Source organism: Acidobacteriota bacterium, from assembly GCA_016196065.1.
GTDB lineage: Bacteria > Acidobacteriota > Terriglobia > Terriglobales > Acidobacteriaceae > Acidiflorens.
The window spans coordinates 173,014-230,684 of sequence record JACPYL010000018.1 but is presented as its reverse complement, the minus strand read 5'-3'; the positions used below and the strand labels follow the sequence as shown (position 1 = coordinate 230,684).

Here is a 57,671-nt window from a genome sequence, read left to right as displayed (position 1 = left end):
ACCGGCAAACTCCTGGAGCCTTATCGCATGCAAGTGAAGGAATTGACCCGATAAGCGCGTAACGTATACCGAAGACCACCGCGTTGAGGTTATGCATTGCGGAAAAAGCCACGCTGACATGATGGGTTGCGAGAGGCCATCCTCCAATGAAAATCGGCACGAGCTTCCAGACCGAGAAGTCCAAACAACTCTACCAGCGTGCGTCGCGCTTGTTGATCGAAGGAGGGAGTTCTCCATCGCGAGGCCCGGCGAACTATGGTGAGTACCCGATGTTCATCGAGCGTGGGAAAGGCTCACGTCTCTATGACGTGGATGGCAACGAATACATCGACTGGATGATGGGGTTCGGAGCGCTGCCACTCGGTCATGCCGATCCGGATGTCTCGCGGTCGATCGCGGAAGGAGCAGCCACGGGAGCGCACTTCGCCACCGCAACCGCAATTGAGGTAGAGGTTGCGGAGTTACTCCAGAAGATCGTGCCCAATGCGGAAGTGGTGCGATTTGCAAATACCGGCACAGAAGCGGTCATGGCCGTGCTGCGAATCGCCCGTGGATTTACGGGACGGCCGAAAATCCTTAAGTTCGAAGGTCATTATCACGGGTGGTACGACGACGTCTTGATCGCGTCCAATCCGTTACCGCCCGAACAGGTTGATCTGGGAAATATTCCCGTCCGAGCCGTAGACAGTGCTGGTCTGAATCGCCATGCCCTCGACGACACGATCGTTGTGCCATGGAACGATCTACCGGCACTGGAGAATACGTTGCAATCGAATCCGGGCGAGGTCGCTGCCGTCATCACGGAAGGCATCATGGCGAATATGGGCGTTATCCCGCCTGCTCCTCGATATCTCGAAGGCTTGCAGAGTCTCGCGCGCCAACATGGCGCACTTTTTATTCTTGATGAAACAGTCACCGGATTCCGCATCGCACCCGGTGGATGCCAGGAGTACTACAAGCTCTCCCCGGATATGGTGACGTTTGGCAAGGCGCTGGGAAGCGGGTTGCCGGTCGCGGCGTTTGCCGGACGTGCGGATGTGATGCGCGCACTTTCAGGCGGAGCCGTTCTACACTATGGGACCCACAATGCTTCCCGTATCGGAATGCACGCGGCGCGTGCGAATCTTACGAAACTTACCGCCAATAACGGCGCCGCATTTCGCTATATCTGGAATCTGGCCGACCAACTGGCTTCGGGCCTGACCTCGTTATTTGCTCGCAAAAGTATTCCAGCCATTGTGCAGCGCGTCGGACCAATGTTTCAGATCATGTTCACTGACAAACCCTGCATCCGCGACTACCGTGAGTTCTGCCGCTATGTGGATCGCAAGAAATATCAACGTCTTTCGTGGAAGCTCTTTGAACACGGCGTGTATACCAGTCCCGCGGCCACGCTTCATTCGATTGTCACCGTGGCACACACGCCGGAAGACGTCGAAAAGACACTTGCGTCGATGGAACTGTCGCTCGCGGCCATTGATTGAAGCGACGAAGTACCGATCGTCTGGTAGAGGCACTCGAAAAAAATGAAAATAGTTTTTCTGGGAGGCGGCCGCATTACAACCGCAATGCTCGCCGGACTGCGTCTTGCTGGTTGCCGGCACCACCTCGCAGTGCACGATCCTCATCCGCGCAAACTGAAGCGCATCAAGAAGGAGTTCGCCGTGACCACCGAGCCAAGTCTGGCCGGTGCGGTGGCCCATGCCGATCTTCTGGTCGTCGCGGTCAGACCGGAATCTGTTCACGATCTTCTGTTGGACTTACAGAAAGCGATTCCGTTGAATTTCAAACGAGGCTGCTCCATGCTCGCGGTCAGTCTCGCAGCGGGCGTGACTCTCGCTGCGCTGCGCCATGTGTCTGGCAAGCGTGTTGTTTGGGCTCGAGCCATGCCCAGTCCGGTCTGCCGGACGGGGAACGGCCTGACTGCTCTCACGTTTGACCGGAAAATGCCTAGTATTTCTCGCGATCAAATCCGCAGGGTATTTGCGTCAGTGGGCACGGTTTTGGAAGTGCCGGAGAGTCAGTTTGACGCGTTTACCGTGAACTATTCTTCGAGCCACGGTTATCATGCTCTCGCCGCTTTGGCGGAGGCTGCCGTTGCGAACGGATTGGATCGCAGGATTGCCCTGCTATCGGCCGCGCATGCGCTGGCGGACGGAATTATCGCGTGGCGAAAAGGGAAGATTCCGCTGGATCGCTTGTTGAGGGAAGCGGCGACACCCGGCGGAGTCGCTGAAACAACCATGGCGGCGATGAATCGACGTGGCTACCAGCATGCGGTTGACGCCGGATTCCGCGCGGGACTTGCGCGCATGCGCGCAAATGCCAGCCTCGGGCGCCAGCGCACAAAGAACTCCGGCCGGCGTGGCGGACCGGGCGCGATGGAGAGCTAGAAATGAATTTGCAGGACGTCCACAAACGTGCCGGTCAGTTGCTTTCGCTGGAAGGCAAAGTAGCGATCGTCACTGGAGGAGCGTCGGGAATCGGTCGCGGCATCGCAATCCGTTTGGCGGAGTTCGGTGCTGCCGTGGCGGTCCTCGACAAGAACTCCGACGGCACACGCGAGACGGTTCGACGCATTGAGGAGATACACGGGCGAGCGATGGGTGCAGCTTGCGACGTTACCTCCCGCCTCGATTGCCATCGCGCAGTCGAGCAGACGGTGGCGGAATACGGTCGTATCGACATCCTCTGTAACAATGCTGGTATTGCCATCCGCAAAGACACCCTGGCCTTGGAAGAAGAAGAATGGGACACGGTTGTTGACGTGACATTGAAGGGAGTCTACTTGCTGTCCCGCGAAGTGATTCCGCACATGATCCGAGCTGGTGGTGGCGCGATCATCAATACGGGATCGGGATGGTCGTTGAAAGGCGGGCCCAAAGCTGCCGCCTATTGTGCGGCGAAGGGTGGCGTCCTGAATCTGACGAGAGCGATGGCCATCGATCACGGGAACAACAATATTCGCGCGAACTGCGTTTGCCCGGGTGACATCGACACTCCGATGCTGGCATCAGAGTGCCGCCAGTTGAGCGAAGACAGTGTCCAGTTCATGAAAGATGCAGCGCGCCGGCCTCTGGCGCGAGTGGGGACGCCGGAAGATGTCGCCACTGCCGTCTTGTTTCTGGCGAGCGACATGTCGAAATGGATCACCGGTACTCACTTGGTTGTGGATGGAGGCGGTCTCGCCTGATGCTTGACGAGTATTCTTGCCCAGAACTCGGGGAGTCCCGGCGGACTCTAGTTGGACAAACCCACTCTGCCCAGGTATTTGATAAAACGCGGATCGCCGCGCAAGTCATCATAGTCAGGGTTCACTTTCAGCGATGTAAGCGATGTGGAGTGGCTCCCCAAGCACTTCTCCATCCAGGTAAAAGCCTCTTCTTTGTCCCCGGCCGCCGATACCACGAATAGGATGGTGCCTGGACTGGTGTCGAAAAGATCGCGGTTCCTGTCCAGAATCTGTCTGGCCTCGTCGCGGTGTCCAATCCTGGCGCTCAGAATGCTGAAATTGGATTGATAATCGAGAGGGGTCGCGCCTGCCTGACGCAGAGCCTCGAGCGCTGCCTGTGCTTCCTCTTGCATCCCTTGACGGGCGTACGAGCGCATCATCCAGGAGTAGGAACTCAGGAATCCCGGATCCATTTCCAACGCTTTGCGGGATTGTGCAATGACCTCATTGTAGCGGCGGGCGAAGTAGAGAATTTTGGCGCGGTCGGCCACGATCGCAACCGACAGCGGATCGAGTTCTTCCGCGCGTCGCAGCTCCTCCAACCCTTCGTCGAAGCGTCCCTGGGCTGCCAGATACTCGCCGTACCAATGGTGAGCGATAGCGTCATTGGGATTCAGTGCAATCGCCTGCTTGTATTCCCGCTCCGCTTTCGGCCAGTTCCATTCATAATTCATCGCGATCAAGCCGAGTGCGGCGTGTGCTTCCGCATTTTCCGGATCCAGAACCAGGGCTTGCCGTGCCGCCTGTTCGGCTTTGGGAAGGGCGATGGTTGCGGGTTCGACCCCCCAGCCACCTTCAAAAATATAGGCGCCGGCCAGGCCGACATAGGCCTGCGCGAAATCGGCATCGCGTGCGATCGCCTGCTGAAAATACTTCTCTCCGTCCTTCGCGCCGGCGGCAGTCCGCTTGTTCCAGAAAAATCGTCCTTTCAGATAGAGCAGGTTGGCGTCGGAGTTAATCGCGCGGGACCGCCTCATGCGCGCCTGCTCCTCGGGCGTCATCGTGGCCCTGACCGCCGCTCCAATCGCACGCGCAATTTCCGACTGCAGGTTCTGCGCTTCCGCCAGGGGACGCTCATAGGATTCCGCCCACACGTGCTGCTCCGGATTGGCCTGCACCAGCTGGGCCGTGATATGCACGTTCCCATTGCGCTGCGAAACCGTGCCTTCGACGATGGCATCGACTTTGAGTTCACGCGCAATCTCCGGCAGCGTCTTGCGCGTGCCCTTGTACTGCATTACCGAAGTCCGCGAAATCACCCGCAGGGCGCGGATCCGCGCCAGTTCCGTGATCAGGTCGTCGGTCACTCCATCGGCGAAGAATTCCTGTTCGGCGTCCTGTGACAGATTGGTCAGGGGCAGCACGGCAATTGATCGGATCTCCCGGGCTGCGCTCGCCTTGCCGGCCCGTTGGAAAAACGGAACGAACAAAACGACTCCGGCGAGGACCAACGCCGCTCCCGCCAATCCCGCGACTATTTTCCAGTTCGGCTGCCCCGTCCTGCCTGTTGGCTCGGCGATTTCTGATGGAGGTGATTGCTGTTCGACAGGAACGGCTGCGGAGAGTGCGAATCCCTGCCCGTTCGGCACGATTCGAACCGGCGCCACAAACCGGTAGCCGCGCTTGGCGACCGTTTGAATGATCTGAGCATCTCCAACAGGTTCGCCTAGAGCCTTGCGCAATTGTGAGATGTTCTGCGCCAGGCTTACTTCCTCGACAAATGTATCCGGCCACAACCGATGCATCAGCTCATCTTTGGACATCAGGCGACCGGGATTCTCCACTAACGCCACCAGCGTGTCGAAGACCTTCGGAGCCAGGGCGATCGCGTCCCCATTTCGCAGCAGGCGTCGTTCCGCCGTCTCCAGACGAAAGTCGTTGAATTCGAAAGTGGGCTGCATCCGTAGGTGTCCGAGTTTTCGCCGTTATTGGAGGGGGGAAATGTGCTCAGGATTCTATCAAACAAAAATCAGAAATTCCTCAAGACCCCGAGGCGCAGGTAATGTCAAATGATCCGCACAGATCATGGGCCTGCAACTCGCAGAGCCCAAAGCGCTTACCTTTTCCCCGGGCGCTGAACCAACAAGACACCAGGAGACCGTTCCATGCCCTCTAGAACCGCGCCGAGCCTTACCCTGTTGAACCGCATTCTTTGTGCCTTGGCAACCGTCGTTGCCTTCGGACTGACTGCTTTGGCTCAGATCACACCAAGCCAGGACGCCTACACTAACACGGCCACTCCCACCACCAACTTCGGCGCCAAGACTTTGCTCGACGTGCAGAGCGCTTCGCAGAACACCTACATCCAGTTCGACCTGTCCTCCATTCCCTCGGGCTACACCGGCAGCAACATCGCCAAGGCCACGCTGAAGCTCTACGTGAATACCGTCCCGGCGGCAGGCAGCTTCAACGTCGACTTCGTCAACGGCACCTGGGACGAAAAGACGATCACGGCGAACATCCTGCCTGCGCTGGGGACGACGATTGCGGCCAGCATTCCGCTGAGCAGCACGAACGTGAAGGACTACGTCCTCATCGACGTCACTCCGGCTCTGCAGGCCTGGCTGAACGGAACGCAGCCGAACGACGGCATCGCCCTGGTGGCTAATGGCTCGCTGAATGCGACGTTTGACAGCAAAGAGGCGACGACGCAGAGCCATCCCCCGGAACTGGACGTGGTGTTTGCGAGCAGTGGCGGCGGTGGAATTACCGGCATCAACACCGCAAATGGCAGCGGCCTGATCGGCGGAGGTAACAGCGGCACGCTGAATCTCTCGCTGACGAATGCCTGCGCGGCCAATCAAGTACTGAAGTGGAGCGGCTCGGCGTGGAGCTGCGCCAACCTGACCAGCGGCGGCACGGTAACCAGTGTTGGCCTGAGCGCCCCCGTGAGCGACTTCACCGTGACGGGGTCGCCGGTCACGACCGCCGGTACTCTAGGCCTGAACTGGGCGGTTGCTCCGACCAACGGCAACGTGGGCAACACCATCGTGAAGCGCGACAGCGCGGGCGGCTTCGCGTCGGGACTTATCAACGCCAGCATCGCCACCGACACCGATCTGAGCACGACCATTACCGGTTTTCAGCTCGGTGCGACGAAGGAAACGTTTGGCGTCTTTGGCTATGCCGCCAGTCCCCACGGAGTTGGGGTCTTCGGCCGGGGTGTGGGTTTCAGCGCCACGAGCTCAATTCGTCCTCCACTCCGTGGCACCGGCGTCTGGGGCGATACCAGCGCACTGCACGGCACGGCAGTTTATGCAACCGTCGACGACGGATTCGCCGTGCAAGCGATCGGCAGTGGCACCACCGTCTACACAATGGCGGTATTTAACGCGAACACGCAAGGTCCAATCTTCTTTGCTCAGAACGGGTCGGGCGGTTCCTGTTCGATAGAAGCGAACGGTGATCTATTTTGCTCGGGATCGATCAACGGCAGCGCGAAGAACTTTCGCCTCGATCATCCGCTGGATCCCGCGAACAAGTACCTCACCCACACTTCCATCGAGTCCTCGGAGATGCTCAATCTCTACACGGGCAATGCCGTCCTCGGCGCGGACGGTTCCGCTACCGTCTCCCTGCCCGACTGGTTCACCGCTCTCAACCGCGACTTCCGCTACCAGCTCACGCCCATCGGAGGATTCGCTCCGCTCTACATCGCGGAAGAACTGTCTGACAACCACTTCGTCATCGCCGGAGGCCGCGCTGGTATGAAAGTTTCCTGGCAGGTCACCGGTGTTCGCCACGACGCGTACGCCAATGCGAATCCGCTCAAGGTGGAACAAGACAAAGGAAAGGAACGTGGCCACTATCTCCATCCCGAACTCTTCGGGGCAACGCCGGAACAGAGCGTGGGCTGGGATCACAGTCGCTTGCCGCGAGTTAAGTCTTCAGCGAAAGAGACTGGCCGCTCCAGGCCGTGACAACTTCAATCTGCACACAAAACGATCGCATCCCAGGGGGAAATCATGCGTCTTGGAAACATTCTGCTGTTGCTCACGCTCGCTCTCGTAACCATCGCCGCCTCGGAGCAATCCATCGACTACTCCGCCGACGTCTTGGCTCCCGCCAGCACGAAACAACTGTGGCAGAAGGGCTGGGACAACTTCGGCGAGCCCCTCAACCTCAACTCCAGCAACATCACCTGGGCGCTGTCGAACGCCAAAAAACTGACCGTCACGTTTGCCCTCGTGGGCGCGACTCCGAACAAGTTGTATCAAGTCGGCATTCACATCTTCTGTAACACCGCACCTGCGGGCTTCGGGCAGTTTCCAGTGACCAGCAATGGCGGCAACTGCATCCCGCTCGTCCGTCAGGGCGTCAGCGGCAGCGTGGCGGCCGTGGAATTCGGCGTCGTCACCACCGACAAAAACGGCAAGGGCTCGTTCAAGGTCGTGGTCGGCCCGATTGCGTCCGGAACATACAAGTTCGAATTCACCGCGCGTGACGGCGCTGGATGCAACCTGATCGGCGGCGCCGGAAACGGCACGGACTGCTTTGCCGATTTCCAGTCGCCGGGACCGTTTGGAACCCTGAACACCATGGTGGTCCCCTAATGCCGGCAGCGGTATGGCCGGCAACTGATTAATGAGGAGGCGAGTATGAACTTGGGGAGTGTGTTCAACAACGTGCAGATTTATGAGCCTTAGCTCCTGACCAAGCCGGAAGCTGACGCTATTTCGGCGCCGGCCCGGTCGACTCGCGGATCACCAACGTAGGTTCGACAGCGATCTCCGCGATGGGCTCACGATTTTCTTCGATCATGCCGATGACGGTCTCGGCTGCCATCTGGCCCATTCTTACGAGTGGCTGCCGGACCGTGGTGAGGCTGGGATTATTGAAGGCCGCCCACTGAATGTCGTCGAATCCGACAACGGAGATATCCTGTGGAACGCGCAGCCCTTCTTCCTGGATGGCGCGAATCGCTCCGATCGCGGCGATATCGTTGTAGGCGAAGAGCGCTGTAAACGGCTTCTTGCGGGCGAGCAACTCCTTCGCGTAGGGATAGCCCAATTGCGGCGAGGGGTCGTCGATCTCAAGGTTGACGATGAGTTGGGGGTCCATTTCCAATCCCAGGTCCTGCGACACTTTGCAAACTGCCTTCCAGCGATCCGCGGAATCTGAACTGAAGGGCTGGCCTTTCATGAACGCGATTTTGCGGTGTCCCAGTTGATACAGATGTTCGAGGCCGACGCGAATTCCCTTTTCCTGATCGAGGATGATGTTGGTCACTCCGGGGAAGGCGCGGTGCCCGGCCACGCTGACCGTGGGCACTGGGGGAGCTTCCTGAAAGCTGGTGTCGACCGTGACGAAGCCCTCTACTCCGCGTTCCACCAGAAGCTGTGAATAGTCGCGCAACATCGCCGGATCGTGGCGATGGATTACCGTGAGAAAGAAGTAGTTGTTCTGCCGCAGGTGCGCTTCGACACCGCTGATGACCAGGGATCCGTAGGAGTCGCCAATTTCCTCGAGGATGAGCCCCACCGAGTAAGTGCGCTTTTGACGCAACGATCGGGCAAGAAAATTGGGACGGTATTTCAGTTCCTGCGCCGCTGCCCTAATGCGCTGCCGGGTGTGCTCAGGAATGGAGCGCGCCGAAGGGGCGTTGTTCAGCACGGCGGAGACGGTACCGGGCGCCAACCCGACATGCTCCGCGACTGCGCGCAGGGTCACTGCCCCTGGTGTACTGAGTCTGGACTTCTTGCTTTTAGCCATGCCCCGGAATCGCCGCAGACCCTCTGCGACACCCACACCTCGACTTTCTCCAGTTCGAGTCTTGTGCCGCCCCTGGCAGGAACGCCTTACTTGGCCGCTTCTATCGTAAACGCGTCTGTGATATTTCGCACCTTTAATGATCGTTTAATTTCGTCTAGTTCCGCCTTACTCTTCAATTGCAGAGTAATAGGCTCGTTGGGGAGTAGATCAAAATAATTGTCGGAAACTTCGACGTCCTGATCTCCAAAGCTCACGTAGACATGCTTCGCCAAGACTGCCGACTGCAACCGCAGCGTGTAGTTTCCGCTGCCGCCCGTTACTTCCGACTGAATTGAAGCACTGGGCAGCGCCAAATTGCGCACGTGATCGAACAGGACGACGTTGCGTGAAACTACTTTCCCGCTCTGTATCAAGTCAACGACAGCAAAGGCATGTTGTGCATCGGTGCCCTTCAGCAGTTCCTGCCGAGGGAAAGATGCGTAGACCTTGCTGGAAAGCTCCGGGACCGTAACTGTCTGTTTCTTCTCCAGGATGGTCTTGCCCTGAAAATCAAGCACGCGAATACTTAACTCGGCGTCCGTAGGCTGTACTTTGTCGGAAACGATGTACGCGGACAGAGTACCGTTCTCTTCCCAGGGCGAAACCAGCAAATCATCGTAGAAGCGACGAGCGTAATAGTGGAGGGCCTTCCAGCGGCCGTAGTAGTCAATGCTCGCCCACGACGCGACTGGCCAGCAGTCGTTCAGTTGCCAGTAGAGCGATCCCATCGTGCGCGGACGTTGCCGCCGGAGGTGCTCTGCGCCGACTTTGATCGCCTCGGCCTGCATCACCTGGCTGACATAGAGGAACGATTCGAAGTCCTTGGGCTCGCGGAATTCGCGGAGTACATAGGTACGAATGCGTTCGTTGCCGCCGACATTTTTCTGATGCTCCTGCATCACCGGGGAGATGATGTCGAGATCTTGTGGTTCGGCGAATTTACGAACCGTTTGAATATCGGGGAATGATTGGAAACCGTATTCCGACATGAAGCGCGGAAACTGATGTGTGTACTCGGAGATTGGTTCCAGCGCATGCCACACCGACCAGTAGTGCATGTCTCCGTTACGCTGGCCGCCCGGATCATCTTCAAAATTGGCGGAGGGAGAACTCGGCCAGTAGGGAACCGGCGCACCATTCTCTGCGACCACGCTCTTGATGACGTCGTGGAAAAGGACGACGTAGTCTTGCCAGACGCGCTCCCGCTGCGGCGGCGTCAACGTTTCTTTGAAATAGACGCGGTCGCCCCAATAGCGCCAGCCGGTCTCCACTTCGTTGTTGCCGCTCCAGAGCGAAATGCTGGGATGATCGCGGAGGCGCTTTACCTGCTGCGTCGCTTCTTCGCGGACATTTTCCTGAAAAGCGAGGTCTCCGGGAACCATGGCGCCGCCGAACATGAAGTCCTGCCAAACCATGATGCCGAGTTCGTCGCAAATGTCGTAGAAGTCGTCGGTCTCGTAGTAGCCTCCGCCCCAGTGGCGGATCATATTCATGTGTGCGTCGCGCGCCGACTGCAGAATCTGGCGATGTTGCGCTGGGGTGACGCGCGTCATGAAGCTGTCGAAGGGAATCACGTCAGCGCCTTTGGCAAACACCGGGATGCCATTCACGACAAACGTAAAGCTCTTTCCCCACTGGTCGGGCTGGCGGCGTAGTTCGAGCGAGCGAATTCCCGTGCGTAGCTCGGCGCGGTCCTCGACCATCGCTTTCTTCCCGGTGCCAACAGAGAGTCCAGTTCCCGAAAATAGTGTGGCGGAGAACTTGTACAGTGTCTGCGAACCGTAGCCATTCGGAAACCACAGGCTGGGGTTCGCGATGTCAAAGGGGAGCGTTATGTGATTGATCCCTTCTTCCAGATGAAAAGGACTCCTGTATTGCGTGGAAGAAAGAGCGCCCTTCCCTGGACTGGGGTGCTCAACAACAACAGTCACATCAACTTTGCGAGTAGCGACGATGTCGAAGTCCGCTGACAGTTTGGCCTCATCCTTCGTGACTTTGATCTGGCGGATATGGAAGTTATCGATCCGCAGATCGTCCCATGCGATGAGTTTTACCGGGAGCCAGATCCCCTCCGTGATATAGCGCGGACCCCAGTCCCATCCATAGTTGTAAGGTGCTTTGCGAGTGTATGGATCGGTCGCGACCCCTTCTTCGCTGACAATCTGAACCTGTCCTACCGTCGGCAGGCGATAGGGCATCGCCTTCACTTTCGGCATCATCAGCCTGATTGGAGAATGAAAGACGACTCGCAACGTGTTCTTGCCGGCTTTCAATTTGTCCTTTGCCGAAATCCGCCAAGAGCGAAACATGTTGTCCGCTTTGAGGATTTCGGTGTCGTTCAGATAGACATCCGCGTAGGTGTCGAGTCCCGCGAATTGCAAGTCAACATGTTTTCGCGCGAGCGTTGCGGCATCCACATCGAATTCTGTCTGGTACTCCCAATCCGTGAGGCCGATCCATTGCAGGGACTTTTCGTTGTCGCGATAAAACGGATCCTCAATCAGCTTGTTGTGCAGGAGGTCCATCTGCACTACTCCGGGCACTTCGGCCGGGTGCCACTGCTCCACACCGGGATGGCTTTTGTCGTTCAGTGCTCGGAAACGCCAGCCGGAGTGAAGGGGAACCGTGGTGGGTGGCAATGCAAAAACGGGGAGGGCGAATGAGAACAGGAAAGCGAAGATTACACAAAACCCGAAACGTCGGGTAGAGACCATGATGGACTCCATGAACATTTATGGTTGCGGCTGGGATTATACCCGCGGACCGTGGGCGGGTAAAGCTGAAGCACCGAACAAAACCGATTTTCTATCGTCTGCCAGCCAACTCTAAATAGAGAGACAACAAATAGAGAGACAACGCTTGCTGCGTCTCTCGTGGAATAAACGTGGGCGAAACAGTATTTCTACTCTGACAATTTGGGCCCGACAATCGCTCGTCCCGGGAAGACGTTCGTTGCTAATTTGCCCTGATCGATGAGAAGCGTGCCTCCGACGACCAGGTACTGCACGCCAACGCTGGGCTCCATCGGCAACTGAAACGTCGAACGATCGGCAATCGTTTTCGGGTCGAACACGACGATATCGGCGTCGGCGCCTTCCTGCAATCGTCCCTTGGCGCGCCCTGCGGGGGTCGATTTCTCCAACACTTGAGCAGGCATCAGCGACATCTTCCGGATCGCATCCATGAGAGTCAACGTCTGCTTCTCGCGCACATACTGGGCGAGAATTCGCGAAAACGTTCCAGCATTTCGCGGATGACCTTGGGCGCCATCGCTGGCGATCATGACCATGGGGTGGGGAATGATCTGGTCCACCATTTCCTGTGTGTTGGCGTAAATCAGCACACTCTGCGTCACCGTGGAACTGTGCAGCTCGTCGAAGCGCGCCTTGGTCAGATGCTCGCCGGTGTTGGGGAGCACGAGTTCGTTGTAGCTGATGCCAAGTTTTTCTTGCCAGCCCGGATTGAACAGCGCCGAGTTTAAGGAAGTCATTCCGGGGATGTACGGATATGCCTCGGTTGTCACGTCGAGGCCGCGCGCGCGTGCGCCTTCCACCATCGACAGGCACTCCATGGCATCGCGCTGGCAAGTGCTGTTGATGTGCACGATATGCAGGGTGGCGCCCGTGATCGCGGACGCGCCGATCACTTCGCCAACGGCCTCAATCGCGGAGCCCGGTTCGACACGCCCGGCACTGCGCATGTGCGTGTAGACGGGAACACCCTGCGCGGCAGCGAACCGGAAGATCTCGATCACTTCCCGTCGAGTGGCGCCGGGTGTGTATTGAATTCCCATGCCGATCGCCAATCCGCCGGCAGCGAGTTCTGCGCGCAATTGTTTCTTGATGGCTTCGATCTGCTCAGGCGTCGCGTGCTGGTCGGTGGCGGGTCCACTCTTGGGAAGAATTTCAGGGATGCCGGCGTGAGCCGTTGCAGCGCCTGAAAGAGGCGCACCGAATACGAGCGACCGTGCCGCCACATGGCTGGCCGCGCTGCCGTAGTGGATCAGTGATTTCCCTTCCTTCATTTTCAGAAACTCTGCAACATTCGGAACTCCGATTTCGAGTTCCAACGCAGTGGTCACCCCATCGAATGCTTTGACGCGCTGGCTTTCAATTTCCTGGCCGTGCTGATGCAGGTCAATGAAGCCGGGCGCGACGACCAGTCCGGACGCAGTGACTACCCGTTTTCCACGCAAGGCATCGGTAGAGATGCGCGCGATCTTCCCGTTGTTGATGCCGACGTTGCGGACTGCATCGAGGCCGGTTTCGGGATCGAGTACCCGGCCGCCTTCGAGAACGAGGTCATATTGCTGCGCGAATACGATCGAAGACCACAAGACCAGCAAGCACAACGTCAGGAAGCGCATGGATTCTCCAATTATTCAGCAGACAGAAATACGATGCATACCGGTGATGGTGCTTTGAGTGTCTGGCCAATGTCGGTCAGGCGACCGGTCTTAGGATCGATTTTGAACACGACGATGTTGTTGGATTCCTGGTTCGCGACAAACAAAAATCTTCCCGTTGGGTCGATCGCAAAATTACGCGGAGCCTTGCCTTTGGTTGAAACGTGCTCCACCAGTTGCAACGTTCCTTTGGCGGAACCGGTGTTGAATACTGCGATGTCGTCCGGGCCTCGATTCGACGCATAGAGAAATTTGCCCGATGACGAGGCTACGATTTCGGCGGAATCATTGTGGCCCTTGAAATCCGTGGGTAAAGTAGAAATCGCTTGCAGGTTCCGTAATGCTCCGGTGCGCGCGTCGTACGCGAAGCTCGTGATGCTTCCACTCATCTCACTCAACACGTATACGAATTTTCCACGCGGATCAAAAACAAAATGCCGCGGTCCGGCACCAGGCTCGACTTTCCCAAATGGCGGATCGTTCGGAGTCAATGTGCCCTTAGCAACATCGAAGCGATAGACCAGCAGTTCATCAAGACCGAGGTCGGCCGCAATGGCGAAGCGATTGTCTGGCGTCAACTGGATTTCGTGCGCGTGCGGCCCTTCCTGGCGCTCGGCGTTCGGGCCATGACCGCTGTGCTGCACGACGGCAGAAGGCTCGCCCAGTTTGCCGTCTGCAAGCACAGGGAAACTGGCCACGCTCCCTCCGGTGTAGTTGGCAACCAGAAGATGCTTGCCCGACTTGTCGAGCGTGATGTGGCAGGGGTCCGCTCCGTGTGAGGAAACCTCGTTCAGGAACGTGAGTTTGCCGGTCTTATGGTCGATTGCGAAAGCGCTGATGCCGCCGCTCTTCTCACCTTTGTAATCGCCAACTTCGTTGGCAGCATAAAGGTAGTGATGGCTCGGATCGATCGCCAGAAACGAGGGGTTGGTAGTTTCCGCTACGAGTTCAATCGGTGTCGACTTGCCGGAGGCGGGATCAAAGCGAAAGGCATAGATCCCTTTACTTTCCTGGCCCGTGTAAGTCCCTACGTAGACGAGGTAGGAACCCTTCGCAGGGCGGTCTGCGGCATGTGCGAAGGAAAGTAGGAGAAGAAATGTCAGGACAAGAAATTTGAATCTACGATGCATGTTTTTCCCCACGTGCGGATTGGAAATGCGAATACGGCCATTACAAATGGCTCGATGCTATTTTTGCTTCACTGCAATCGCGGAAATTTCGATACGAGCGTTGTTGACCAAGGCGACCGCTTGGATGGTGGCGCGTGCGGGTTTTGGGTCGGGCATGAATTCGCGATACGCTTTATTCATCTCGCCAAACTCGCGAATGTCGGCCAGATACACGGTGACGGAAACAATGTCTTTCAATTCGAATCCCGCCGCCTTAACAACTTTCTGGATATTTTCCAGCGCGGCTTTGGCTTCTGTGCTGATTCCGCCAGCAACCAGTTTGCCCTGATCGTCCGTACCTTCCTGCCCCGCGACGTACAGGGTGTTGCCTGCCACGATGCCGTCGTTGAAGGGGAGATTTCGGCCAGGGGAGAGATTGATCGCCCTGTGTTCCTGGGCATCACAGGCGGGAAGAAATAACGATCCTGCGGTCAACGATGTGATCGCTATGACAAGCAACAGCACCGTACGGCTGAACTGTTTTCCCACTCTAGTCTCCTGGTCTCGGATGAGGATGCGTCATCGAAAGACATCAACACTTCATGCAGACATATATAACCAGTTGAGGTCCAATAAGTAAACTTTTCACAAACATTCTGGAGCAGAGAAACCGGCGAATTGCCGGGCTGGGCGCTTGACCTCCAAGACTCTACTCCACTACAGTCAAAGTCGTTAGCCGGTGGGCAACCTGTGAACCTTCAGGGCCACGCCCGAGCGGCTGGGGCAACAACTTCCGGACTCAAACCGGGCCCATTCAGATGAGGCAGGATTGCGCATGAGCACAAAGAGCGCCGCAAACAGGGCCACGTTGCACGAGAAACTGCAACTGATGTCTGCTTCTGAAATGGAGCGGACGCTGGTGCGCCTGGCTCACGAAATCCTCGAAAAGAGCGGCGGCGTGGAGAATCTGGGGCTGGTTGGAATTCGCCGGCGCGGGGTTCCGCTGGCGGAACGGCTGGCCAAGATTATCCGGCAGAGAGAAAAAGCTCCGGTCCCGGTCGGCACGCTTGATATCACGTTCTATCGTGACGACCTTTCCACGGTTGGGCCGAAGCCAGTTGTGCAGAAATCGGAAATCGGGTTCGCCATTGGCGACAAAAAAATCGTGCTGGTCGATGATGTGCTGTTCACGGGACGAACGATTCGATCGGCGATGGATGCGCTGTTCCTTCATGGCCGTCCGAGCCGGGTTCAATTGCTGGTGCTGATTGATCGGGGCCATCGTGAGTTGCCGATTGAAGCAACATTTATAGGACGCACCGTGCAAACCACCATGAATGAAGTGATCGAAGTGAAGCTCACCGAAGTGGATAATTCTGACAAGGTGTTGCTGATGGAAAGAATAACGGAACGAGTGAACTAATAAGGGGCAGTGATGACATCTCAAAGAACTTTGACCCAAGAAGACACCGCGCCAGTTACGGTTGCAACCTCTCCCGCCCGCATTCTTCAAAACTATGTTGGCGGCCGTTGGGTGTCGGCGAAGGCCTCGGGCCTGGTGGACGTAACGAATCCCGCGACGGGAGAAGTGCTGGCCCATGCTCCATTGTCAGGACGCGAAGATGTCGAAGCCGCGGCGGCCGCGGCCAGTGCAGCGTGGCCGGATTGGCGCTCGCGCTCGATGGGCGAACGGACGGAATTCATCTTTGCGCTCCGTGAACAGTTCCGGAAACGGATTGACGAACTCGCGGCGTCCGTGACCCGTGAAGGCGGCAAAGTACTTTCCGATGCCCGCGCGGAAGTCACGCGTGCGATTGAAGTGATCGAAGTAGCCTGCGCGTCTCCGATGACCATGCAGGGACGCGTGCTGGAAGGTGTGTCACGCGGAATCAATTCAGAAACGGTCCGGCAGTCGGTTGGAGTTTGTGCAGCCATCACCCCGTTCAATTTTCCGGCGATGGTTCCGATGTGGTTTCTGCCGTTTGCGATCGTTTGCGGAAATACTTTTGTACTGAAGCCTTCTGAGCAAGTTCCGCTCACTTCCGAAATCATCTGTCACATCCTCGAAGACATCGGCCTGCCTCCGGGCGTAGTGAACCTGGTGCATGGCGGACACGATGCAGTGAATGGCATCCTCGATAGCCCCGGCATCCGTGCGATCTCGTTTGTCGGATCCGTCAGCACGGCGAAATACATCTACCGCCGCGCAGCGGAAAACGGCAAGCGCGTACAGGCTCTGGGCGGTGCGAAGAACTACATGATCGTGATGCCCGACGCTGTCATTGAAAAAACCGTTTCCAACGTGTTGGGCAGCGCCTTCGGCAACGCCGGGCAACGCTGCATGGCCGGTTCCATACTGGTGACGGTTGGGGCCGCGCAAGGCAAAATCATGGGTGTGCTCAAAGCGGAGGCCGAAAAATTGGTTGCCGGTGACGGCACCGATCCAAAATCGAGCCTGGGCCCTGTAATATCGAGCGCTGCCTGCAACCGTATTCACGAAGCGATCGACACCGGAGTAAAAGAAGGCGCGGAGTTGCTGGTGGATGGAAGGCGTCCGCAGCGCGCCCCTGCCGGCGGCAATTTTGTGGGACCAACGATTCTGAACAACGTAAAGCCCGGCATGCACGCGGCGACCGACGAAATTTTTGGACCAGTGCTCTCCGTCATGCACGTGGAGACGCTTGATCAAGCCATCGACCTGGTGAATTCCGATCCCCGAGGTAACGGTACTTCGATCTTCACCGAAAACGGCGCCGCCGTCCGAGAGTACAGCCGTCGTGTTGAAGTGGGTATGGTGGGTGTGAACATCGGCGTGGCTGCATCACCCGCTTATTTCCCATTCTCAGGATGGAAGGATTCTTTCTTCGGTGACCTGCACGTGCACGGTTGGGACGCGATCGAGTTCTTCACGCGTAAGAAGACCGTGACTTCGCGCTACTTCTCCGTGGGAGAGACCGGCAAGTTCTTTACCGAACAGGGTGACAAGAAATAAGACCGATTCCCAGCGACTGAAGCGACTACACGTATTTGAGCCACCAGTCGTTCCGCCTTGCTTTGAAGTCGGCAAACCATCGGCAAGCAAAATACAGCAGCACGATGGTCATCGCCCATACCAGGTAAAGGAGCGGCAGGCTCCACATATATCCTTCCGGCGGTTCGGGATTACCCATTGGGTGATTGGTGAACAGCCACGGGCTGACTATACCGAATCGAATCTTCGAAACCACACACGCGAGCACGTGGATCAATGGAATATGCAGCACGTAGAAAAAGAATGGCACGCGCCCGAACATTGCGATCTGGCGTGCCAGTGCTCCGCGTAGCCCTTCGAGCAGCGGGATGAGGGCCATGATTGGCCCGAGCGTCATCAGTAAGAATAGGAGCGATGCCGGATATTTACTCGTGTTCAGGAACGACAACGCGGCCGGCATCGATTGTGAGCCGTTTTGTCCCGGCACCGGGTGATGCCACGGTCGCGGATCGCCATACAAATTAAATCCTCGCAACAAAAGAAATAGTCCGATCGCCGAGAGTCCGATGATCAGGCAGAGTCGATTCCTTCGGCCAGGCTCCAACAGCAGAATTGTGCCGAACGCATATCCCGCTGCCATGACGCCGATCCAGGGAATAATCGAGTAAAGAACGATGAGGTTGGGACCGTTCGGCCCAAACTGGATGGGTCCGGCGAAGAAGCCGACGTAGAGGAGTTTCCAAAGTCCTGAAATCCGGCTCTGGTCAAGCCCTTCCAATAGTTTCCCCATATGGGGATCCATCAGGTTATGGAGCGCGATGATCGCCACTCCGATTGTGCCTACAACTTTCAGGGGCAGCTTCACCAATCCAGCCATCAGGATCATGCAGATCCCGATCACCCAGATCACGCCTGCCATTTCGTAATGCATGAAATCAAAATTAAAAGTCCACGCCACGCGGAGAACGGTGAACTCAAGCGCGATCAGCCAGGCGCCGCGGATCAACAGAAACTTCGAAAAGTCGGTGTGCTTTCGACTGTAGAAATAGATACTTGTGCCCGCCAAAAAAATAAACGCTGGAGCGCAGAAGTGAGTGATCCACCGCGTGAAGAACACTCCGGGCGTCGGTCCACCCGCGGGAACTCCCGCAAACACTCTCACATGATCGATGGCCATCAGGATCATCACTGCGCCGCGAATGAGGTCGATGGAGGCAATTCTTGTAGCCGGCGGTGTGAATGCGTCGGTCCCAGTTGCAGTCTGGCTGGAAGGTACGCCCATGGTTGCTCACCTCAATTCCCGTAAGTTGATCGCGGTGCGGAGCTCAGAGCCTGCTACGGTTGCGAATAGAGCGAGCGTTTCAGAAATTCTCCGGCACCTGGCCGTCCCAAGAACTTGTCTGCTTCGACTACCACTTTGCCTCGCGACAGTACGATGTCCGGCATCCCTGTAACTTCGATTCCTTCAAACATGGAGTAGTCCACGCGCATGTGATGTGTCTTCGCGCTGATCGTGTGTTTTCGGTTGGGATCGAAGATGACCAGATCTGCGTCACTACCCACGGCGATTGTGCCCTTGCGCGGATAGAGTCCAAACAATTTCGCGGGCGTGGTCGAGACAAGTTCTACAAATCGATTCACGCTGAATCGCTGTCCAGCCACGCCGCCGGAATAGATCAGACTCATGCGATGTTCAATGCCCGGGCCGCCATTCGGAATTTTGGTGAAGTCATCCTTCCCCATTTCTTTTTGCTCTTTGAAACAAAACGGACAGTGATCGGTGGAGACAACTTGCAGGTGATCCGTCTTCAGTCCATTCCAGAGCTTTTCCTGGTTCCACTTCTCTCGCAGCGGCGGAGTGAATACGTATTTCGCCCCTTCGAAACCGGGAGCATCCATGTTTTCGAGCGAGAGGTAGAGATATTGCGGACACGTTTCCGCATATACAGGAAGCCCACGATCGCGTGCTTCGCGCACTTTTTCGAGAGCGTCATGGCAACTCAGATGGACGATATAGACGGGCGATCCCGCCATCTCCGCCAGAGCGATCGCGCGCGAGACGGCTTCCGCCTCGGCTGTAGTTGGCCGGGTCAGCGCATGGTACTTCGGAGCCCTTTTTCCTTCCGCGAGCGCCTGCTGGACGATCACGTCGATTGCGCCGCCATTCTCCGCGTGCATGCAGATCATGCTGCCATTCTTACTGGCGGCGCGCATTGCTTTGAAGATGCTGGCATCGTCGAGCATGAACACGCCGGGATAGGCCATGAACAACTTGAAACTGGTGACGCCCTCGCGGACCAGCGCATTCATTTCCGCAAGCTGTGCGTCTGCCAGGTCGGTGATGATGCAGTGGAATGCATAATCGCAAACCGCCTTACCCGAGGCCTTAGCCATCCACGCATCGTAAGCGGTGCGCAGAGTCTGTCCCTTGTATTGGATGGCGAAGTCGATCAACGTCGTGGTGCCGCCGAATGCAGCAGCGCGCGTGCCAGTTTCGAAATCATCGGCGCTGGTGGTCCCGCCAAACGGCATGTCGAGGTGCGTATGGACGTCGATCCCGCCCGGGAAAACATACCTGCCGGCCGCATCAATGACCTTGCCTGCATTTTCGCGCGGAAGGCTCTGCCCGATGGCATTGATTTTGCCGTCCTGGATCGCGATATCGCTCGCGTAGGTGTCGGTAGCCGTGACCACACGACCGTTGGCAATGATGGTATCGAAGCCCATGTCGAGGTTCTCTCCTGCAACAGTGCAGCAAAGATTTTATGCTAAACTGCCGAACTTCGACGTTAGATTAACTGGGCGCTCATAGGAGCAGTTCATGCAGTTTGGCATCACGATCAAGCCCGACATGTCGGTGGAGCGAATCCTTTCTCTAACGCGACAGGCAGAAGCTGCAGGCTTTGAATACGGTTGGATTTTCGATTCGCACGTGCTGTGGCTGGACCCGTATCCACTGCTCACACTGATGGCGACGAACACGAAGAAGATGCGCCTCGGTACATGCGTGACTAACCCTGCCACGCGCGACATCACCGTGACCTCGAGCTTGTTCGCCACGTTGAACTTGATTTCCGGCGGGCGCATGCAACTCGGCATCGGCCGCGGCGACAGTTCGCGGCGCGTGTTGGGCAAGAAGCCAGTGACGTCGGCGCAACTGGAACAGTCCGTCCATGACTTTCGCGCTCTGACGGGAGCCAATGAAACCGACTACGAAGGCCGTCCCGCGCGGCTTACGTGGGCGAACGGCGGAGTTCCTCCCGTGTGGGTGGCGGGATATGGTCCCAAGGTGCTCGAACTTGCCGGACGAGTCGCCGACGGCGTGATTCTGCAATTCGCCGATCCTGATTTGATTGCCTGGTGCATGGGCTTCGTGAGAAAGGGTGCAGAATCCGTCGGACGCGATCCGAGCAAGATTGAAGTGATGGCCGCCGCGCCGGTGTGGGTCTCAGACGATTTGAAAATTGGGCGCGACCATGTGCGCTGGTTTCCAGCGCTGGTGTCGAATCATGTCGTCGACCTGGTATCGCGCTACAAGCCGGAAGAACTGCCCTCAGCGCTGACTTCCTATATCCGCACGAAGGAACAGTATGACTATCTTCATCACTGCGAAGTCGACAGCAGCAATGCAGACTTTGTGTCCGATGAAGTAACCGACCGGTTTTGTCTGCTTGGCCCAGCCGAGGCGCACATCGAGAAACTCCGGGCGCTGGCGCGAGTGGGCGTCACTCAATTCAACATTTATCTGATGTGCGGCGAGGAAGAAGGCACATTGGAAACGTACAAGAAGGAAGTCCTACCCAAGTTTCGTGCCCGCTCATAGGAGTTGCATACTTCATGGAAGCCATCTTCACGCGCGCCCTTCCCGTTCTCCCCGCCGCCGACGTCGCTGCGTCTCTGAAGTGGTGGATTGAGGTCTGTGGTTTCACAGAGGTTTTTCGTGACGCCACGCCGCCGTCGTATGCGGGCATTCACCGCGGCGATGTCTATCTCCACATCGCGGGCATGGATGACCATGCCCTCGCCCGTACGGTTGGTGATCAAACAATGGTCCGTATCGCGGTGAAGGGTGTGGAGGCGTTTTATGCCGAATATCATCAACGCGGCGGGAAAGTTCATCCCAACGGCTCTCTCCAAACTAAGCCGTGGGGCTCACGAGAGTTCGGCGCAATTGATCCCAACGGCGTTTGCGTGACGTTTCTGGAATGAGTGCTGGGGCGTGTTGGCAGGACTCAGTGCGATAGCGTTCGGGCCGATAATTTCATGAAGCTGTAGTAGACAAAGAACGACACCGCGAAACCCACGAACCACGAATAGTCATACAACACCCGCACCGACGGCACGACTAAGCCAATCAGCGCCGTCCCCGCTCCCGCCGCCAGAGCGATGATCGCGAACCAGTTAAAGCCGCCAGAATATTCGTACGCGCCGCCGCGCAGATAGAGATCATCCACCAGCAAAACCCGACGTCGAATCACGAAATAGTCGCAGATCATGATCCCGGCGACAGGGCCGAGGAATGCCGCGTAGCCACCCAGCCAGCCGAGGATGAACGTCCTATAGTCGGCCAGCAGTTTCCATGGCATGAGCGCGATTCCCATGAAGCACGTCATCACGCCGCCGGTGCGGAAGCTGATCTTGCGTGGCCACAGATTGGAGAAGTCATTTGCCGGTGACACCACGTTAGCGCCAATGTTCACGTTCAACGTCGCCAGCAAGATGGCTAACAACGAAATCACCACCGCAACCGGCGAATGAAACCGGCTGAGCAACTGGACGGGATCCCAGATTGCGGTTCCATAGATCACCACGGTTGCCGAAGTCACCAGAATGCCGATCAGCGAATAAAGCGTCATGGTGGCGGGTAGGGCGAGTGCCTGGCCGATGATCTGTTGGCGCTGGCTGCGCGCGAAGCGGGTGAAGTCGGGGATGTTGAGAGACACGGTCGCCCAGAATCCGACGGTGCCGTTGAGGGCAGGTATCAGGAATTTCAAGAAATCAGCGAAACTCCCGAAGCGGGAAGTGGCTGATACCATCGGGCCAAATCCGCCCGCGGTTTTATAGGCCCAAGCGAGTAGCAGAACTCCAACGGCAAGAAGAACCGGCGCGCTGATCCCTTGGAGAAATCGAATGTACTCAATGCCCTTGAGAATCACGGCGAGGTTGATCAGCCAGAACGCCATGAAGCAGATCGCGGCGCCGTGCGGGATGCTACTCCACGCCGGATACAAGGTTGTGATCAGCGTGTTGATGGCTTCGCCGCCGATCCAGGTTTGAATGCCGAACCATCCGCAGGCAACGAAAGCGCGGAGCACGGCGGCAACATTTGCGCCCAGGACGCCGAACGACGCGCGCGCGAGCACTGGAAAGGGAATACCGTAGCGTGCTCCCGGGTGCGAATTCAACAGCATCGGGACGAGGACAATCGTGTTGCCAAGAAACACCGTTGCGACTGCCTGCTTCCAGTCCATCCCGCCCTGGATCAGGCTGGCGGCCAGCATGTAGGTAAGAATATTGACCGACATCGATACCCACAGCGCGGCGAAGCTGTATGTGCCCCAGGTCCGGCGCTCCGCGGAAACGGGCGCCAGGTCAAGGTTGTAGAGCGGACTGGACTCAATGCGGGATGGTGATGTCTGCATATGCGCTTTGGTCGCTCAACCAAATTGAACTGTCATCCCGAGCGAAGTAAGGAGTCTGCAGTTTACCGGCACAATGCAGATCCCTCCCTTCGTTCGGGATGACAGTTCTGAAAGTCTTCATTTCTACCCACAGTCAATCCGTGGACCCGCTCTGCGCCGTCAACGCCCCATACGTCTCCGGTCTCCGGTCGCGGTAGAACTGCCACGTCTTTCGGACTTCGCCAATCATGTCGAGATCAACGTCCGCGACCAGCACTTCGTCCTTGTTGCGGCTCGCCTGGGCGAAGATCTGGCCACGCGGATTGCAGAAGTAACTTTTGCCATAGAACTCGCCGATATTCCACGGCTTTTCGCGGCCGACGCGATTGATTGCGCCGACAAAATATCCGTTGGCCACCGCATGCGCCGGCTGTTCGAGTTCCCACAGGTGCTCGGAGAGTCCCGCAACGGTTGCGGAAGGATTGAAGACAATTTCCGCGCCGTTCATCCCCAGCGCGCGGGCTCCTTCGGGAAAATGGCGGTCGTAACAGATGTACACTCCGACGCGAGCGAATTTCGTATTGAAGACTGGATAGCCCGAATCTCCGGGAGTGAAATAGAATTTTTCCCAAAATCCGGGATGCACGTGCGGGATGTGGTGCTTGCGATATTTGCCCAGGTAAGTGCCATCCGCGTCGATGACGGCAGCGGTGTTGAAATACAGCCCGGGCATCTGCTCTTCATATACCGGAACCACGATCACCATGCCGTGCCTGGCAGCAATCTGCTGCATCAGTTTCGTGGTTGGTCCGCCGGGAACGCGCTCCGTCATCTCGTACCAGCGAATATTCTGTTCGGCGCAAAAATAAGGACCATAGAACAGTTCCTGCAGGCAGAGCACGCGCACTTTTTTCCTGGCAGCCTGTTCGATCAACTTGAGGTGCTTGTCGATCATGGCTTTTTTGATTTCAGCCAATGGACGGTTGCCGCCGAGCGCATTGGTTGCCTGGATGAGTCCACAGCGCACGATACGGGACATGGAAGCACCTCCGAGAGAGAGTCAATATATCAGAAGCGCAAATCAGCGGAGCGCCGAAAGCAGAGCGTTCTTCCAGAGTTTTGTGTCGATGGTCCAGCACACCTTGGCCTTGGGAGCATTGCGTACCGCGTCGGCCCAGACGGACTGATTGCGCTCGTCGTTGGCCTTGTCGAGACGATCGACCACGGTCATACCGCGTGTGAGTTCGCTTTGCGTCTCGACCTCTACGTAGTGGTCGCTCCATTCGGTTCCAACAGTCGGATCAAGCGCAATACACATCGCGACGGGATCAGGCAGTGAAATCCCGTCTTCGCCTGTTTGTATCTTGTAAGCGGTACGTGCGTGACTGTTGGATTCGATCGCAAAGTGCGCAAGGGGCGTATTTAGTTTCTGAATCTGCGCGATGTCGTCTTCCCCGGCCACGGAATCTCCGCGACTCAAATGCCAACCGATGAGTTCGATGGGCAGGCCAGTCAACATCACGATTCGCGCAGCTTCAGGATCGACCCAGATGTTGTATTCCGCCGCCGGCGTCACATTTCCTTCGCAACACGGGGCACCGCCCATCACGACGCAGCGTCCTACTTTCGAAACAATGTCTGGTCTCTTTGCGACCGCCAGCGCGAGATTCGTGAGAGGCGCGAGCGTCACAATCACAATCCCAGGATTCGCTTCGACCGCTTCGATGATGGCATCGACCGCATGCAATTTACCCGCGGCCCGACGCGGGGGAGGATATCCGTGATCGCCCAGGCCGTCGCGTCCGTGGAACCAGGTTGCATTTTCGTAACGGCGAAGCAACGGTTTGTCCGCGCCTGTATATACAGGCACATCGGAGCCGCAAAGTTCCGCTGTGTAGAGCGCATTGCGGGTGGACTGCTGAACGTCGACGTTACCGGCAACGGTTGTGATCGCGACGACGCGGACATCGGGCGCACGCAATGCCATGATGATTGCAACGGCGTCGTCAGAAGCAGTGTCGGTATCGATCAGGAAGGCGCGCTGCATATCTACCTAGTGGCTCATTAAGTTTACAAAGATCTTCTCAAACTTCTGTGTGTCCACTTTCATTTGCACGCTAGCTGGATGCAATTGCTCGGGCGGCGTCAGATGAGCCTTCCATTTTTCCTTATCGACGGGACGTGGCCCGCTGTAGGCGAGGAAGAATTGTGGAACTTCATCCGAGGGCTTCCACACTACCGTGTGTCCATACTTCGGCCCATGCGTGATATCCACGTCAAGGTACATCGTCTCGGACTTTTCTATCACTGAGGGATCGAGGATCGACGCCACTGTGAGTTCGTCCCACATCATCGACCACATGGAGGTTCCGGGCGGCGGTTCACGGTCGAGATAAACCTGCTTGACGTGATTTGCAAGAGGGCCACCGGCACTTACTACTCTCTTCATCAAATTCTCGCTCGACCAAATCTGTTCACCCGCCTCAAAGGGCGTGATCACAATTTCTTTCCAAGGCTGGCGAAGCACGATGGCGGCTGCTTCCGGATCCCACCACCAGTTCAGCTCCGAGCCGCCGGCACTGCTTCCGCCCATGATGTAAATTGCCTTGGTGAGCGGAACAATGTCGTGGTCCATGGAAACGGCGAGCGCGATGTTAGTGAGCGGACCGGCGCAGTAGAGGACCACTTCGCCAGGATGAGCACGGATCGTATCGATGAGGAAGTCCGCAGCCCGCCCGGGTTTCGGCTTCACCTTTGGATAGCCGCCGGGAGGCGCCCATGTCTCCTTCGGCGGTGGAGCGTCAGGATTAAACGAGCCGTGCCAGGCAAGGTACGAGCCGAAAAGATGTTCACGGGCTTCCTGCTCGCGCTGACTATTCACTAGCGGACGCTCCGCGCCCTTGACTACAGGTACGTCGGCTCGTCCGGTAATCTCCGTAGCCCACAACGCAAAAACTGTGGCAGGCTCCATCCATTGATCTCCGCTTACCGTGGTGATGCCAAGCAGGTCCACTTGCGGCGCTCGCAACAACATGAGCAAGGAAAGAAAATTCGTTCCCTCCGGACCCGCACTATCTTGATCAGCAATGATTTTTATTTGTTTCTGTGCGAAGACGTACGTGGGCAGACATAAGACAGCGGTGAGAAAAAACGCTATGGCAACCCGTTTCATGGAATGCGTGCCTCAGGACTTCGATCTTGCTGACCACTCCTGGTCGAAGCGCGCCCGGTCGTAAAACGACTTTTGCGTGCCGACACCAGTCGTGGATAGTCCTGCGTACAGGTTGGCGCGCCGGACGGCCTCCCGCTCGGGCAGGCCTTCACCAAGAAAGGTGGCGAAGCTGCCAATAAACGCGTCTCCCGCTCCAGTGCTGTCCACGCTTTTCATCGTGAATGCAGGTACGTGTTCCATGCCTTCACTTCCGGCGAGCAGCGAGCCATTTGCGCCGAGCGTGATAATGACGCGGCGGATTCCACCTGCCAGAAGCTTCTGCGCGCACTTCTTCGCGTCGTCCACATTCTTCACCGGCATCCCGGTAATCGTTTCCGCTTCGCTTTCGTTCGGGACAAAGTAATCAAGATCGGCGATCGCTTTGACGTCGATGGGTTGCGCTGGGGCTGGATTGAGGAGGCAGCGAATGCCATTCTTACGCGCGAACTTGATGGTGTAGTAGACAGTTTCCAGTGGTATTTCAAATTGCAGGACGATGCAGTCGGCGCTCTTCAGGACGTCGGCTGCGGAATCCACGTCCGCCGGTTTTAGGGCGTCGTTGGCTCCTTTGACGACCAAAATCCGATTCTGTCCGGCGGGATCAACAAAGATCGGAGCCACACCGCTTGACAGGCCGGCGACCTGTTTTACCTGTGACGCATCGATACCTAATTTTTCAAAATTCTTGATCGTTGCGGGTCCGAATAGGTCATCACCAACGCGTGCGACCATGAAAACATCGGAGCCACAGAGTCGGGCGGCGACGGCCTGATTGGCGCCCTTGCCACCGAATCCCATATCAAATTTCTGGCCAAAGATTGTTTCTCCCGGCTTGGGGAACTGGTCGGTGAACGTAGTCAGGTCGACGTTGGCACTTCCTACCACTGCAATACGCGGACGCTTTGCCATATTTTTCTGTTACTCCAGATCGCGAACGGCGAGTTTAGCCAGAGCAGATACGGGTGTCAACAGGCCGGGGCGGTGACGCCCTGCACCGCAGCGAAGAAGCGCCGAAGCTTCGTCTCGTCGAGTTTGCCGCTGCTTCGCACGCTGGAACAGAGGTCCAGTCCGAATGGTCCAACCTCCTGAATCGCCTGGGCAACGTTCTCGGGCGTTAGGCCACCAGCAAGGAAAAGCGGGACATCGATTCGCTCTCGAATCATCTTGCTGAATTTCCAGTCATGGGTCTTCCCGGTGCCGCCGAGCTCTTTCACTGCAAGTTTCTGATTGCCTGAGTCAAGCAAGATCGCGTCGGCGTAGCGCGCAGCGGTACAGGCTTCCTCCACCGATTCGGGGCCCACGACATGAACAACCTGAATGATGGAAATTCCCGGCAAAGCATCTTTAAGTTCTCGATGGGTGCCGCCGGTCAGGTGGTCGCAGATTTGAATGCAGTTGGTGCGGCAGAATTGTTGCTGAGAGATGATTTCACTGATGCTCTGTCGCGAGGTCAGCAGGAACGTTGCAATCGGGGGAGGAACCGTGGCGGCAATCTCTGCAATTTGCTGATCCGTGATGACGCCCGGCCCGCTTGGCATGTGAGAGACCAATCCCAGCGCGGAGGCGCCGCACTCGATGGCCAGAGCCGCTTCTTCCTTGCTGCTGATACAGCAGATCTTTACCCGGGGAGTGACGGTAGCCTTCATGTGCGCTATTCGCCGTAGGGAACCCAGATGTTTTTTACCTGGGTCGCGTGCTCGAGAAACCAGCGTCCTTCGGCCAGTTTGGGATTGAACCAGTCGATGGCGCGGCCCTCGTTGGTGAATACTTGTTTGAGGTTCCCGATGGAAGCCGATTTAGCTGCCGCCGCCTGTGTCTCGTCGCCAAAGCACCAGATCGCGTCGACGTCATCATGCTCCGCGATTGTCTTTAAGAGTTGCGACGCATAGCCAGTCACGATGTTGACCGCGCCGCCCGGCAGATCGCTGGTGTCGAAAAGCTGGTAAAGATCGCCAGTGATCAGCGGATACCGTTCTGACGGGATCGCGATCACAGTGTTCCCCACTGCGAGTGCCGGCATAACTAAGGAAAGAAATCCCAGCAGAGGCGCTTCGCTCGGACAGATCACGCCAATCGTTCCAATCGCCTCATGCATGGCGATGGCAATATTGCGAAACGGCGGATTGTGCACGGCGCCATCGAATTTGTCCGCCCATGCAGCATAGGAGAAGATGCGCTCAATGCCGAGGGTGACTTCTGCGTTGGCTTGTTTTTCTCCGACTACCGCCGCGAGACGACGCGCAATCTCATCGCGTCTTTGCGAGAGATTCTCGGCGCTGTAGTAGAGCACCTGGGCGCGATTGTGGGCCGTCGTCTTTGCCCAACCGTCAGCTTTGCGGGCGGCTTCCACAGCGTTGCGGATATCTTTCCGGTTGCCGAGCGGAGCTTCTCCCAACAGGCTTCCGTCCGTGCCGCGAACCTGCATGCTGTATCCGGAATCCGGACGAGCCTGCTTGCCACCGATATAGAGTTTCACCGTGCGATCAATGGCGGGAACGCTAGTGTCAGCTGCCTTCTCGTGAGCAGTCGCATCCGGAGTCTTCGCCACTGGCAGAACCGGGGTACTCTTGAACCACTTCGGTTCCAGGTATTCGAGCAAGCCCTCGCGCCCACCTTCGCGTCCGTAACCGCTTTCTCGATAGCCTCCAAATCCGCAGGCTGCGTCAAACAGGTTGGTGCAATTCACCCACACGACGCCGGCTTTCAACTGTGCCGCTGTCTGCAATGCCACGTTAATACTTTCACTCCAGACGCAGGCGGCCAGTCCGTAGACCGTGTTGTTCGCCAGTTCTACCGCTTCTCGTGGAGTGCGGAAGGTCATCGTCGCTAAAACCGGTCCGAAGATCTCCTGCTGCGCGACGATCGAAGTGGGATGGACATTACTCAGCAAAGTCGGCGGATAGTAAAAACCGCCCTCCGGCAATATGGTTGGCGGTTGCCAGCAAGTCGCTCCTTCAGCGACTCCCTGGTCAACCAGTTTGCGAATTCGTTCCAGTTGTACCCGAGCGACGATCGGGCCGATGTCGATGCCTTTGTCGAGTGGCGATCCGAGCCGCAAAGTGCTCATACGGTCTCGCACTTTGGAGATTAGCGTTTCGGCGACACTCTCTTGCACGAGCAGGCGCGATCCAGCGCAACAGACTTGTCCTTGGTTGAACCAGATTCCATCGACCAGTCCTTCGACTGCGCCGTCGAGGTCCGCGTCCTCGAAAATAATGAAGGGAGACTTGCCTCCCAACTCGAGGGACAGTCGTTTGTGGCTGGAGGCGGTGGCCGAGCGGATCGCGCGTCCCACTTCGGTCGAACCCGTGAATGCGATCTTGTCGAGATCGGGATGCTTCACGAGCGCTTCGCCGGTGGAACCGTCGCCCGTCACGATGTTCACCACTCCCGCTGGCAGTCCAACTTCCTGGCAGACCTCGGCGAACAACAGTGCGGTGAGAGTTGTGAATTCAGCAGGTTTCAACACGACCGTGTTCCCGGTAGCCAAAGCGGGCGCAATTTTCCATGCCAGCATCAGCAGAGGGAAATTCCAGGGAATGATCTGTCCGATGACTCCACAGGCAGCGTAGTCAGGGAACTCCTGCTCCAGCAACTGTGCCCAACCGGCGTGATGATAGAAATGTCGAGCAACCAATGGAATGTCGATGTCGCGGCTTTCGCGGATCGTTTTGCCGTTATCCATTGTTTCGAGGACAGCGAACAGCCGCGAATGTTTCTGAATCTGTCGCGCAATTGCGTACAAATAGCGCGCCCGAATGTGGGGCGTAAGCGCTTGCCATTTCGGGGACGCTGCTCGTGCAGCTTTCACCGCGGCGTCCACGTCTGCACTGGATCCCTGCGCCAGGGAGGCGAGTTTCTCTCCGTTCGAAGGATCGAAGGTGTCGAAGTATCCATCTGCCGACGGTTTCTGCCATGCGCCGTTGATGAAGTGCGCGAAGCGCCGTCCGTGTCGATCGAGCCAGGCAACGGCTTCTTTCGGATCCTCGGGGGCGGGACCGTATTCCATGGTTGCAAATTTTTCGGCAATGCTCATTCGTGTGCTCGATTCTTTCCTGCCGACTACGCCAGCGGGTGGCGATTCTCGGCCGAGTAGCGTCCCGTCACGTGATGTTCGAGTTGCCGCTCGATGTCGCCTAGCAATCCGCTCGCACCAAAACGAAACATTTCTGCGCGCACCCACGAGAGGCCAAGCTCTTCCTTCATCATGGCTAGCCAATCGAGAGACTGTTTCGCCGTGCGAATGCCGCCCGCTGGCTTGAAGCCGACGGCCATACCAGTACGTTGCGCGTATTCGCGGATGGCGCGTGTCATCACCAATCCCACCGGTAAGGTTGCATTGGTCGGCTCTTTGCCGGTCGATGTCTTGATGAAGTCGGCGCCGGCCATCATGGCCACGACGCTGGCTCGCGCAACATTGCGGAGAGTCAACAGGTCGCCCGTTCCTAGAATTACTTTGATGTGCGCCGTGCCGCAGGCGTGTTTGAACGCGGCAACTTCGTCGTAGAGCGCCTGCCAATGGCCGCCAAAAACATGGGCCCGCGTGATGACGACGTCAATTTCATGCGCTCCAGCCTCTACGGACCGACGAATTTCCGCGACCCGCTCTGCGAGCGGCGAAAGGCCAGCAGGAAATCCCGTGGAGACGGCGGCAACATGGATGCGCGTGCCTTCGAGCGCGTGCAGGGCGGTTTCAATAAAAGTGTGATACACGCACACAGCCGCGACTTTGATGTCGAGTCCTGCGATGCCCAATTTTTCGACGAGGTCCTGCCGAATCGGCTGCCGTGCTTTCGCGCACAACCGGCGGACTCGTTCGTCAGTGTCATCCCCGGAGAGCGTGGTCAGATCCATGCACGTGATCGAACGCAGTAGCCACGCCGCTTGCCAGTCCTTCTTAACGGTTCTTCGCGCAACCTGGGACTGGGCTCGCCGTTCGACCGCGCTGGTGTTGACCCGTACGTCTTTAACCCAATGTTCGTCGAGTGGGATTCCGGTATTGCGAAACAGGGGACGCCCGGCCAGATCGGCAATGACATTCTCCGGTGATGCGGCGTGGGGAACGTCGCGCCGCACGTCGCGCTGAACTATGTCATGCGCAATCCCGCGCTGTTGGTCGTGATCGGCTGTCATAACAAACCCCGCGCTCTCGGTCCGCGAAATGAAGGCGGAGAAAACAAAGGCCTTCGCGGGCGTGACGCTGTGCCATTTTACGGCAGATGCGAGGAAATATGTATCTGGGCCGATCTGCGCCAAAAGCGCCGCGTTGGCGATGGTTGACCACCGCGCGATACGACTTTCACCTTGACACTCGGCCAAGGCGGGAATAGGTTAAGGCGCGATTCTTAAAGTCGTGGAGGATGCTTTGGTAAGCATGAAAGGCAGCGCTCTATTTCAGCGAACAATCAGTTCCGCCGTCGTTTTGTTCGCGTGTCTGGTAGCACTGCTGGTTGCGCCCGCGGCGGGTGCCACGCGAAAGGTGATCTTCGATACCGACCCGGGTACCGACGATGCCATGGCGTTGATGCTGGCCCTGAATTCGCCGGAACTCGATGTCCGTGCCATCACGGTTGTGCCGGGCAATGTGACTGCACAACAAGGCCTGGAAAACGCTCTGCGGATGGTCTCGCTCGCCAATCGCTGCGATATTCCGATTGCGGCGGGAGCGCAACATCCACTTTTTCAGAAATTGATCACTGCCGAGTTCTGGCACGGCAAGAATGGCTTGGCAAATGTCGAACTGCCGCCCAGTAAGTGCAAAGTGGACGGACGGTACGGCCCCGACTTGATCATCCAAATGGTGCATGCGGCGCCACACGAACTCACACTTGTGCCCGTAGGGCCGCTGACCAACATCGCGCTCGCCGTTCTCAAGGATCCGTCGATCGTTCCCCTGGTGAAGGAAGTGATCATCATGGGCGGGTCGATTACGGGTGGCAATGTGAACGCCGCAGCCGAGGCGAATATCTACAACGACCCCGAGGCCGCGCAAATTGTTTTTCAGGCAGGTTGGCGCCTCACCATGGTTGGCCTCGACGTCGGCGACAAGACGCTCTTCTCGAGAAGATACCTCGCACAACTCGGCCAGACTCACGGGCCGATCAACGACTTCATGGTTCAGGTGGCGGGATATTTGATCGATCTCTCGGAAAAATTTGGCTCCCCGGGATCTCCCATGTACGATCCACTCGCGGTCGGAGTCGCCATTGATGCGACCCTGGTGAAAGCCCCGGAGATGCATGTCGACGTGGAAACACGTGGCGAATTCACGCGCGGCGAAACCGTGGCCAATCGACACGGATATGTCGAGCGCAACGTGCTGCACGGTGATCGATATTTGATCGAAGGCGCGGACAAAGTCGAGCCGAACGCCAAAGTCTGCGTCGATGTTGATGCCGACCGTTTTCTGGAGATGTTCGTTACACGAATTCGCGGCAAGTAGTGTCGTTGTGTCCGGGCTTCATCCCGGAACACCTGATCGCTTTCGAGGAGCAACCATGTATATACCCCCGAGTTTTGGAATCGCCCTGTTGATGATGATCGGAAGCGCCATGTGCTGGGGCTCCTGGGCCAATACCTACAAGGGCGTCAAGAACTATCGCTTCGAACTTTTTTATTGGGATTACGCGGTCGGCATCTTCCTGATGTCGCTCCTCCTCGCCTTCACCATGGGCAGCACGGGCAACGACGCCACCAGTTTCCTCAATAACGTGCGCTCGGCCGATACCTCGAATATCCTCTGGACCATGGTCGGTGGCGCGATCTTCAATCTAGCGAACCTCCTGCTGGTGGCCGCCATTGATATGGCCGGGTTGGCGGTTGCGCTTCCTGTTTCCATCGGAATCGCGCTCGTAGTCGGCACCTTGCTCAGCTACATTCTGCAGCCAAAGGGCAACATGCTGTTCCTCGCAGCCGGCGTTGCTTGCGCACTGATTGCCGTCATCCTCGACGGCAAAGCCTTCGGCAGCCTCGCCGGCGGCCGCACCACCACGCGCAAGAGCATCGTGATTTGCATCGTGTCGGGTGTCCTGATGGGACTATGGAATCCCTTTGTCGCCTACGGCGCGACCCGTGGCCATGCGCTTACGCCCTACAGCTCCGTCGTGTTCCTCACGCTGGGAGCCCTGCTCTCCTGCTTCATCTGGAATCTCTACTTCATGAAGAAGCCGCTCGCTGGTGAACCGGTCGATTTCTCCGGCTTCTTCAGCGCGCCCGCTTCCGGACATCTGCTCGGTCTTCTCGGCGGCGCGATCTGGACGACCGGCACGGTTTTCAATGTGGTCGCCGGCGGCGCAACGGGTTTTGCGATCTCCTACGCGGTTGGGCAGTCGGCCCCCATGGTCGGCGCTCTCTGGGGTGTGTTCGCATGGAAAGAGTTTGCCGGAGCGCCCGGCAGGGGGAAGATTTATCTGCTCGGCATGTTCGCGTTTTATTGCCTGGCGATCATCTTCGTAGCCAAGGCCTACTAATTATTCCTATCGAGGCGATGGCCGTTCGCGGTCATCGCCCTAACCGTTGCAACATCTCCTGCGCTTGCAGATGTCCTGGACGTTGCTTGAGAAGTTCCAGCAAAACGGCGCGAGCCTTGTCCGAAGCTTGCTCCAACGCATACACCCGCGCAAGGTTCAAATACGACTGGTCAAAGGGGGGCGCCACTCGGATGCACTCTTCAAATTTCGCTACTGCCTCGTCGCGCCGCTGTGTTCTCAGGTAGAGAATCCCCAGATTGTTGAGCGCTTCGGGGTACGCCGGTCGGGATCGTAGCGCTCTTTGGAAATGATCGAGAGCGTGGTTCGTATCATCAGTCTGGGCGAACACCATGCCTAGTCCGTAGTTGGCCTCGGCATCGTCGGGACTGATGGCAAGCGCACGCTCAAAGAAACTCCGTGCGTCATCCCACTGCTTCAATTGACGGTACGCACTGCCCATGTTTTCCAGCGCGACAACATGGTCGGGGCTCAATTGCAAAGCTTGTTTGAAATATCCGATTGCTTCTTCAGTGCGGCCTTCGCGTGCGGAAAGAAGTCCCAGGTTGTTCCATGCATTCGCCAGTGTGTCCGGATAACTTGCGCGCAGCTTCGTAGCTCGCTCGAAACTCTGACGAGCCTCAGCTGTATTCTGCTGATTGAGATACACACTCCCAATGCCATAGAGGGCCTCTGCGCTATCAGGATCATCGCGCAGAGCCCGTTCGAATGCAGCGCCCGCCTGATCGTAGTAGCCGCGTTGAAAGAACACAGAACCATAAGAAAGATAATTGCGTCCGAACTCAGTGCTGTCCGTCACGCCCGGAAACGGCAGCGCTTTCGCAAGCCTTTCCGCGGCTGTGTGCGGCTGATGTCGAAAATCCTGTTCGACGTGTTCTGCGTTCAGGGTGCCTTGATAGATCTTTACGATATCTCCCGTTTCACTTATCAGGAACGATGTTGGCAAGGTCAGGTCGCGATGGCGATCAAAGATGTAACGGTAGACGATGTTGTAGATGCCAGCCACATCGTCGGATATACGAAGAATTGGGAAAGTCAGACGTTGCTCGCGAGCGAACTTCTCAATATCCGTTTGTGACTTGCCACTATCGATGTTTATTGTGACAACATGCAATCCTTGCGCTGCCCATTGCGTGCGCGCGCGTTCCAAGGATGTCATGTCGGCCTGGCTGCTTGCGGACTCAGTCGTCCAGAAACTAAGGAGCACAGACTGCCCGCGAAATGAAGCCAGAGTGCGGGACTCCCCGGCGAGGTCGAGCAGGGAGAAGTCCGGCGCGGAAACGGGCGCCAATAGCCATGTTTCGATGGTGACTGGCAAGGCAGCGTCATCAGGCTGGGTGCGTGAAGCAGAGGCGCCAGTCGTCCCGTTCGTTTCTACTGATTTCGCCTTGAGTGAGAATGGTTCGATTCGCGATGGCTCAGAGCCTTCCTTGATCCATATTCGATGGTTGATCGGTAACTCATGAAGTTCTTGTCTCGTTCCACTGGGCCAGAGGATCGACGCTTTCACGACGTCCTTAACGTTGCCAAGGCCGAAGAACACATCCTTGCTGTGTTGCGAGAGAAACCCCGACCCCGCCTGCAGAGTGCGCATCTGCCGGCCCGATGCTGTTTCCAGTGTGACTACTGCGCCGATCGCATCCCGGTTACTCTTCGATCCCTCCAGGCGAAATGCAATCGACGGAGGCATATCGTCCAGCACGTTTTGTAAAATTCGCAACTGCGGGGCATTCCGATTCTTGACGAACACTTCCTGTCGGCCATCGTGATCGAAGTCAGCAAGCGCGAAGGCCCGGCCATCCTCCAGGAAATCAATTCCGACCGCGCCGGAGACATCGGAAAATGTGCCGTCACGATTATTTGCATAAAAGACGTTTCGTTCGTATCCGCTCCAGGTGCCGTCCGCTCGAATCAACTCGTTGATCGCATTCCAGCCCTGTTCGTATTCACGGGATGGTTTGGCCTCCGCGGGAGACTTCGCAACAACCTGTCGCCAGAAAAAACTATTCAAGTCGTCGCGCGATGGGCCGGAAACCATGCCGTTGGTGACATAAAGATCCGAAAATCCATCGTGGTCAAAGTCCCACGCGTCGCTCGACCACGCCCAGCGGCCCATCCCTACTCCAGCCGACGACGTTGCGTCATGAAAACGATTGGACCGTGCATCCGATCCATCGTGGTGGAACAGCGAATTGCCCATTGCATGTTTGCGATAGCGAGCCCGGACGTCCGCGGATGCATGTGCCTGAAAGGCTTCCTGCTGGGCGATGCGCTCGCCGGCGGCTGTCCACATATTTGCGACGTATAGATCAGGACGACCGTCGTTGTCATAGTCAAGCCAGCTGACACCCATACCCGCGCCGACATCGGCCACGCCAGCCTGATCTGCAATGTCGGTGAAAGTGCCGTCGCCGTTGTTGCGGTAGAGATTCTTGCGGCCGAAATCATTGACCACATACAGGTCGGGCCAGCCGTCACCGTCGAAATCGTTCCAGGCACAGCAAAAGCTGTAGCGTGTGTTGTTCTTGTCGAGGCCAGTTTGTCCAGTGACATCGCGGAACGTGCCGTCACGCTGATTGCGCATCAGGAAATTCGGGGGCCCATTTTGGGCGTCGTAATAAGGAGACGGATATTTGTATTGATCGGCGCCCTGGTAGTAGACGTAGAGACAGAAATAAATATCGAGCCACCCGTCCCGGTCATAGTCTGCGACAGCCGCTCCCGTGAACGTCCCCTGCGGTGGAGTTGCGAAGTGAAACGCATCCCGCTTTTGGCGAAATTGTCCGTTGCCTTGATTCAAGTACAACAAAGGCCCACTGGCGCAGACGACAATCAGGTCTTGGCGGCCATCGTTATCGACGTCGACGAAAAGGGCACACGCAGTATTGTCGAGGACGCCCACACCCGAAGTCTCCGTAACGTCTTGGAAGGTTCCGTCACCGCGATTTCGATAGAGGCGGTTGGGCAAGCCAGCTGGCTGGCAAACGTACAGATCGTCAAAGCCATCGCTGTCGAAATCGCCGACCGCGATGCCATTGTGCCCGTAGATATCAATGCCGCAGGCACCATCCAGCACGGTGCGCCAGTAGTCAGTCCCGCGCTGTAAGTGCGATGAATAGGATGGGTTGTTCCTCAGTGCATTGTTTGTGATGTCCACGAAGATCGGCTTGGCCGAGCGGCTGTTTGTCTCTTCGAGAGCGTGCCAACTGTGCAAGAGGAACGAGCCCGGTGAATCTGAAGTCCACTGCATCTCCCAGTAGCCAACCCGCTGTGCACGATAGAAGTTGCGCTCCGTACCTACCAGTTCATAGCGAATACGAGTCTTGACCTGTGATGAACTCTGTGGGCTTTGAGACAATGGCCCAGCGTCAATGGTGGTGATCTGAAAATCAGCAGTCAAGAGTCCCGTAAACGTATTCAGACAAGACCGCAGGTCTTGAAGGAACGCATCCGCTTGCAGGGAAAGGTCCGTTGAAAATTTGTGCTGGAACGCTTCGACCGCTGGGCCCGGCCGCAACTGGCGCGACTCCAACGGTTGTAGTGACGCTCCGAGAAAACCCGGCGCGAGCCGTCCAGCAATCGCGCTTACGTCCTGCGACGATCGCAGCAGGCTCGCACTCCAGCCCGCAAGAATCGCAGAGATTTCGTACGCATACTTCTCGGTGATGAATTCGTCGAGTCCGGCCTTCGCCTTGAGCAACGTGGCATCGAGGGAGGTGGGGCTTCGGTAATGCGGATGTAAATGATAATCGCCCTCTGTAGATAGCGCTCCGCTTGTGATCGCCAGGTTGACGGAAGGGAACGCAAGGCCGCGTAAGCTAGCTGGCAAGAATGCTGCAGAAAGTCCCTGGCAGCATCGGATCAAGAAATTCCGTCGGCCAGTGTCGGCTGCGGGAACGTCGACGAGATGGCGCATCTTCTCCGGTCGACTCAGAGGAAAGCTCCCAGTTTCACTCTCGTGGAATCGAAAATCTAACACTCGTGCCGGGGAGCGTCAAGGCGCCAACCAAACCCTTTGCGGAGAAGAAGCACATACATCTTGCCGTTGGTAGAATGATGGGCCAGTGAACGGCCGGAGGGCAGCATGAAGGTATGGTATCGAAACTTTTTGTGCGTCTTTTCATTGGCAGTGTGTGCCCTCATTCTGACGGCAACAGTGTTCGCTCAAACTCCACAGATATCGCTCGATGAGATTGTCACTCCGTCGACGGTTGTTCTGAAAGATGGCCACCCCATACCGTTTGCTCTACACGGGTTCATAGAGTTCAAGTCGCTGGCAGAGATGTTTCCCTACATCGAGTCCCAGACCGGGCGCTGGCCGGGCGGTATTACGGCTGAGGAGCGATCGAACCTGGGGCGGGAATTGCTGCGTCGTGGAATTGAGAGTCGCGTGGTGTCGATGGCCGACGAACGTCCGCTGGAAGCGTTATTGACCCATACTAGTGACGAACTTCGCCAAGCGCTTGCCCGCGTCAAGGAGTCGACTCCACCGGGCTATGCCGAGGCATTTCTGGCCGTCCAGCAGAAGTGGAAGCATTCCGTGAATTGCTGGAGCGCCTCGTCGTCGATGAGTGGTCGGGTGCTTTCAAACTGGTATCCGATCGCGGAGGGCATCGACCTCTATGGCGCAACCTACGACTCCACGGAACATTTCTGGCAGGCAGTGAAGTTTCACCCGGATACAAAATTGTCCGACCTTACGGATTTACTTGATGCACTCGATCAGAGAGACTGGGCGGCGTGGATCGCGCGTCTGGACAGCGATCCAAAGCTATATCTTCCCAACGCGTATGCCGTCGAATTTCTGCGCCACAATCTGACACGGGACCGCCTGCACTGGTTTCGGGAAGAACTTGGCCGCCATGGATTGCCGCCCAGCGATCACGCCAGGGTGGCTCAGCAACGTGGTGCTGCATCATTCCGCTTCAGCGCATTCGAAGAGAAGGTGTTGTGGGGCGATCTCGCGGATCTTTTTCACCTGACCTACGCGTTCTCGATGCCGGGTGATCCGATTCGGCAGAAACTTGCCGATCACCATTTCGATTCCATCTATCTCGGCGATCGGCGGATGAATTTCATCAGTGAAGAATATCGTTCCCTGATGCTCGAGATCTGGCGCGTGAAGTATCTGCAGATGGCGCGTTTCGGCGAAGTGATCCGTTCGATCCCGATGGAAATCCGGCTCGAACATTTCCTGAATGACGGGGACTCGCCGGATATTCCGATTCCCATCTATGTTGGATACTTGAACCAGATTCGAGATCTTGCCCGCGCTCAACACTAACGTTGGCGCGAAATCTGGAAGGCCAGGAATGCTGTGGTAGGCTTACCGCTCGACCCGGAGAATGATGCGTGAGCGTGCCTAAAATCACGGTTGTCGGTAGCTACGCGACGGGACTCACCATGAAGGTGGACCGTCTGCCCAGCCGTGGCGAGACTCTGCTGGGAACCGGCTATCGAGTGGATTTCGGCGGTAAGGGTTCCAACCAGGCAGTGGCCTGTGCTCGTTTGGGGGCCAGAGTCAGCTTTGTGGCAAGAATTGGCAACGACAGTTTTGGCGAGTCGGCTCTGGGGCTCTATCGTAACGAAGGTGTGGACGTTGCTCATGTAAAACAAACCGGTGATGCGCCTACCGGAGTTGGATTTATTGTCGTAGAGGCTGCCAGTGGCAACAATTGCATCGTGATCGATCCTGGCGCGAACAATCTGTTGACGGCCGCCGATGTGACGCAGGCTGCAGGCGCATTCGAATCGTCAAGGGTCGTCCTGACTCAACTCGAGATATCGGTGGCAGCAGCGGAGGCGGCAATGGTGCGTGGGCGCGCGCATGGAGCAATCACAATTCTGAATCCGGCCCCGGTCAGGCCGCTTCCGCCTTCGATCTTGCAGGCCGTCGACATCCTGACGCCAAACGCGACCGAAGCGAAAGTGATTGCCGGGTTGGCTTCAGGAGCCGATGTCCCCCCTGAAGTAATCGCGAAAAAGTTGATCGACATTGGAGTCAGGCAGGTCGTGATGACATTGGGCGAGAAGGGCGCGCTGATCGTGACCGAGTCGTCGGCAACGCACATTCCCGCGATTCACGTGACCGCAACGGACACGACCGGCGCTGGAGACTCCTTCAATGCCGGACTAGCCATGGCACTCGCCTGTGGAGCTGGTCTTGAAGACGCGGTTCGGTTTGCCGTCGTTACCGGCGGCTTGGCGGTTACAAGAGAGGGTGTGATCCCTGCATTGCCGACTCGCGATGAGGTTCGGGCATACTATCGGCGAGCCGAGGCTTCGCAGCCCGCTTGGTTTCCTGCGGGTGCGATCGATCCACCTTGAGCTTTAGAATAAGAATGCCGAGGGGATGCACTCGGCGCTTTGAGCTGAACCCGGCACACGACCTATGCCACAACCTTCCGAGTACTTAGTCAGTGAGCAGCCCCGCGCTCGATGGATGCGGTTCGATACCGCTCAGCTGCTGAAGAGATTCTTCTTCTGTGAGCGTTCATTGCTGACCACCGAGGCGGCGTGGATCCCGGTTGTGGCCCCGCTCGGAATCAAGACTGGCTTGGCTCGCTTCGTGTGGCAAAACTCCGAGACTGCACATGCTCTGCGGGAGCGCGTCTTCGAATTACGCTTCCCGAGCCGCTTGCTCGAAGAAGAAGGCGCAGACCATGCGTTGATCGAACTATTCAGCGCGGTCAAGGATTCGCCGTCTGTCCCGGCCTTTCTGATGAGCATTGGCAACGTACTGCTGCCCGCGTTGCGCAACGCGTACCAGGGCTATCTTCAGGCGTCAGACTCCATCGCGGATGGTCCCACTCACCGTTTCTTGTCTCTAGCACTTTCCGAGAAGGCAGAACAGATCAGGGCATACGAGGAGTGGTTGGAATCCGCGCTTTCACTTAACCCTGAACTTCGCGCAGACGCCATGGTTTGGACTGATGCAGTAGCAAGTCGACTCGCGGCCGTCGGTGGCGTGGGCGTTGAGCCGTCGGCGTCTACGGCGTTGATGGGGCCTCTGTCGCACTCGAAGGCTTACGCTACGCCTCGCCGGCCCGGTCGCGATCCACGCTTTCTGTCCTGCCGCTTTTATTGGCCCGACATTGTCGATTCCAACTATCCCTACGGAGAAGGAATGCGACTACAAATGCGATCCGCGATCAGCCACTTGAATGAAGTCTGGGCGATCGAGGCTGGCGGCGCAATGCTGAACGCGTTTGCCGACGTGCTGCCATGGGAATGGATTCATAACGCTGCGCGTTGGACCTATGACGAGTCTCGCCATTGCCGCATGGGCTACGAGCGTTTGATGGCCTGGCGCCTGGATCCCGCCGAGATCCCCCTTGGCACCTATATCTACGAAAGTGCTTCTGGCGAAGATCCGATCTATTTCTTGGGCATGCTCTACTTTTTTGAGACCAAGAATATCCGCCATAAACCCGCTCGGGCACAACTGTTCCACGCTTATGGTGATGCCGTCAGCGAGCATGACATGGATTTCGACTGGGCTGACGAAACCATGCACGCCGGTTTCGGCAAACATTGGCTCAAGGAGTTGCTCGCCGTCCGCGGGCAAGATCCAACTGCTTATGACCAGGTCAGGGAGCAGTGCGAGAAGTTAGTCTCCGATTTCGTGACGACCGCGACCGCAGGCGAAGTCGCTGCCAGTAAGGATGCAGCTAGCGCTCTCTTGGCGAAGGCTGGCCGGAGATGATGCGATGATTGCCGGCTTTCACATCGTTAACAGGCCCATTCTGCGCGGTATATTGCTGCTGACCATCGTGGCTTCGTCCGTTGTTCTCACCGGACAGGCTTCTCATACTGCTTCGCCAAGGTCCAAGGAAACGCCCGAAGCGCACATTGGCAAGGGCTACAACGCGCTCAAGAATGATCGATACGACGTGGCCGCCGCTGAGTTTCAAGCTGCCTTGAAGCTGGATCCCAAGTTGGTCTTGCGGGCGCGCTTTCCACTGGGTGTGGCCCTGTTTGAATTGCATAAACCGGCGGAGGCTCGCAGAGAGTTTGAAATCGTTCGCCGTGAAGCGGGCGATCATCCTAACGTCCTGTATTACCTGGGCCGGCTCGACCTCGACGGGCGCAACTTCACCGGAGCGATTGACAATCTGACAAAAGCCGCAGCCGATCCACCCTTCCCTGATACGACTTACTATCTCGGCTTTGCCTGCTTCAAGCAGGGCGACCTTGCCGGTGCAGAGAAGTGGCTGACGGAAGCGGTCCGCACTAATCCTCATGATGCTCGTGTCTCTTACCAGCTGGGCATGGTGTATCGCAAACAAGGACGAGAAGACGAAGCGCAGCGAGTGATGACGCAGTCGAACGAGCAGCGACAGCGGGATACGACGGAGAGTCAACTGAGATTAGACTGCGCACTCAAACTGGATCACGGGCCTCGCGAGGAAGCACATGCGGTCTGCGAGCAACTCTACGATCCAGAAAATGCCGACAAGCTCACTGCGCTAGGTACGATCTATGGGCAGCATGGAGATCCAGAAGCTGCACTTAAGCCGCTTCAGCGTGCCGCCGAACTGTCTCCGCAATCGCCGCAGATGCAGTTCAACGTCGCGCTGGCATATTACCAGTTGCAGCGTTTCGAGGAAGCGAAGAGCGCGATCGCCCCAGCGGTTGCACGCTGGCCAGATCTGTCTCAACTCGTGTCTTTAGACGGGAAGATTCTGGCCAAACTCGGGGACGACTTACCTGCCTATCAGACGCTGCGCCACGCTCACGATTTGAATCCAGAGGATCAAGAGACTTCGGATCTGCTCTTCCTCTCCATCCTTAAACTGGGGTACAAGGCCGGAGAGATTGGGCAGTACCCCGATTCATTACGCTATTTCCAGGAAGCATCGAAAATGAGGCCTCAGGAGCCCGAGCCGCATATCGGGATGGCGGCCGTCTACTCACAAACGGGCCGTGCGGCGCTTGCTTCGGCAGAGCAGCGTGAAGCCGAACGGCTGGCCAAGAGCGCAGTTCCAGGCCACTAAGGTTCTCTGCCCGAGCGCCACGCTGCGCTAGTTCTTGGGCGGAGTCGGTGCTTTCAGCATGTCCACAAACATGGTGTAGAACTTTTCGGTATCGAGATCCACCTGTATCTCCACCGGCTGCACGTCAAGATTGGGTTTCGCCTCTTTACTCCATGTCAGCATGTTTCCGTAACCCGCGCCGCGACTTAGGTCCACATCCATGAAGCGGGTTTCTGATTTCGTAATCAGGCTGGGATCTAGCCACGCCGCCGCTGAAAGCTCATCCCATAAGTAGTTGTATTCTCCAAACAGGCGTGCATAGGTGCCGACGTAGTGGGCAGCAGGTGAGTTACCGGCCTTGATGCGGTCAATCATCGCTTGCGTCATGCGCGTCTTAACGGAAATGTCCACCGGCGTGCAAATGATCTTCTTCCATGGCGCACGCAGAACGATGTGGGCTGCTTCAGGATCGAACCAGATATTGAATTCGTGACGCGGATTATTGATGAACTCGGGGTCGGCGGTTTGCGGATTGAAACTTGCACCCATGAAGAACAACTCTTTCGCTAGCCCGGCAAAATCGGGGTCAATCGAAATTGCGAGAGCGAGATTCGTCATCGGGCCGCCCGCATAGATCGACACCTGGTGGGGATACTTGTGCACCATTCGAATCAGGAAGTGCGCGGCATCTTCGTCGGACGGCTTGGTGGTAGGCTTGCCTTCCGGCATCTCTCCAAGTTGGTCCGGCGGGTGGTAGAACCTTGGCGTCCATGCGCCCAGCCACTCGACGGAGCCATAGCGCTTTTCCCACAGTTCCGTATCGGCTTTTGTTCGAACCAGAGGATACTCGGCTCCGGGCACGACCGGAATATCGGTACGATCGATGAGTTCGAGCAGGCGCAACGTGTGCGCGACCTCGGACTTCAGCCAGCCATCGCCCGTAACGACCGTCACGCCCAACACTTCAGTCTGCGGGGATTGAATCAACAAGAGAATTGACTGCAGGTCGGTGCCGGCTGGTCCAGCGGCGTCTTGGTCAATGATGATCTTGCGCTTGCCCTGTCCCCATGACAGAAAACAGGAGGTCAGCAACGCAGTAAGTAGGAGCACCCGGATTCGGCCCAATCGCATATTCACCTCGAGAGTATCGAACTTCCAGAAACGCTAACGTCCGTATACATGGACTACGCTTTCCCTGCCAGCCGTCCAATTAATAGATCGAAGAATCGTGCTGAGTCTACGTCGACACCCACGTTGGTGTTCGGCACGTACTTGTCTCGCACCACCGGCGACGTTTTCGTGCTGGCAAGAGTCGGCGCTGAGCCCCGAATCGTCATGCTAGCTTGCACGTCCTTCTCCGTCCCTGGCTTACGCTTCAAATCGCCTGCAACGGGACTATAGCCGAGCGTTTCGCCAGAAGTCATCTCACCCGTCGTCTCGACATCGACATAGTATTCCTGCCACTTCAGAATGGTCGGATCGAGGAATGCAGCGACGGCGAGTGAGTCATGCATGTTGGGTCCGACCAGGAATCCTCGCTCGCGATTGTGATTGATCGCATTGCGGCCGATCTTGCCAGCCGCCTGGCTGACTGGATTCTGTGCAGCTTCCAATACGCGGACGTGGTCCTCCGTCAGGGACGTCTTACGGGTTACGTCGAGGCCGACCATGGTGATCGGAATCCCCGACTGAAAAACAATGCGCGCCGCTTCCGGGTCTACGTAAATATTGAACTCCGCTGCGGGAGTGATGTTGCCTCCCGATAGCGAACCGCCCATCATGGTGAGACCGCGAACCATGCCTGCAAGCTCGTTGTCGCTGTTCAACGCCGTGGCGATGTTCGTTAGCGGGCCAAGCGTGATTAGCGTTACCTCGTGCGGATACTTGCGGACGATGTGGCGAATATACTCGGCAGCAGGCTCCGCGACCGGCTTGATCGTCGGATCGGGAAATACCGCGCCGCCAAGTCCATTTTCGCCATGCGCATACGTCGCGGTTACCAGGCGGCGGACGAGCGGCATTCGGGCACCGGCTGCGACGGGGATATCCGTACGACCTGCGATTTCCACCAGGCGCAGGGCGTTGGGCAGCGTCAATTCAAGGGGCACATTGCCTGCCACCGGAGTGATCGCTTCAATCTTCAGTTCAGGCGAGCGCATGGCCAGCAACAGGGCGAGCGCGTCGTCCACGCCGGGGTCGGTGTCGATAATGACGCGGAAAGGGCCGCGACTTGCGGTCGACTGCCCGAAGGCATTGAGTTCACCGGCGAATCCACTGGCCGCCAAAACTGCTGCGGACGAGGTTACAAATCTCCGTCGTGTCATTCCGGACCATCGTTGTTCGCCCATGTTGCTCCTTATCTGAAACTGCCCCGAGAATTCCAGCCGCTATTTTACGGATCGTGGCGGCTGCGTCATCAATTTAATGTACAGATCGTACAACTTCGTAGTGTCGACATCGAACTGCACGGTGGCCAGCCTCTCATAGGGAGGAAGCACTGTGCCCGGACTCCAAAATAGCGTTTGTCCGTAACTGGGACCGTGGTCGATGTCGATATCGACGTAAAGCTCCTTCTGCCCGGTGATGATCGAAGGATCGACCATCGCCGCCGCGGAAAGCTCGTCCCACATGAAACTATCAACAGAGTAAGCGGTAAGGTAGCGCGCCACCGGAGTGTCGGCCTTCGCAATGGCGGACCGGATTTCTGCGCCTAGTTTTGTCTTAACCGAGACATCGATGGGTGTGATGACAATTTTCTTCCAAGGCGCCCGCATGGCGATACGTACTGCTTCCGGATCAAACCACCAGTTGAATTCGCGCCGCCCATCCACGCCTCCGATACCGCCGTTGTCCGAATACATACCGCTTCCCATCAGGACCAGGCTCTTCGCGAGTGTTGCCACTTCCGGATCCAGTCGCAAAGCGAGCGCGACATTGGTCAGCGGGCCGCCGGCCCATATCACCACTTCTCCGGGATACTGATGGACCATGCGAACGATAAAATGCGCCGCAGTTTCGTTGAGGGCTTTGGCGTTGGGTTCGCCCTCCACCAGCGGCGGCACGATGTTCGGCTCGTGATACCCTTCGCGAAATGCGGGTGGCGTGCTGGCAGGCCGGTTGGAGAAGTCGCTCCAACAGCCCTTGTAGCGGAACTTGCCGTACAGGGATTCCCAGCGCTCGCTTTCTTCTTTGGAGTTGAGCAGCGGAAATTCCGCGCCTTCAATGACGGGGGCATCGGTTCGGCCGGCGACTTCGAGCAGTCGTAGCGTGCGCCGGGTCTCTTCTTTGACCCACTGATCGCCGCTGACCGTGGTCACGCCTAGCACATCAAATTTGTCAGACTGAAGGAAGATCAGGATTGACTGCATGTCAGTGGTCGCGGGGCCACGCGCGTCCTGATCGACGATCACTTTAATTCGCTGTGCGCCAACCGCACCGGGCACGAATATGGAAAGAGCAGCGAGCAGAGCGGCGATATGCAGCCTCATTGAGCAATCCTCCCGAGCAATCTATGACGCTAACCGAAATCCCTCTTGCAGAACGCATGCGCTCATTAACAACTTCAGGGTCCGATCGTTAGCTATTTTTGATTCTCGTCGCTCTGTACACGACCTCTTCCGCGATCGGATCGCGGCGCGAAAAGAGCGCAACAATTCCACACATTTCTACGTGCTCCTGATTGTTGTTTTGCGAGCGGCTGCGCTGTTTACTGGAAGCCCCCACGGGCGTCACGGGATTATACGCGTCCGCAAGTCAAAAGAAATGATTCTTGGCGGAGACCGTGGCCTCGTTGCGAATTTGCTGCGCAGCCGGTGAGAGGCTAGAATTCACTGCGTTTTGATACGCTAACCTATCGTGCCCAACAGTCATTCGAAGTGGCGGCTCATGCATTGTTTCGTGGCGCTGATGGCGCTGCTGGCACCGGTTTTGGTCGACGCCCAGTGTCAGCCCACGAAGGCAAAGCCGGCAGACCCTCCACAGGCAAGCAAGACCACCTCGACGTCTCCACAGTTCTACGACGAACCTCAGTTCACGGTGGCCGGGGTTGCGGATGCAACCAATCTCGGTGGACACGGTTCGGACACGGTGGTGCGCACGAAGGAGTCCCTGGCCAAAGACACCGTCTCACTCAGCAAGCAGGCGGAGAGCGTTCATTCCGCCGCCGCTCTGGCACAGGAAGAAAAATCGCTGCGGCAGGCAATCGAGCGCGATTCGAACAATGCCGCGTTACATCATCAACTTGGCGGTATTGAAGAAGAACTGAAGCGTCCGTTGGAGGCCGTCCGCGAATATCAGCGCGCCGCCGAACTGAGCCCGACCGAACCGTATCTCTTCGATTGGGGAACAGAACTTCTGGCACATCGTGCTCACGACCCCGCTATCGAAGTTTTCACAAGAGGGAATCGGCTCTTCCCAAATTCAGTGCGGATGCTGATTGGACTCGGAGTCGCATGGTATGCGCGCGGGTCTTACGAAAAGGCTACTGATTGCATTTGTGCGGCATCGGATTCGAATCCCGTGGATCAGGCGCCCTACCTCTTTCTTGCGAAGATGCAAAATGCCGGCGTGGTCCCCTCCGTGGCCGTGATCGACCGTCTGGCCCGATTTGTCCGCCTCTACCCGCAGAATGCGCTTGCGAACTATTACTATGCTGCCGCTCTCTGGAAGCCTGCTCAAGGCACAGCAGATGCAGCAGTCAAGACTCACGTAGCGTCCCTCCTGGACGCCGCTGTGCATCTCGACCCAAAGCTGGGGCCTGCGTATTTGTTGCGGGGAATCATCTACGCAGATGCGGGAGATTCGTCCAAGGCGATTGCCGCGTTCCAGCGGGCGGCGGAGGTGAATCCACAGATGGAGGAACCGCACTATCGATTGGCGCAAGCGTACCGGCGCGCGGGAGAGAAAGGGAAAGCTCAACAGGAATTGAAGTTGTACGAACTGTCGTCCAAGATGGCCGCTGCCGAGGCCGAACGCGAGCGGTTGGCAATCCCGCAATTTGTAGTTGCGCTGCGCGACCCACAGCCCGCGGCTCATCCCGACAAGCCGTAAACCGTCAGTGTGCGTTGGGAGTGGGTGCGCTCATCAGGCTGACAAAAATTTTGTAAAATTTCTCCGTGTCCAGATCCACCTGAATCTCCACTGGCTGCACGGTCATTGCCGGTTTGACTTTGTCGCTCCACGTCAGCGTATTTCCGTATCCGGGCCCGTGGTCCAGATCGACGCCCATGAAGCGAGTTTCTTTCTTCGTGATGATCGTCGGATCGATCCACGCGGCTGCCGCAAGTTCGTCCCACATAATGTCGGCGCCGGGGTTGTACATTGCAAAGCGCGACAAGTACTTCGCCAGGGGAGTGCCGCTCGCCTCGATCTGTTTCACAAGCGCCGATGTGAGATGCGTCTTTACGGAAACATCAGTCGGTGTGCAGACGATCTTTTTCCAGGGGGCGCGCAATACGATCTGCGCTGCTTCCGGATCAAACCAGAAATTGAATTCGTGACGCGGAGTGTTGTCGAATTCGGGACTGTCGCTCACCGGCGCAAGGCTGCCCCCCATGAAGACGAGTTCCTGCGCTAACTCGGGGAACTGCGGATCAAGGGAAGTCGCGAGCGCCAGGTTCGTCATAGGGCCGCCCTCATAGATGGTGACTTCGTGTGGATACTTGCGCACCATTCGGATCAGAAAGTGCGCGGCATCCTCATCGGCAACCTTGGTGGTTGGTTGGCCTTCTGCCATGGGAGGAATGACGTCGTGCTCGTGCCACCAGCGGGTATCCCATGCGCCCGCGTAACCGACTTTTCCATACCGTTGCTGCCACAACTGCGATTCTTCCCGCGTGCGGACCAGTGGAAATGCGGCTCCGGCCATGACGGGAATGTCAGACCGGCCGATGATCTCCAGCAATCGGAGAGTGTGGGCAACTTCTTCGTCGCGCCACTGGTCGCCGCTGACGACGGTTATTCCCAGTACTTCGACCTGCGGAGATTGAACCAAAACAAGCAGCGTCTGCATGTTGCTGCCGCCGGGTCCCGAGAAGTCTTCGTTGATGATGACCTTGCGGCGCTGCTCCGCCATCGCGATGCAGTTTGCCAGCAGGAAGATTGCGACTGTCCATCGGATGGTGGATTGCTTCGTCATTTGTGCGGCGCCCGCGTCATCAAGTCGATGTAGATTTTGTAGAACTTTTCCGCGTCGATGTCGAACTGGACATTGGCCAGCCGCATATAGGGAGGAACCTTAGTCTTGGCGTCCCAGAACAGCGTCTTGCCATAGCTCGGGCCGTGATCGACGTCGATATCCATGTAGAGTTGCTTTTGCCCGGTGATAATCGATGGATCGATCATCGCCGCGCCAGCAATCTCGTCCCACATGTAGCCGGGCAGGGAATATTTGTCGAGATATTGCGTGACTGGAGTGCCCGCTTTCGCGATCGTCGCTTTCATTTCCGTCGTGAAGCGCGTCTTGACGGAAATATCGACCGGCGTGATCGTCATTTTCTTCCACGGAGCGCGCAGGACGATGCGAGCCGCTTCCGGATCAAACCACCAGTTGAACTCGCGCCGTGCATCGAGCGCTCCCGGATCGATGGCCCCCTTGTCGGCATACAACCCGCCACCCATCAGGACAAACTCTTTTGCCAGCGTAGCCACTTCCGGATCCAGCTTCAGAGCCAGGGCGTAGTTTGTAAGGGGTCCCCCGGCCCACAGGACGACCTCTCCGGGGTACTTATGCACCATCTTGACGATGAACTCAGCCGCAGTGCCAGGAGCTACCTGAACGTGCGGAGCGCCTTCCTGCATCGGAGGGATCACGTCAGGCGCGTGATAGGGCTCGTCATAGATGGTCGACCTCTTTGCCGCGAAATGCTCCGTCCAGCAGCCCTTGTATTCCAGCTTGCCGTAGAGAGCTTCCCAGCGTTCGGACTCCTCTTTGGAATTCAGCAGAGGAAACTCAGCTCCCTGAATGACGGGCACATCCGTCCGTTCGGCAACTTCCAGCATCCGCAGCACATGCTGCGTCTCTTCCCGTACCCACTGATCGCCGCTCACAGTGGTGATGCCCAGCACGTCAAACTTTTCCGAGTTGAGAAAGACGAGAATTGCTTGCTGGTCGCTGGTGCCGGGACCGCGGGCGTCCTGGTCGACGATGACTTTGACCTTCTGGGAGGAGGCGGGAACTGCGAACAGACTAACCAGCAAGAACGCGAAGGCACTCTTTGGAAAGCGAACCATGTTTCCTCGCGAGACTGTCGATTACAAAATTGAGGGCAGACTGACTGTCTGGATGGTTTCCAGAAACTCAGTCTGCCCGAGGTTGATATCCGCCCGCCGTACGCTCTAGAAATGCAGCTTGAGAGCGAACTGTGTCAATCGAGCGTTGTTCACAGTCTGCGAAATCTTGCCGAACGTGCCAGAGGCTAGGTCACTGTCCGGTTGGAAGAATTGCGCGTGATTGAACAAGTTGAAAAACTCCGCACGGAATTCCAGATTCACACCTCTCTCGCGAAGCAATGTGAACTGCTTAACCACAGAAAAATCAGTGTTCACGAAGCCTGGGCCATAGAGAGGGGATCGACCGGCGGTGCCAAGCTGCCCTGGTGCTGGGTCTTCAAAACAATCCGTGTTAAACCACTTAGCCGGAGTTGGATTGCCGATCTTCCCGCTGCAAGTCTGGTTGGGCCGGATGGAGTTGTTTCCGTTGTTGGCGAAACTTACTCCGGTTGTGTTGTTGCTGGTCGTGATGAAAATGGGAAATCCTGAAGTGATCCTTTCAATGACGTTGATCTGCCAATTACCGAGAACGGCATCGACCGGTGTACTCCAGCTGTTTCCGAATTCCTTGCCCTTCCCGAAAGGCAAATCGTAGATCACGCTCGCCGAGAAGTTGTGATTGAGGTGGATTTGCGAGAGCGCCCAATCCCCCTTGGAAGTGCCGGGCAGCGGGAAGTAGGTAGCTCCCGTGCCGGTTCCAAGGCCATCGGAGAAGCCGCTGTCGAACGCTCGAGCGTAAGTGTAGCTCAGCAGGGCATAAAGGCCGTGCCGAGCACTCTTGGTCTCGGCTTTGATTTGTAGCGAATCATATCGTGCTGAACCGATGTCGTTAATGTTCTGAATGTTCCCGAACTGCGGGTACGCGACCGTGTTCCCCAGACCGCAACCAAGCTTGTAGTTGGGGTCGAACGTCGGGTCGCCTGGATCGCAGGCAGAGGGAGACTTCACGTTTAAGTTTTGTCCATCCACCAGGATGTGTGTACTCTTCGACCCCGCGTAGCCAACCGTTAACACGATATCGCCCGGTAACTGACGCTCGACGTTGAAGTTGTACTGCTGCACCGTTCCCATTTTGAAGTCGAGATTCTGCGAGAAGATGTTGCCGCCAAAGTCGGCCGGGTCGGTGGGCTGAGAGATGATTGGGAATCCCGATGCGCACGTCTCAGCTGGACAAAGAGCACTTGGAGAAATCCCTTTGCCAGTTGCTGCCAAGTCGAATGTCTGATGGCAGGCAGCTAGTTCGAACGGGCATGCATCGGGGAAGAATGCCGCGAAATTGGATTCCGCGAAGAAGGGTGGATTCTCCCACAAGCCCTGCCCTCCCTGGTTCCAGGAAGAATCGTGGAAGATCGCGTAGCCAGCTCTGACCGCAGTCTTGTTGCTTCCAAAGGGCTTCCATGCCAACCCGATACGTGGCTCAAAGGCGCGCTTGTCCCATTGCACGCCAACTCTGGAGTCAGAACCCTGCCCCGGAATGAGGAACTTGCCGGTTGCAAAGTCAAAATTCGCTTGGCGATTCTGAGCTTCGGTGACGGGGGTCACGAGGGCCCAAGCCAAGCCGAGGTTCAATGTCAGGTTGTTAGTTACACGCCAGTCGTCTTGAATGTACGGGCGGAACAGCTTCCAGCGCCGGCCTGTCGTTGAGCCCTTAAAGGTCTGATCATGGAGAGCCAAGTCGGGCAAGCCGAGGGCAAAATTCGCCATGTTATCGCCCGCCCACGCGTTCGTGAAGACAAGGAATCCATCTTGAAATGCGTTGGTGGCCACGTTCAATTGGTTGATGCGCAGCTCGCCGCCAATCTTGATGTTGTGCTTCCCGCGGATCATGTCGAACGAATCCGCGATCGTGAACACGTTCGTACCACCCTGGAACGGTGCAAACCCGCGATCGCCCAGAGACCAGAAACCGCCCCCGATGATCATGGACGTCAACCCGCAGCTGATTCCACCCAGGTTCGCTCCCGGAATACCCAGTTGTTCGGAAATGCAGGTCCCGCTCCCCTTGGAACGAATGTGATTGAATATGCGGTTATAACCTGCACTGAACTGGTTGATGCTGTTCCCCGAGAAAATGTGGGTCTCGGAAAGTGAGACGTTACGCCCATGGTTGTCAATGTCCTGCGTGCTGCCGAAGGCATTGGCTTCGGCAAATCCTGGAGATCCGCCAGGGATGAACACCGTCGCTTGGTCATAGCTAAACCGCGCGAACAGCGAGTCCTTAGAGGAAAAATTGTGATCCAGCCGGATGTCGAATTTCCCCTCGTCAACCTTCCTTGAAGGAGCATTGATGAAGTTGTTCCCGTTGCTCACTGCCGGGTCCGTGTTGGGCAAAGGATAGAAATCCGTGGAAGCCAGCATTTGGGCTGCCGCCGGATCAAGCAAGTTGCCGGGAATCTTGTTGCAATCCACACCGGGAGCTTGCGAACCGTCGGCATTTCCCGGAATCGGAGATCCTTCGCCGTCACACTGGAAGTTTGTATTGTCGGCTCCCGTAACAAACGGATTGTGAATGTACCCGATTGGGTTGTCAGCTCCCGTGATTGTGTGACTGAAGTCGCCATTCCGCATTTCTTGCGTGGGTACGATTCCCAGGAAGTTGTTGCCCTGCCGCGACCGCTTTGCCTCGTAGTCGATAAAGAAGAAAGTCTTGTCCTTTACGATCGGGCCGCCAAGGGATCCACCAAACTGGTTGAGATTGAATTTCTCTACTTTTTGCGCAAAAAAGCTTTTGGCATCAAACGAGGTATTGCGGAGAAACTCGAACAGCGAGCCGTGGAACTTGTTGCCGCCCGCCTTGGTCGACAGAATTACCGTCGGGCCCGCGCGGGTTCCATATTGCGCCGAGTAGTTATAGGTAAGGACCTTGAATTCCTGGATGGCGTCAATCGAAGGGATGATCGCGATACCTCCGGCAGTTAGTTCGTTGTTGTCATTGCCGTCGAGCAACCAGTCCGTGGCACTGGCTCTTGATCCGCCGACTGAAAGCGAAAAAGAACCGCGCGTCGAAACTTCGCTGCTGGGTCCGCCGTTGAAGAAGCTGTTGGGATTGGTCTCTTGCGTAGTGCCCGGAGTAAGCGTCGCCAACTGAACGAAATTGCGGCCATTGAGCGGCAACTGGGCGACTTGTTCCTCGGTAATGACCTGACCAAGAGTCGGATTCGTGGTCTGCACAGCTACTTCTTCGGCGCTTACGTCCACGGTTTGACTGACCGACGCTGGAGCGAGTGAGAAGTCCAACTCGCGGTGTTCGTCGATCTGCAATTTGACATTCCTTTGTTCGGCAGCCTGAAAGCCCTGTGAGTCTACGCGGACGGTGTAATCCGAGACAGGCAGCAATGGGACGGAATAGTGTCCCGACGCATCCGTTTTTGCGTCACGCGAGATGCCCGTGGCCTCGGACGTGACTTTTACGGTCGCGCCCGCAATGACTGACCCGGTTTTATCCGTGACTGTGCCGGAGAAACTTCCGTTGGCTTGGCTATAGAGGAATTGGCAGATGGACAAAACAACGATGGTAAGCAGCGCGCTTCGTTTCATCATAAATTGGTCACCCCACGTTGGTCGCTCGGACGCGAGCGAATGGACTCTCCACTGCGCAAGTGAAACTGGAGCGTCCCTTTTTTACAGTCCCGCCATCTAACTGGATCGCCTTCTTAAAGTCAAGCGGTTTTGTGCCGCCTCACAGAGCCTCGACGCGAGCGGATAATTTGCCGGGACCCGCATCTATCAGCTCCATTCTCGGTCTCCAATTTTTCGTATTTCCCGGCTCGAAGGTTTACAATTGCGCCGCTTCAAAGACTCGTCCGATCGTCTACCCCGGGGAGTATTTCCGCGTGACTGAACCCAGTTCTTCGCTGCCGACATTTCGAGTCGCCGACCTCATCCGCAGGAAGCGCGATGGCGGTGCTTTGTCGCGCCCCGAAATCGATTTTCTAGTGGACGGCTGCACGCGCGGTACCGTTCCGGACTACCAGATTGCGGCGTGGCTGATGGCAGTCGTTCTTCGCGGCATGACCGGCGAAGAGACAGCGTTCTTGACCAACGCGATGTTGCATTCTGGCGAAGTGCTCGATCTGAGCTTTCTGCCTGCCAAAAAAGTCGACAAGCATTCGACCGGCGGCGTGGGAGACAAGACTTCGCTGATTCTTGCGCCTCTCGTGGCAGCTGCCGGTCTTTACGTTCCGATGATCAGCGGACGCGGTCTGGGACATACGGGCGGCACTCTGGACAAATTGGAATCCATTCCCGGCTTCCGCGTTGGGCTATCAGTACCGGAGTTTCATCGCGTCCTGGAAACTTGCGGCTGCTCGATGATCGGCCAGACGGAGAAGATCGCTCCTGCCGACCGCAGGCTGTACGCGCTGCGCGACGTGACGGGGACGGTGGAAAGCCCTTACCTGATTTGCGCGTCGATCATGAGCAAGAAACTCGCCGAGGGAACGGACGCGCTCGTCCTCGATGTGAAGACCGGATCGGGCGCGTTCATGAAGAAGGAAGAAGACGCCGTGTTCCTCGCCGAGTTGATGGTCGAAACCGGCGAACGCATGGGAAAGCAGATGGTCGCCCTGATCACCAACATGGATCAACCGCTGGGCAGGATGGTTGGCAATGCGCTCGAAGTCATCGAGTCGATCGAAGTCCTATGTGGTGGTGGGCCGCGCGATCTGCGTGAACTTTGCCTGGAGCTGGCCGCCTGGATGTTCTATCTCGGACAAGCCTCAAAGTCTGTCGCCGAGGGCCGGCAACTCGCCGAGCAAACGATTGCATCCGGCAAAGCATTGGTCAAGTTCCGGCAGATGGTGGAGTTGCAGGGTGGCGATCCCAGAGTGGTCGACGATCCATCGCGGCTGCTAACGGCTAAACACAGCATCGACATTTCCAGTCCGCGCGCTGGATACGTAAGCGCGATCCAGTGTGAGCGAGTCGGCACAGCCTGCGTCATCCTTGGCGGCGGGCGCGAGCGTAAGGAAGATTCCGTCGATCCGGCTGTGGGAATTGTTGTACACAAGAAGATTGGCGACCAGGTGTCGGCAGGCGAACCGCTGTGCACGATCCACTGCCATTCCGACGCACAAGCCGCCGGCGCAAAAAAATTACTCGAACAGAGTTACACGATTTCAGATGCGGCCGTGGGCCACAAGCCTGCCTTGATCCATCGAGCGATACACAAAGGGGGACACTAAATGGGACGGTTCACTGGCATTCTCGGCCTCCTTGCGATGCTGGGCCTGGCCTACGCTTTCTCCACCGACCGCAAGGCGATTCGCATGAAGACCGTCGCCTGGGGCTTGGGATTACAGTTCGTGTTTGCGGTGTTCGTTCTGAAAGTTGACGCCGGACGCGCGCTCTTTCAAGGAGCGGGCAACTATGTCACGAAGCTTCTGTCCTACGCGTACTTTGGATCGCACTTTGTCTTCGGCGATCTCGCCAACCCCGGCTCCCAGTTCGGCTACTTCGCGTTCGGCGTATTGCCCACGGTGATCTTCATTGCGGCATTTTTTGCCGTTCTTTACCACTACGGCATCATGCAGTTCATCATCCGGATTGCGGCCGTGATCATGACACGGGTCATGGGTGCAAGCGGTGCTGAATCCCTGAACGTTGCCGCTTCTATTTTCATGGGACAAACCGAAGCGCCACTGACCATTCGTCCGTTTCTAAAAGACTTGACGCGGTCAGAACTGATGACGGTGATGACCAGCGGCATGGCGCATGTCTCCGGCGGGATCATGGCCGCATACATTTTCTTTGGGATCGATCCCAAGCATCTGCTGAGCGCAGTGATCATGACCGCGCCCGGCACATTGCTGATGGCGAAAATGCTGGTCCCCGAAACCGGGCAACCCAAAACAGCCGGCCGCGTTGTAATGGACTCTGACGAAGAGAAATCCGACAAAGAAGAGAACCTGCTCGGAGCGATCTCGCGCGGCACGACGGACGGCCTACATCTTGCCTTAAATATCGCGGCGATGCTCATCTCGTTCCTTGCACTGATCGCGCTGGTCGATGGGGTCTTCGGCTGGACTCACAATCACATTGCATGGTTCCCGCAGAGCCTGGAGAGCATATTGGGTGTGGTCTTTGCTCCGATCGCCTGGCTCATCGGCATCCCGTGGCGCGATTGCCCCACGATTGGGTCGCTGCTGGGCACGCGTATGGTCCTGAATGAGCTGGTCGCATTTTCCAAGCTCGGTCCGATGAAAGGAATCCTCGATCCGCGCTCTTTCACCATCGCGACCTTTGCGCTCTGTGGGTTTGCGAACCTAAGTTCGATCGGAATTCAAATCGGTGGCATTGGAGCCTTGGCGCCAAATAAAAAGGGCGAACTGGCGCGCCTTGGCGTCCGAGCTATGCTCGCGGGCACGATGGCAAACCTGATGTCCGCTTCCATCGCTGGCATGCTGATGTAGGAGCCAAGGCGAGAGGGTCTGCTTTGAAAAGGGCACACCTTCATGCGTGCCGAACCCTGAAGTCAGTAATTCGAGATTTTGTTTTTGGGTGGCGCAGCGCTTTAGCGCTGCGATTCTGTCGCACTAGAGCGCGGCTTCAGCCGCCGAGGTCGATACCTGACGACTGACTTTGTGCGGAGCAAGAATGACTCACCGCTCAAGACATTGCTTTTGGGTGGCGCGGTTCACCGCAGCGACTAGCGCCGTCTTCGATCTTCGGCTTCGGACACGGAGGTTCCCCGGAGCCTGGCCAGCGCCTCGTCCGTGGTCACGACCCGTGCCCCCATCTTCTGCAACTCCGCAACAGTTCTGTTTCCGGCACCCGCATCCAGAGTCTCAATCGCATCCCGCACCACAGACACGCGCCGATTCCGCGACAGCAGTCCCCTCGCCGCGAAACCCACGCAAAATTCGGTCACCACCCCAAACACGACAAACTCCGCCGCCGAGCCGAGTCGCTCCACCAGTGACTCCGCATGCCGGCTCTGAAAGATATCCAAAGTCTGTTTTTCCAAAACGATCTGCTGAAACTGCGAGAGATCGGCCGGCAATGTTGCCGAAGGCAGGTTCTCCACCCGAGCCACGCGATCCGCGAGTGCCTCCGGCACAAAGTCCGCGCCCGGCGTGCCTTTCATACAATGCGGAGGGAACTGCTGAAACTCCGGGTCGTCTTTGGGATGGAAGCACCCATGCGAAACCAGAAACACTTCATCGCGCCGCGCTGCATCGGTCAATTTGCGGATATTCGGCAACAGCTTTTCGGCGCCGGGCACATAGAGCTGTCCGCCGGGCAGCATGAAGTCTCTCTGCACATCCACTTCCCAAAAAATGAAGTTGCGGGATACCATTTCGTCCTCCGCTCGCTGAACGCTTTGACAGTAGTTAATGATAAATCGCATCGGCAGGAAAGAAGAAACTCATGGCCCACGGTGAAGCCGCAAAGCCCACTTCTCAAACGAAACTCGTCATTCGTAACATCGGACTCCTGCTGAGTGGCGATCTCGATCAGCCGCTCCTCGACGCCGACACCGTCGTAGCAGTCGGCGCTCGCATCACCGCCGTAGGCAAAGAAAAAGATATCGACACTTCCGGCGCGACCACGATCATCGATGCCAAAGGTGTCGCGCTCGCGCCCGGCCTCATTGACAGCCACGTCCATCCCGTCTGCGGCGACTGGACTCCCCGCCAGAA

Annotated in this window: 44 protein-coding genes (2 of these 44 only partly in view); 20 read left to right on the top strand and 24 right to left on the bottom strand. The window is 57.1% G+C overall.

The features are described from left to right. The 4 genes from HY010_17540 to HY010_17525 all read left to right on the top strand — a co-directional run. Positions 1–54, top strand: the 3' portion of a protein-coding gene (locus tag HY010_17540) for a TolC family protein (GenBank protein MBI3477539.1). Its footprint begins 1,542 nt before the window's first position; 54 of the gene's 1,596 nt are visible here — the last part of the coding sequence; its start codon lies off the left edge, out of view; the stop codon is at positions 52–54. 92 nt (positions 55–146) lie between these two features. Further along, positions 147–1,484 carry an aspartate aminotransferase family protein gene (locus tag HY010_17535; protein ID MBI3477538.1) on the top strand — a complete coding sequence of 446 codons (1,338 nt, stop codon included), beginning with the start codon at positions 147–149 and terminating at the stop codon, positions 1,482–1,484. A gap of 42 nt (positions 1,485–1,526) precedes the next feature. Continuing rightward, positions 1,527–2,393, top strand: coding sequence for an NAD(P)-binding domain-containing protein (locus tag HY010_17530; protein ID MBI3477537.1), 867 nt, complete (start codon positions 1,527–1,529; stop codon positions 2,391–2,393). Positions 2,394–2,395: 2 nt separating this feature from the next. Then, positions 2,396–3,193, top strand: a complete 798-nt coding sequence (locus HY010_17525; GenBank protein ID MBI3477536.1) for an SDR family oxidoreductase — start codon at positions 2,396–2,398, stop codon at positions 3,191–3,193. Positions 3,194–3,240: 47 nt separating this feature from the next. On the opposite strand, the gene HY010_17520 is transcribed toward HY010_17525, so the two are convergent. Continuing rightward, positions 3,241–5,133, bottom strand: a complete 1,893-nt coding sequence (locus tag HY010_17520) for a winged helix-turn-helix domain-containing protein (GenBank protein ID MBI3477535.1) — start codon at positions 5,131–5,133, stop codon at positions 3,241–3,243. 204 nt (positions 5,134–5,337) lie between these two features. Between HY010_17520 and HY010_17515 the strand changes: the two genes are divergently transcribed. Both HY010_17515 and HY010_17510 read left to right on the top strand, forming a co-directional pair. Continuing rightward, a complete protein-coding gene (locus tag HY010_17515) occupies positions 5,338–7,152 on the top strand; it encodes a DNRLRE domain-containing protein (GenBank protein ID MBI3477534.1) in 1,815 nt (604 codons plus the stop codon). A gap of 45 nt (positions 7,153–7,197) precedes the next feature. Beyond that, a complete protein-coding gene (locus HY010_17510; GenBank protein MBI3477533.1) occupies positions 7,198–7,785 on the top strand; it encodes a hypothetical protein in 588 nt (195 codons plus the stop codon). Positions 7,786–7,903: 118 nt separating this feature from the next. Here HY010_17510 and HY010_17505 read toward each other — a convergent pair whose 3' ends face one another. From HY010_17505 to HY010_17485, 5 genes are all read right to left on the bottom strand, one after another. Then, positions 7,904–8,944, bottom strand: coding sequence for a LacI family DNA-binding transcriptional regulator (locus tag HY010_17505; protein MBI3477532.1), 1,041 nt, complete (start codon positions 8,942–8,944; stop codon positions 7,904–7,906). Between the two features lie 86 nt (positions 8,945–9,030). Continuing rightward, on the bottom strand, positions 9,031–11,697 hold the full coding sequence (locus tag HY010_17500) for a glycoside hydrolase family 2 protein (GenBank protein ID MBI3477531.1): 2,667 nt from the start codon (positions 11,695–11,697) through the stop codon (positions 9,031–9,033). Between the two features lie 188 nt (positions 11,698–11,885). Beyond that, complete coding sequence (locus HY010_17495) at positions 11,886–13,349, bottom strand: amidohydrolase family protein (protein ID MBI3477530.1); 1,464 nt, start codon at positions 13,347–13,349, stop codon at positions 11,886–11,888. Between the two features lie 11 nt (positions 13,350–13,360). Continuing rightward, complete coding sequence (locus HY010_17490; GenBank protein MBI3477529.1) at positions 13,361–14,518, bottom strand: lactonase family protein; 1,158 nt, start codon at positions 14,516–14,518, stop codon at positions 13,361–13,363. 57 nt (positions 14,519–14,575) lie between these two features. Beyond that, positions 14,576–15,046: a RidA family protein gene (locus HY010_17485; protein ID MBI3477528.1), complete on the bottom strand. Its 471-nt coding sequence runs from the start codon at positions 15,044–15,046 to the stop codon at positions 14,576–14,578. A 319-nt stretch (positions 15,047–15,365) separates the two neighbouring features. On the opposite strand from HY010_17485, the gene pyrR reads away from it, so the two are divergent. Together pyrR and HY010_17475 are read left to right on the top strand one after the other, a co-directional pair. Further along, on the top strand, positions 15,366–15,920 hold the full coding sequence (gene pyrR / locus HY010_17480; GenBank protein ID MBI3477527.1) for a bifunctional pyr operon transcriptional regulator/uracil phosphoribosyltransferase PyrR: 555 nt from the start codon (positions 15,366–15,368) through the stop codon (positions 15,918–15,920). Positions 15,921–15,932: 12 nt separating this feature from the next. Continuing rightward, on the top strand, positions 15,933–17,489 hold the full coding sequence (locus HY010_17475) for a CoA-acylating methylmalonate-semialdehyde dehydrogenase (protein MBI3477526.1): 1,557 nt from the start codon (positions 15,933–15,935) through the stop codon (positions 17,487–17,489). A 25-nt stretch (positions 17,490–17,514) separates the two neighbouring features. On the opposite strand, the gene HY010_17470 is transcribed toward HY010_17475, so the two are convergent. Then, the gene (locus HY010_17470; GenBank protein MBI3477525.1) at positions 17,515–18,750 is read right to left on the bottom strand and encodes a DUF1624 domain-containing protein; all 1,236 of its coding nucleotides are present in this window, start codon (positions 18,748–18,750) and stop codon (positions 17,515–17,517) included. 53 nt (positions 18,751–18,803) lie between these two features. Then, entirely contained in the window at positions 18,804–20,195 is a 1,392-nt protein-coding gene (hydA, locus tag HY010_17465) for a dihydropyrimidinase (protein ID MBI3477524.1), read from the bottom strand. A gap of 94 nt (positions 20,196–20,289) precedes the next feature. On the opposite strand from hydA, the gene HY010_17460 reads away from it, so the two are divergent. Both HY010_17460 and HY010_17455 read left to right on the top strand, forming a co-directional pair. Further along, entirely contained in the window at positions 20,290–21,291 is a 1,002-nt protein-coding gene (locus HY010_17460; protein MBI3477523.1) for a TIGR03842 family LLM class F420-dependent oxidoreductase, read from the top strand. Between the two features lie 14 nt (positions 21,292–21,305). Next, entirely contained in the window at positions 21,306–21,677 is a 372-nt protein-coding gene (locus HY010_17455) for a hypothetical protein (GenBank protein ID MBI3477522.1), read from the top strand. Positions 21,678–21,700: 23 nt separating this feature from the next. Here the strand turns inward: HY010_17455 and HY010_17450 are convergent, their stop codons facing one another. From HY010_17450 to deoC, 8 genes are all read right to left on the bottom strand, one after another. Continuing rightward, complete coding sequence (locus HY010_17450; protein MBI3477521.1) at positions 21,701–23,110, bottom strand: NCS1 family nucleobase:cation symporter-1; 1,410 nt, start codon at positions 23,108–23,110, stop codon at positions 21,701–21,703. A 133-nt stretch (positions 23,111–23,243) separates the two neighbouring features. Then, on the bottom strand, positions 23,244–24,128 hold the full coding sequence (locus tag HY010_17445; GenBank protein ID MBI3477520.1) for an acyltransferase: 885 nt from the start codon (positions 24,126–24,128) through the stop codon (positions 23,244–23,246). Between the two features lie 42 nt (positions 24,129–24,170). Continuing rightward, positions 24,171–25,121 carry a nucleoside hydrolase gene (locus HY010_17440; GenBank protein MBI3477519.1) on the bottom strand — a complete coding sequence of 317 codons (951 nt, stop codon included), beginning with the start codon at positions 25,119–25,121 and terminating at the stop codon, positions 24,171–24,173. A gap of 21 nt (positions 25,122–25,142) precedes the next feature. Then, positions 25,143–26,261 carry a nucleoside hydrolase gene (locus HY010_17435; protein ID MBI3477518.1) on the bottom strand — a complete coding sequence of 373 codons (1,119 nt, stop codon included), beginning with the start codon at positions 26,259–26,261 and terminating at the stop codon, positions 25,143–25,145. 12 nt (positions 26,262–26,273) lie between these two features. Then, entirely contained in the window at positions 26,274–27,209 is a 936-nt protein-coding gene (rbsK, locus tag HY010_17430; protein ID MBI3477517.1) for a ribokinase, read from the bottom strand. A gap of 56 nt (positions 27,210–27,265) precedes the next feature. Further along, complete coding sequence (locus HY010_17425; protein MBI3477516.1) at positions 27,266–27,946, bottom strand: phosphoribosylanthranilate isomerase; 681 nt, start codon at positions 27,944–27,946, stop codon at positions 27,266–27,268. A 5-nt stretch (positions 27,947–27,951) separates the two neighbouring features. Beyond that, complete coding sequence (locus HY010_17420) at positions 27,952–30,336, bottom strand: aldehyde dehydrogenase family protein (GenBank protein ID MBI3477515.1); 2,385 nt, start codon at positions 30,334–30,336, stop codon at positions 27,952–27,954. A 26-nt stretch (positions 30,337–30,362) separates the two neighbouring features. Beyond that, positions 30,363–31,433, bottom strand: coding sequence for a deoxyribose-phosphate aldolase (gene deoC / locus HY010_17415; GenBank protein ID MBI3477514.1), 1,071 nt, complete (start codon positions 31,431–31,433; stop codon positions 30,363–30,365). Between the two features lie 241 nt (positions 31,434–31,674). Here deoC and HY010_17410 point away from each other — a divergent pair, with 241 nt between their 5' ends. Beyond that, positions 31,675–32,742 carry a nucleoside hydrolase gene (locus HY010_17410; protein MBI3477513.1) on the top strand — a complete coding sequence of 356 codons (1,068 nt, stop codon included), beginning with the start codon at positions 31,675–31,677 and terminating at the stop codon, positions 32,740–32,742. A 55-nt stretch (positions 32,743–32,797) separates the two neighbouring features. Then, positions 32,798–33,769, top strand: a complete 972-nt coding sequence (locus HY010_17405; protein MBI3477512.1) for a hypothetical protein — start codon at positions 32,798–32,800, stop codon at positions 33,767–33,769. A gap of 31 nt (positions 33,770–33,800) precedes the next feature. On the opposite strand, the gene HY010_17400 is transcribed toward HY010_17405, so the two are convergent. Further along, on the bottom strand, positions 33,801–37,616 hold the full coding sequence (locus HY010_17400; GenBank protein ID MBI3477511.1) for a VCBS repeat-containing protein: 3,816 nt from the start codon (positions 37,614–37,616) through the stop codon (positions 33,801–33,803). A 255-nt stretch (positions 37,617–37,871) separates the two neighbouring features. Here HY010_17400 and HY010_17395 point away from each other — a divergent pair, with 255 nt between their 5' ends. The 4 genes from HY010_17395 (at position 37,872) to HY010_17380 (ending at position 42,783) form a co-directional block, all read left to right on the top strand. Next, positions 37,872–39,071, top strand: a complete 1,200-nt coding sequence (locus tag HY010_17395) for a hypothetical protein (GenBank protein ID MBI3477510.1) — start codon at positions 37,872–37,874, stop codon at positions 39,069–39,071. A 119-nt stretch (positions 39,072–39,190) separates the two neighbouring features. Next, positions 39,191–40,114, top strand: coding sequence for a ribokinase (locus tag HY010_17390; protein MBI3477509.1), 924 nt, complete (start codon positions 39,191–39,193; stop codon positions 40,112–40,114). 169 nt (positions 40,115–40,283) lie between these two features. Continuing rightward, the gene (locus HY010_17385) at positions 40,284–41,492 is read left to right on the top strand and encodes a DUF455 family protein (protein ID MBI3477508.1); all 1,209 of its coding nucleotides are present in this window, start codon (positions 40,284–40,286) and stop codon (positions 41,490–41,492) included. 4 nt (positions 41,493–41,496) lie between these two features. Next, positions 41,497–42,783 (top strand): tetratricopeptide repeat protein, encoded by a 1,287-nt coding sequence (locus HY010_17380; protein MBI3477507.1) that lies wholly within the window; start codon positions 41,497–41,499, stop codon positions 42,781–42,783. 27 nt (positions 42,784–42,810) lie between these two features. On the opposite strand, the gene HY010_17375 is transcribed toward HY010_17380, so the two are convergent. The 3 genes from HY010_17375 to HY010_17365 all read right to left on the bottom strand — a co-directional run bounded on the left by HY010_17375 (position 42,811) and on the right by HY010_17365 (position 46,250). Next, positions 42,811–43,893 carry a nucleoside hydrolase gene (locus HY010_17375; protein ID MBI3477506.1) on the bottom strand — a complete coding sequence of 361 codons (1,083 nt, stop codon included), beginning with the start codon at positions 43,891–43,893 and terminating at the stop codon, positions 42,811–42,813. A 53-nt stretch (positions 43,894–43,946) separates the two neighbouring features. After that, positions 43,947–45,086 carry a nucleoside hydrolase gene (locus HY010_17370; protein ID MBI3477505.1) on the bottom strand — a complete coding sequence of 380 codons (1,140 nt, stop codon included), beginning with the start codon at positions 45,084–45,086 and terminating at the stop codon, positions 43,947–43,949. Positions 45,087–45,149: 63 nt separating this feature from the next. Then, positions 45,150–46,250, bottom strand: a complete 1,101-nt coding sequence (locus HY010_17365; GenBank protein ID MBI3477504.1) for a nucleoside hydrolase — start codon at positions 46,248–46,250, stop codon at positions 45,150–45,152. Between the two features lie 397 nt (positions 46,251–46,647). Between HY010_17365 and HY010_17360 the strand changes: the two genes are divergently transcribed. Further along, positions 46,648–47,811, top strand: a complete 1,164-nt coding sequence (locus tag HY010_17360; protein MBI3477503.1) for a tetratricopeptide repeat protein — start codon at positions 46,648–46,650, stop codon at positions 47,809–47,811. Positions 47,812–47,815: 4 nt separating this feature from the next. Here the strand turns inward: HY010_17360 and HY010_17355 are convergent, their stop codons facing one another. The 3 genes from HY010_17355 to HY010_17345 form a co-directional block, all read right to left on the bottom strand. Then, a complete protein-coding gene (locus tag HY010_17355) occupies positions 47,816–48,898 on the bottom strand; it encodes a nucleoside hydrolase (protein MBI3477502.1) in 1,083 nt (360 codons plus the stop codon). Further along, entirely contained in the window at positions 48,895–49,992 is a 1,098-nt protein-coding gene (locus tag HY010_17350) for a nucleoside hydrolase (protein MBI3477501.1), read from the bottom strand. Before HY010_17350 ends, HY010_17355 begins: the two co-directional genes overlap by 4 nt. A gap of 105 nt (positions 49,993–50,097) precedes the next feature. After that, positions 50,098–53,571, bottom strand: coding sequence for a TonB-dependent receptor (locus HY010_17345; protein MBI3477500.1), 3,474 nt, complete (start codon positions 53,569–53,571; stop codon positions 50,098–50,100). Between the two features lie 314 nt (positions 53,572–53,885). On the opposite strand from HY010_17345, the gene HY010_17340 reads away from it, so the two are divergent. Continuing rightward, the gene (locus HY010_17340; protein ID MBI3477499.1) at positions 53,886–55,214 is read left to right on the top strand and encodes a thymidine phosphorylase; all 1,329 of its coding nucleotides are present in this window, start codon (positions 53,886–53,888) and stop codon (positions 55,212–55,214) included. Next, the gene (locus HY010_17335) at positions 55,215–56,441 is read left to right on the top strand and encodes a NupC/NupG family nucleoside CNT transporter (GenBank protein ID MBI3477498.1); all 1,227 of its coding nucleotides are present in this window, start codon (positions 55,215–55,217) and stop codon (positions 56,439–56,441) included. Between the two features lie 236 nt (positions 56,442–56,677). Here the strand turns inward: HY010_17335 and HY010_17330 are convergent, their stop codons facing one another. Continuing rightward, positions 56,678–57,328: a cysteine hydrolase gene (locus HY010_17330; GenBank protein ID MBI3477497.1), complete on the bottom strand. Its 651-nt coding sequence runs from the start codon at positions 57,326–57,328 to the stop codon at positions 56,678–56,680. A gap of 71 nt (positions 57,329–57,399) precedes the next feature. Between HY010_17330 and HY010_17325 the strand changes: the two genes are divergently transcribed. After that, positions 57,400–57,671, top strand: the beginning of a protein-coding gene (locus HY010_17325) for an amidohydrolase family protein (GenBank protein ID MBI3477496.1). 928 nt of this gene lie beyond the right edge of the window; 272 of the gene's 1,200 nt are visible here — the first part of the coding sequence; the start codon lies at positions 57,400–57,402; its stop codon lies beyond the right edge, outside the window.

What these genes read in the sequence shown, in the direction of transcription:
- HY010_17535 (MBI3477538.1), top strand. Translation starts at nt 147, where the DNA reads ATGAAAATCGGCACGAGCTTCCAGACCGAGAAGTCCAAACAACTCTAC.
- HY010_17530 (MBI3477537.1), top strand. Translation starts at nt 1,527, where the DNA reads ATGAAAATAGTTTTTCTGGGAGGCGGCCGCATTACAACCGCAATGCTC.
- HY010_17525 (MBI3477536.1), top strand. Translation starts at nt 2,396, where the DNA reads ATGAATTTGCAGGACGTCCACAAACGTGCCGGTCAGTTGCTTTCGCTG.
- HY010_17520 (MBI3477535.1), bottom strand. Translation starts at nt 5,133, where the DNA reads ATGCAGCCCACTTTCGAATTCAACGACTTTCGTCTGGAGACGGCGGAA.
- HY010_17515 (MBI3477534.1), top strand. Translation starts at nt 5,338, where the DNA reads ATGCCCTCTAGAACCGCGCCGAGCCTTACCCTGTTGAACCGCATTCTT.
- HY010_17510 (MBI3477533.1), top strand. Translation starts at nt 7,198, where the DNA reads ATGCGTCTTGGAAACATTCTGCTGTTGCTCACGCTCGCTCTCGTAACC.
- HY010_17505 (MBI3477532.1), bottom strand. Translation starts at nt 8,944, where the DNA reads ATGGCTAAAAGCAAGAAGTCCAGACTCAGTACACCAGGGGCAGTGACC.
- HY010_17500 (MBI3477531.1), bottom strand. Translation starts at nt 11,697, where the DNA reads ATGGTCTCTACCCGACGTTTCGGGTTTTGTGTAATCTTCGCTTTCCTG.
- HY010_17495 (MBI3477530.1), bottom strand. Translation starts at nt 13,349, where the DNA reads ATGCGCTTCCTGACGTTGTGCTTGCTGGTCTTGTGGTCTTCGATCGTA.
- HY010_17490 (MBI3477529.1), bottom strand. Translation starts at nt 14,518, where the DNA reads ATGCATCGTAGATTCAAATTTCTTGTCCTGACATTTCTTCTCCTACTT.
- HY010_17475 (MBI3477526.1), top strand. Translation starts at nt 15,933, where the DNA reads ATGACATCTCAAAGAACTTTGACCCAAGAAGACACCGCGCCAGTTACG.
- HY010_17470 (MBI3477525.1), bottom strand. Translation starts at nt 18,750, where the DNA reads ATGGGCGTACCTTCCAGCCAGACTGCAACTGGGACCGACGCATTCACA.
- hydA (MBI3477524.1), bottom strand. Translation starts at nt 20,195, where the DNA reads ATGGGCTTCGATACCATCATTGCCAACGGTCGTGTGGTCACGGCTACC.
- HY010_17460 (MBI3477523.1), top strand. Translation starts at nt 20,290, where the DNA reads ATGCAGTTTGGCATCACGATCAAGCCCGACATGTCGGTGGAGCGAATC.
- HY010_17455 (MBI3477522.1), top strand. Translation starts at nt 21,306, where the DNA reads ATGGAAGCCATCTTCACGCGCGCCCTTCCCGTTCTCCCCGCCGCCGAC.
- HY010_17450 (MBI3477521.1), bottom strand. Translation starts at nt 23,110, where the DNA reads ATGCAGACATCACCATCCCGCATTGAGTCCAGTCCGCTCTACAACCTT.
- HY010_17445 (MBI3477520.1), bottom strand. Translation starts at nt 24,128, where the DNA reads ATGTCCCGTATCGTGCGCTGTGGACTCATCCAGGCAACCAATGCGCTC.
- HY010_17435 (MBI3477518.1), bottom strand. Translation starts at nt 26,261, where the DNA reads ATGAAACGGGTTGCCATAGCGTTTTTTCTCACCGCTGTCTTATGTCTG.
- rbsK (MBI3477517.1), bottom strand. Translation starts at nt 27,209, where the DNA reads ATGGCAAAGCGTCCGCGTATTGCAGTGGTAGGAAGTGCCAACGTCGAC.
- HY010_17425 (MBI3477516.1), bottom strand. Translation starts at nt 27,946, where the DNA reads ATGAAGGCTACCGTCACTCCCCGGGTAAAGATCTGCTGTATCAGCAGC.
- HY010_17420 (MBI3477515.1), bottom strand. Translation starts at nt 30,336, where the DNA reads ATGAGCATTGCCGAAAAATTTGCAACCATGGAATACGGTCCCGCCCCC.
- deoC (MBI3477514.1), bottom strand. Translation starts at nt 31,433, where the DNA reads ATGACAGCCGATCACGACCAACAGCGCGGGATTGCGCATGACATAGTT.
- HY010_17410 (MBI3477513.1), top strand. Translation starts at nt 31,675, where the DNA reads ATGAAAGGCAGCGCTCTATTTCAGCGAACAATCAGTTCCGCCGTCGTT.
- HY010_17405 (MBI3477512.1), top strand. Translation starts at nt 32,798, where the DNA reads ATGTATATACCCCCGAGTTTTGGAATCGCCCTGTTGATGATGATCGGA.
- HY010_17395 (MBI3477510.1), top strand. Translation starts at nt 37,872, where the DNA reads ATGAAGGTATGGTATCGAAACTTTTTGTGCGTCTTTTCATTGGCAGTG.
- HY010_17390 (MBI3477509.1), top strand. Translation starts at nt 39,191, where the DNA reads ATGAAGGTGGACCGTCTGCCCAGCCGTGGCGAGACTCTGCTGGGAACC.
- HY010_17380 (MBI3477507.1), top strand. Translation starts at nt 41,497, where the DNA reads ATGATTGCCGGCTTTCACATCGTTAACAGGCCCATTCTGCGCGGTATA.
- HY010_17375 (MBI3477506.1), bottom strand. Translation starts at nt 43,893, where the DNA reads ATGCGATTGGGCCGAATCCGGGTGCTCCTACTTACTGCGTTGCTGACC.
- HY010_17370 (MBI3477505.1), bottom strand. Translation starts at nt 45,086, where the DNA reads ATGACACGACGGAGATTTGTAACCTCGTCCGCAGCAGTTTTGGCGGCC.
- HY010_17365 (MBI3477504.1), bottom strand. Translation starts at nt 46,250, where the DNA reads ATGAGGCTGCATATCGCCGCTCTGCTCGCTGCTCTTTCCATATTCGTG.
- HY010_17360 (MBI3477503.1), top strand. Translation starts at nt 46,648, where the DNA reads ATGCATTGTTTCGTGGCGCTGATGGCGCTGCTGGCACCGGTTTTGGTC.
- HY010_17355 (MBI3477502.1), bottom strand. Translation starts at nt 48,898, where the DNA reads ATGACGAAGCAATCCACCATCCGATGGACAGTCGCAATCTTCCTGCTG.
- HY010_17350 (MBI3477501.1), bottom strand. Translation starts at nt 49,992, where the DNA reads ATGGTTCGCTTTCCAAAGAGTGCCTTCGCGTTCTTGCTGGTTAGTCTG.
- HY010_17345 (MBI3477500.1), bottom strand. Translation starts at nt 53,571, where the DNA reads ATGATGAAACGAAGCGCGCTGCTTACCATCGTTGTTTTGTCCATCTGC.
- HY010_17335 (MBI3477498.1), top strand. Translation starts at nt 55,215, where the DNA reads ATGGGACGGTTCACTGGCATTCTCGGCCTCCTTGCGATGCTGGGCCTG.
- HY010_17330 (MBI3477497.1), bottom strand. Translation starts at nt 57,328, where the DNA reads ATGGTATCCCGCAACTTCATTTTTTGGGAAGTGGATGTGCAGAGAGAC.